This is a genomic window from Collinsella sp. AM23-17, from assembly GCF_003470945.1.
Classification (GTDB): Bacteria; Actinomycetota; Coriobacteriia; order Coriobacteriales; family Coriobacteriaceae; genus Collinsella; species Collinsella aerofaciens_O.
The window spans coordinates 1-57671 of sequence record NZ_QRHU01000007.1 but is presented as its reverse complement, the minus strand read 5'-3'; the positions used below and the strand labels follow the sequence as shown (position 1 = coordinate 57671).

The following is a 57671-nucleotide window of genomic DNA, read 5'->3' as shown; positions in this document are numbered from 1 at the left end:
CCAAGCGCGGCGGCAAGACCCGCGTGCGCGAGGGCGTTCAGGCTCGCGTGGACGAGGCCGTGGAGAGCGTGGCCCGCGAGGTGGCTGCCGAGGAGCGCGGCGGTGCTGTTGAGCAGGGCCCGCGCGGCAACCGTGCCGAGCGTCGTGCCAAGCAGTTCCAGGGCGAGGCACACCGCCGTCGTCGTGAGGACGAGGACCGTGGCGGTCGTCGTCGTGTTGAGCGCGAGGACGAGGGCCACGGTTCGCGCGCCGGCAAGCGCGGCTCGGGTGACCGTCGTCGCTCCGGTCGCGATGGCGAGCGCGGCGGGCGCGATGAGCGCCGTGGCGGCGAAGGCCGTGGTTCGCGTGACGAGCGTGGTACCCGCGGCGGCGAGTCCCGCGGCGGCAAGCGCTTTGACGAGCGCGGAGGTCGCGAGGGCGGCCGCGGTGGTGAGCGTCGCGAGGGCGCTCGTGGCAACGATGGCCGTAGCGGCTCTGGTCGTTCGAATGAGTCGCGTGATCGTCGCGACCCGCGTGCCAGCCGCGATCGTCGCGATGATTGGCGCAACTACGACGACACCCGCGAGGAGCGCCGTGGCGGCTATCGCGGCGGGCGTGGCGGCAACCAGGCCGGCTCCCGCGGCGGTCGTGCCGGCGGTCGCGATAATCGTGGCAGCTATGGCAACAGCCGCGGCGGCAAACGCGGTAGCAGCTCCCGCCGCCCCGGTGACGGCGGCGGCAAGCGCAAGTAACATTCGCGTCGCGCGGTAAGGCGAGATGAGTTTGGGCCCCGAGCAGACTATGCTCGGGGCCCTTTTTAGTGCAAAGAGGTCAGGTTAATCTGCACCAACGTCTTGAAGTTGCGGTGGAATACGGACTGTTTTGGCCTTTTGAGCGGCTTTTCAGTCCCTATTTCACCGCAACTCATGATTGGTGCAAACAAACCTGTCCCCAATGCACCAGAGTGAGGAGCGCCCCTGGGTGCCGGCAGAAAAGGAACGTCCCTAAGTGCCGCTTAAATACCGTTTATCGAAGAAAAAATACCGCTCACCGGTCATAATGATTGTTCTGGCTTTGGGCTTGTCTACAATAACTCCCGTAAAAAGAAATGCGGAAGGTTACCGAGTCCCTCGGACGTGGGCCTAACCAAAGTCTTTGAACGGGTGTGTCTCTATGGATGCATTCGCTTGATTTTGGTTGGGCTATATTTATGAAGGGACATGCCACCATGGGTTTCTTTTCTCGCCTGATGGGCGGTTCGGATGAGCAGAAGACTGCAGCTTCCGAGTTCGAAATCCTCGCTCCCGTTTCCGGCGAGCTTGTTCATCTAGAAAATACCAATGACCCCGCTTTTAGCAGCCGCGCCGTGGGCGATGGCGTTGCCGTGGTTCCCCAAGAGGGAACGGTGTGCGCTCCTGTTTCCGGCACCGTCGCGGCGCTGTTTCCGACTGAGCACGCGCTGGGCATCATGTCCGACGACAGCTCTGCTCAGGTGATGCTGCATATCGGAATCGACACTGTTAAACTTGAGGGCAAGGGCTTCCATGCGCTTGTTGCCCAGGGTGACCATGTCGACGCGGGCCAGCCCCTCGTCGAGGTCGATTTTGACGCGGTCCGCGCCGCCGGCTTCGATCCCACGGTCTTCGTTATTGTGTGCGAGCGTTCGGAGAACTCGACTCTTCGTGAGCACGCTTCCGGCCCTGTTACTGTTAAAGAGCCTGTCGTCTGGCTTTCCGAGTAAATTCTTGTGGTGGGTACCGTGGTTATCAAGCGAGTTTTCAACAATAACGTCGCAATGGTCACTTCGGACGATGGCTCCGAGCTCATTGTCATCGGTCGAGGTCTCTGCTTTGGCCGTCATGCCGGCGACGCTATCGATGACGCATCGGTCGAAAAGACCTATGCGCTGCAGGAGGGCACTTCTCGGGATTCGCGTACGATTGACCGCTTGGCACATCTTTTAGAGTCCATCCCCACCGTCAACCTCGTGATTGCCGAGGACATTGTTCAGATGCTCCGTCGAGAGCTCAATGTTGATATCAACGACAAGATCCTCATTGCTCTCGCAGACCATATCGGCCTTGCTTTGGAGCGCGAGCGCAAGGGCGTCTCCTGCGAGAATCCGTTGCTGCTCGAGATCCAGCAGTTCTATCGCAAGGAGTATGCGCTTGCGGGCCGTGCGCTGCAGATTGTCAAGGAGTATATGGGCATCCAGATGAGCGAAGAAGAGCAGGGTTTTATTACGCTGCATATCGTCAACGCCACCATGCCGCAGCGCTCTGACCGTCTGATTGTTTCGGTCCAGCTTGTTCGCGACGTGCTCGCGATTGTTTCCGAGCACTATGCCACGACCCTTGACGTCACCTCGTTGCCGTACGAGCGTTTCGTTCGCCATCTGCAGTTTTTTGCGCAGCGAGCGCTCGATCCCGCGGCGGGGCAGGTCAATGGCGACGCGCTGTTCCGTATCGATGAAACGACGTATCCGAGGGCGTTCTCGTGTGCGGAGTCAATTGCCGCCCACTTAGCGTCTACCTATAACGTTGTCGTTACCGATGCCGAGAAGAGTTATCTCGCATATCACATTGTTAACCTGCTTGGAGAACCTGGTCTCTAGGCATAACGTGCCCATACATCGATTGATATAAGGCAAGGCTTGCGGTCTTGTCCAGGGCACAGCTATCTCAATTTGCGGAAAAGGAAGGGGAGTACCGCTATGACCGCAAAAAAGAAGTTCAATTTCAAAGCGCCGTTGGAGGTGTTCGCGAAGTCGATCGTTCAGCCGATGATGTATCTCTCGGTTGCCGGCATCCTGCTCATCGTGGGCATCATTCTGACCAACAAGACCATCTGCGCCGTGATCCCTGTGCTGGGCTCCGGTCCGTTCCAGCTTGTGGGCGCCGTTGTCTATCAGTCGCTGATGTTTATCATCAACAACCTTTCGATTCTGTTCTGCGTGGGCATCGCCGGTGCCATGGCAAAGAAGAACAAGGGCCACGCTTCGCTGATCGCCCTGATGTCGTTCTTCCTGTTCCTGCAGGCCAACAACATCGTGCTCAACGCCACCGGCTCTCTTGCCGAGGCGAGCGGCATGCTCGGCCTTACCGGAACCGGCCAGAGCACCGTTATGGGCATTCAGGTGCTCGATACCGGCGTGTTTGGCGGCATCATTCTTGGTTGTATCACCGGTGCCGTGTTCAACAAGTACTCGAACAAGCAGTTCCCCATTGCTCTTTCGATGTTCTCGGGCGTTCGCTTCCCGTTCCTGATCATGATCATCATCTCCTGGATCATGGGCGCTGGCTTCTGCATCGTTTGGCCTCCGGTTCAGGGTGCCATCTCCTCCGTTGCCGGCATCATTAAGGAGTCGGGCAACATCGGTCTGTTCATCTACGGCATGCTCAACAAGCTGCTCGTTCCCACCGGTCTGCACCACCTCATCTACACCCCGTTCCAGTTCTCCGATGTGGGTGGCACCCTGACGCTGGGCGATCAGGTTATCGCCGGCGCCTATCCCATCCGTGTCGCCGAGATGGCAATGACGGGCCAGCCCTTCTCCGATAGCACCTATTTCAACAGCTACACCTTCAACAACCTGTGGCCCTACATCGGTATCGGTCTCGCCTTTATCTTCACCGCTTACAAGGGGAACAAGGATAAGACCAAGGCCGTTATCATCCCGCTGATCATCACCGCCGTGCTCTCCTGTGTCACCGAGCCCATGGACTTCCTCTTTGTCTTTGCCGCTCCCGTGCTCTTTGTCGTTCACTCGATTCTTTCCGGTATCTTCCTGGTCCTGCTCAAGGTTCTCTCCGTGCCCGCTTCGACTGCAGGCGGCATCATCAACATCGTGGTTTCCAACCTGGTCCTCGGTGTCGACAAGACCAACTGGCCGGTTATGCTGGTGCTTGGAGTCGTCAACGCCGCTCTGTACTTCTTCCTCTTCACCTTCCTTATTAAGAAGCTCAACCTCCACACGCCTGGCCGCGAGGAGGAGTCCGAGCTCGCCGAGTCCGTTGCTGAGGGCGAGGCCGCCGCGTCTGTCGCGGTGAAGCAGGGCGCTGTTGCCGCAGCTCCCGCAGAGGGCGTCGATGCAGGTATTGCCGACCTGGTCGCAGGTCTTGGCGGCAAGGACAACATCGAGGAGCTCGAGAACTGCTTTACGCGTCTTCGCGTGAACGTTAAGAACCCGGACCTCATCGATGAGAACCTCATCAACCACGTGCCCAACAGCGGCATCAACCGCAACGGCAACAATATCCAGATCATCTTTGGCATGAAGGTCGCCGAGATGCGCGACAAGGTCGAAAACGCAATTGAGAAGGAGCAGTAAACAATGATCATTACTCTGTGTGGTGGCGGATCCACCTTTACCCCCGGCATCGTCAAGTCCATCGCCCTGCGCAAGGACGAGCTCGACGTTGACGAGATTCGTCTGTACGACATCAACGAGGAGCGCCAGCGCAAGATCGGCGTGCTCGTGGACTGGATTCTGCACGAGGACCTCGGCCTGGACATCAAGCTCACGGTGACCACCGACAAAAAGACGGCTTTTACCGACGCGAGCTTCGTGTTTGCCCAGATGCGCGTGGGCGGCTACGCCATGCGCGAGCAGGACGAGAAGATTCCGCTGCGTCACGGCTGCGTGGGTCAGGAGACTTGCGGTTGCGGCGGCCTTGCCTACGGCATGCGCACCATCTTCCCCATGGTCGAGCTGATCGATGACGTCGAGAAGTACGCCAAGAAGGACTACTGGATTCTCAACTACTCCAACCCTGCTGCCATCGTCTCCGAGGGCTGCCGTGTGCTGCGTCCTAACGCTCGCATCATCAACATCTGCGACATGCCGATCGCGATCATCGACGTGGTTTGCGCCGCACTCGATATCGACAAGAAGGATGTCGAGTACGATTACTTTGGCCTCAACCACTTTGGCTGGTTCACCTCGATCCGCCACAAGGGCGAGGAGGTGCTCCCGCAGCTGCGCGAGTACATCAAGGAGCACGAGATTCTGCTGCCCGATTCGTACCTCAAGGGCATGGGCTCGCTGATGTCTAAGAAGCCCGAGGAGACCACCGACGAGCACCCCGAGCAGAACCGCCACACCAAGGGCAGCTGGTACTACGTCTGGAAGGGCGAGTACGAGATCATGGAGTGCTTCCCGGAGTACCTGCCCAACACGTATCTGAACTACTACCTGCAGCAGAAGGAGTTCGTCGAGCATTCCAACCCCGAGCGCACCCGTGCAAACGAGGTTGAGGAGACGCGCGAGAAGAACCTCTTCGACGGCATCGACCACTACGAGAAGACGGGCGAGATCGACGAGAGCACGTTCTATGCGGGCAGCCACGGCGACTGGATTGCCGACCTGGCTATTGCTCTGAAGAACGACACCAAGCAGCGCTTCCTGGTCATTTGCGAGAACAAGGGCGCTATCCCCAACATGCCCTACGACGCTATGGTCGAGCTGCCTGCCTACATTGGCAAGAACGGCCCCGAGGTCATCAGCCGCGACAACATTCCGCTGTTCCAGCAGGGCCTTATGATGCAGCAGCTGAACTCCGAGAAGCTCGTGGTCGAGGCCACGATCGAGGGTTCGTACGAGAAGGCGCTCAAGGCCTTTACGCTCAACAAGACCGTGCCTTCGATGAAGGTTGCCAAGGAAGTTCTCGACGACATGATCGAGGCCAACAAGGACTTCTGGCCCGAGCTTAAGTAAAAGCAACAGGGTCGCTGGCCGCATACCTGGAGCAATGCCCCGTCCACGTGATTGCGTGGGCGGGGCATTGTCATTTGGTAACGCGTTTTACCAAATATGGCATTTATCTGCGGTAATGTTCTATTTCACCGCCGAGGGTGACATTTCATACCGCCTGCCGAACTGCGTGGAGACCTAACAACTTTTTAGGTCAGTGTTGTGCGTGTAGCAACTTCGCCCGGCCTCGCCTCCGGGCTGCCATGTGAGAGGGGATCTTATGGCTCGACTGCACGTAATGGAACGCAGCCACGCTCAGGCCGTCATGGACGACCTGCACGATGCGCTCGGACGTCGCCTGGCGGTGAGCTCGCTCGCCCCGTGTCCCGTTGAGTTTACGGCAGCGCTCGTCAACCTGTGCTCTACCCAGAGCTGTGGCAAGTGCACGCCCTGTCGCGTGGGCCTGAGCGCGCTGAGCGACCTGCTCGCCGATGTGCTCGAAGGACGCGCCGATGAGTCTACGCTCAACCTGATTGAGCGCACGGCCCGCACCATCTACCTTTCGAGCGACTGCGCCATCGGTTACGAAGCTGGCGCCATGGCACTCATGGCCATTCGGGGCTTCCGCGACGATTTTGAGCACCACATCCGCGAGCACTCCTGTGGCTTTGACCGCGAGGCCCGCGTTCCGTGTGTCTCGGGTTGCCCGGCGCACGTCGACATTCCCGGTTACATTTCGCTCGTCGAGGCTGGCCGCTGTGCCGACGCCGTCAAGGTCATCCGCAAGAACAACCCGCTGCCGCTCGTCTGCGGCCTGGTGTGCGAGCATCCCTGCGAGATGCACTGCCGCCGTGGCATGGTCGACGACCCCATGAACATCCTCGCCCTTAAGCGTTTTGCCGTCGAGCACAGCGACCTCAACGACCATAAGCCGCATGTAGTGGACAACACCGGTAAGCGCGTCGCCGTGATCGGCGGCGGTCCGGCCGGCCTTTCCTGTGCCTACTACCTGGCCGTGATGGGCCATAAGGTGACCATCTTTGAGCAGCGCCACCACCTGGGCGGCATGCTGCGCTACGGCATCCCCAGCTATCGTCTGCCGCGCGAGCGCCTGCAGGCCGAGATCGACTGGATCTTGAGCGCCGGCATCGATGTGGAACTCGACCATTCCGTGAACGGCGAGGAACTTGCCCGCCTGCGCGATGAGTTCGATGCCGTCTACCTGGCCATCGGTGCCCACAGCGACAAGAAGCTCGGCCTTCCGGGCGAAGAGGCGCCTGGCGTGGAGTCGGCCGTCAAGATGCTTCGCGCCATCGGCGACGACGAGCTGCCCGACCTGAGCGGCCAGCGCGTGTGCGTCATCGGCGGCGGCAACGTTGCCATGGACGTGGCTCGCTCTGCCGTGCGCTGCGGTGCTGAAAAGGTAAGCATTGTCTACCGCCGCCGCATCTGCGACATGACGGCCCAAGACGCCGAGATCGCCGGCGCCCAGGCCGAGGGCTGCGAGGTGCTGGAGTTGACGGCCCCGCTCGCCATCGAGACGGGTGAGGACGGTCTCGTGTGCGGCCTGCGCGTGCAGCCGCAGATTATCGGCGAGCCCCGCCGTGGTCGTCCGGCTCCGCGTGCCGCCGCCACGCCCGAGCGCGTCATTCCCTGCGAGCGCGTGTTCGTGGCGATTGGCCAGGACATCGATTCCAAGCCGTTTGAGGAGATGGGCATTGCCTGCAAGTGGGGCTGCGTCATCACCGATTCGGACGGCGCCGTGCCCAACTTCGATGGCCTCTTTAGCGGCGGCGACTGCCAGACCGGCCCCGCTACCGTTATCCGCGCCATCAACGCCGGCCGCGTGGCCTCGGCAAATATCGACCGCTACCTGGGCTTTGACCACAAAATCAAACTCGAAGTCGAGCTGCCGACCGTCCAGTTTAAGGGCAAGCACGAGTGCGGCCGCTGCGAGCTGGGCGAGCGCGAGGCCGGCGAGCGCATCCACGATTGGAATCTGGTCGAGCAGGGCCTTACCGAGGAGGAGGCACGCCAGGAGGCAAGCCGCTGCCTGCGTTGCGACCACTTTGGCTTTGGCGCGTTCCGCGGAGGGAGGAACCTGGAATGGTAGAGCCTAACAAAACCACCGTCAGCGACAACACCGAGAACGGAGCGCACAACATGGTCAGGCTCATTATCGATAACTGTGAAGTCGTGGTGCCCGAGCGCACCACGATCCTAGATGCGGCCAAGTCCGTCGGCATCCAGATTCCCACCCTTTGCTACCAGCGCGATCTGAACGAGATCGGCGGCTGCCGCGTGTGCGTGGTCGAGGTTGAGGGCTGCGACCAGCTGGTTGCCGCCTGCAACAACTACGTACTCGACGGCATGGTGGTCCACACCAACAGCCCCAAGGCCCGCGAGGCGCGTCGCACCAACGTGCAGCTGCTGCTGTCCCAGCACGACTCGCGCTGTACGAGCTGCGTGCGCAGTGGTAACTGCAACCTGCAGACCATCGCCAACGACCTGGGCATCTTCTATCTGCCGTACGAGCAGCACCTGGCGCGCGAGGGCTGGGACTTCGATTTCCCCATCATCCGCGATAACGACAAGTGCATCAAATGCATGCGCTGCATCAAGGTGTGCGAGAGCGTGCAGGGCTTAGGGATTTGGGACCTGACCAACCTCGCTACGCATACCGCCGTGGGCACCCGCGGGCGTGCGCCGATCGGCAAGACCGATTGCGTCGCGTGCGGCCAGTGCATTACGCATTGCCCGACGGGCGCCCTGCGCGAGCGTGACGATACCGAGACCGTGTTCGATGCTCTCGCCGATCCTGACAAGATCGTACTGGTGCAGATTGCGCCGGCCGTGCGTAGCGCTTGGGGCGAGGAGCTTGGCATTCCGCGTGAGGAGGCCACCGTTGAGCGCCTGGCCTGCGCGCTGCGCCGCGTGGGCTTTGAGTACGTGTTCGATACCGAATTCTCGGCCGACCTCACCATTATGGAGGAGGGCTCCGAGCTGCTCGAGCGCCTGGGCGCTGCCTCCAAGGGCGAGGGCGACAGCCGCGGCTGGCCCATGTTCACGAGTTGCTGCCCGGGCTGGGTGCGCTTTGTGAAGGCGCGCTATCCGGAGTTTGTCGACAGCCTGTCCACGTCCAAGTCGCCGCAGCAGATGTTCGGCGCCATCGCTAAGACTTACTACGCCAAGGTGCTGGGCGTGGAGCCCGAGCGTCTGTTCGTGGTGTCCGTTATGCCGTGCACGGCCAAGAAGGCCGAGTGTGCGCTGCCGAGCATGATGGGCGAGGGCGGCGCGCCCGACGTGGACGTTGCGCTGACGGTGCGCGAGATGGTGCGCATGATCCGCGCGAGCCACGTGAGCGTGGACACGCTGGTTGAGGAGCCGCTCGATACGCCGCTGGGCTTTGGCACGGGCGCGGGTGTGATCTTTGGCGCCACGGGCGGCGTGATGGAGGCCGCCGTGCGCTCGGCCTATTACCTGGTGACGGGCAAGAACCCCGACGCCGACTTCTTTACCGACGTGCGCGGCCTGGACGGCTGGAAGGAAGCCGTGGCCGATATCGATGGCACCAAGGTGCGCGTCGCCGTGGCGCACGGGCTGGGCAACGCCGCCCGTCTGCTCGACGCGATTCGCGACGGTCGCGTGAGCTATGACTTCGTTGAGGTCATGGCGTGCCCGGGCGGCTGCGTCGGTGGCGGCGGTCAGCCCATCCACGACGGCTGCGAGCTGGCAGCTGAGCGCGGCCAGGTGCTGTGGGGCCTGGATGCGAAGGCGGACATTCGCTTCTCGCACGAGAACCCCGATGTCCAGGCATGCTACCGCGAGTTTTTGGGCGAGCCGCTCTCGCCGCTGGCCGAGGAGCTGCTGCATACCGACCATCACGCATGGACGATGCCTAACGAAGGGACGTGCTAACGATGCGCGCGTTTACTGTTGAGATGACGCGCCGGGGGTTTGCCTCGGCGCTTGCCGCCGGCGCGCTGTCGCTTGCACTGGTTGGATGTGGCGGCGGGGCCGCGGAGGCTGGGTCTGCTGCGGGCTCGGCTGCCACGGACGGCGCCGGTGCTGCTGCAGGGCCGGTCGAGGTGCGCGTCGCCTCGCTCAAGGGGCCGACCTCGATTGGCCTGGTGCAGTTTATGGACCAGGCTGCCGATGGCGAGACGGATAACGAGTTCGACTTTGCGATCAGCGCCGCAGCCGACGAGATCGTGCCCAAGGTCATTCAGGGCGATGTCGACATTGCCCTGGTGCCCGCCAACGTGGCGAGCGTGCTCTACAACAAGACCGAGGGCGCGGTGCAGGTCATCGACATCAACACGCTGGGCGTGCTGAGCGTTGTGACGGGCGACGCGAGTGTGACCTCGTTTGGCGATCTGGCGGGCCATACCGTCTATATGACGGGCAAGGGCACCACGCCGGAGTACGTCATGAACTACCTGCTGGAGTGCGCGGGCCTGACCGGCCAGGTGACGCTCGAGTTTAAGAGCGAGCCCACCGAGGTGCTGTCGGCCCTGCTTGCCGATCCGTCTGCCGTGGGCGTGCTGCCCGAGCCGTTCAAGACCGCTGCCATCGCCAAGAGCGAGGGCAAGCTGTCGGCGCCGGTGAGCCTGACTGATGTGTGGGACGAGCTGGCGGGTGACACGGGTTCGCGCCTGCTGACGGGTGTGACCGTGGTGCGCCGCGCGTTTGCCGAGGAACATCCCGAGGCCGTGGCGGAGTTCTTGAGCTGCCATGCGGCGAGCGTTGAGGCCGTGAACGCGTCGCCGGCGGACTGGGCCCAGGCCGTGGTCGATGCGGGCATCGTGGATAACGCCGCGATTGCCGAAAAGGCGATTCCCGGCTGCATGCTTGTCTGCCAGACGGGGAAGGATATGAAGGCGACGCTCGGTGGGTACCTGCAGGTGCTGGCCGATGCGGATGCGAGCGCCGTGGGCGGCAAGCTCCCGGCTGATGATTTTTACTACATGGAGTAGCCCGTGCATGCGTTTGCTCGACAAATGACAGAGCGTATGAAGGCGGTGGCGGCAGGTGGTGCCGTTGCCGCCTTTTGGCTTGCCGTGTGGGTGCTGGTGGCGGGTCTTGTGGCGCAGCCGCTGATTTTGCCGAGGCCGGGCGCTGTCGTGGTATCGCTGCTGCGCCTGGTGTGCGACGGCGGTACCTGGGCGATTTTGGTGGGCTCGGGCGCGCGGATACTGGGCGGGTTGGCGCTTGCCGCGGTGTGTGGCGGCGTGCTGGCGGGAGCCTCGGTGCGGTCGCGGACGTTTGCCCGCCTGGTGGCACCGGCGCTGTCGTTTGTAAAGGCGACGCCGGTCGCCTGCGTGGTGGTCCTGTTGCTTATCTGGCTGGGATCGGCGCGCGTGAGCATCGCGGCGGTTTTTTTGATGGCGCTGCCGGGCGTATATTTCTCACTGGTCGAGGGCTTGGCGCAGGTTGATAAGCCGCTGGAGCAGATGTTCCGCCTGCATGGCGTGCGGGGCTGGCGACTGTTTTGTGCCCACACCTGGCGTGAGGTGCTGCCGTTTGTGCTTTCGTGCGCGAAGGCGGTCATCGGCATGAGCTGGAAGGCCGGTGTAGCGGCGGAGCTCATCGGCATGGCGACGGGCACCGTGGGTGAGCGCATCTATCAGGCAAAGCTTTTGATTGAGACGGCAGATCTGCTGGCGTGGACCGTGTTGGTCGTTACCGCCTCGTGGGCGTGTGAGCGCGTGCTGGTGTGGCTGCTGCGGGTTTCGGGGCCCGTGGCGTGGGGTGCGGCCGTGCGGGCGCATGGGCATGGGCTGCGCGGGCGTGCGAGGGCTGCGGGCGATGGCGCTGCGGCGGAGCTTGCGCTTGCCGTGGGCTATCGCGCGCCCTGGGCGCCGGCGCTCGACGGACTGGTGCTCAACGTGCCCGCGGGTGGGCGTATCTGTGTGATGGGCGCCTCGGGTGCGGGTAAGTCGACGCTCCTTGCCCTTGCGGCAGGGGAGTGCGCACCGTGCTCGATGGTGTTTCAGGATGCACGCTTGGTCGAGTCCGCCTCGGCGCTGGATAACGTGCTGGTGTGCGCCGATGCACGCGTGGACGCCTCGAGTGCTGCGGCCCTGTTGCGCTTGCTGGTGCCGGGGGTCGATGTGCATGCTCGCGTGGCCGAGCTTTCGGGCGGGCAGCGCCGTCGCGTCGAGATCGCTCGAGCCCTGCTGTGCCCGGGCGGCGCGGTGATTCTTGACGAGCCCTTTACCGGCCTGGATGCCGCCGCGCGCGATGTGACGGCCGACGCTGTGCTCGACTTGCTCGACGGCCGCATGCTCCTGCTTGCCACGCACGACACCGCCGATGCTCAGGCCCTCGATATCTCGGATATCATCACGCTCTAAATACTAACTCAGCAACAAAATGATCCGTTTTCCTCCGTCCCCATGGGGTCGGGTGTGGTATTCTATCTGCGGGGTAATACTTAGGGATACCAAGTAATACCAACGCCGCAGAAACAAACTCCGGATGCGGGCCAATCGGGTTGCCTTCACAGCCCGTCGCCCAGCCGCGTGGCCCGCATCTATCCGCACCACCGTCGTTTCAAAAAGGAAGCGCCATGGCAGAACACATGACCCCGGTTGTCGCGAAGGTCTTGCCCGAGGAAAAGGCGGCCTTCGCGGCGGCAACTCAGCTCGTGGGCACCACGCCGTCCAACGCCATCCGCATGTTCATCGCCGCGTTCAATCGCTGCGGCACCTTCCCGTTCGACATCTCGCCCAACGGGGCTTTTGGCGCTGCGCCCGATTCTCATCAACAATGACTGTCCCAAACTGCCGGCACTTAGGGACGTTCCTTTTCTGCCGGCAGTTAAGGAACGTCCCTAAGTGCCGGGTTTTGAGGAGGTTGGCATGCTCAATGCGCTGGTTTGGGCGCTTGCCTGTTTTGGCGTCGTCGCTGCCGATATTGCCCTGAGCGTCGTTTTGTTCTCCGCGCTGGACATCGTGTCGGCACTGACGGGTTTCCCGATCGACAATCTCGATATTCAATGGTTTCAGGCCGCCGCTCAGACGGCGTCGTTTTTGATGGCGCTGCTGTGGTGGCGCTATCTGTGGCCCCGCTCTTTCATGACGCGCCGGCAAGGTGAACGCCCGCTCGGCGGGGGAGCAAATGCTGCATGGAAGCGCATCGCATGCGTTATCGTGATTGGCCTGGCCCTGCAGGTGGTCATTGGCTACGTGACCGACGCCGTGCTGTCGCTGTTGCCTGATGCCGCGGCCGATTATAGCGAGCTCGTCGAGGAAACAGGCATGGGCGATACCAACCTTCTTGCCGTCCTGACCACGGTGCTCGGCGCTCCGTTTTGCGAGGAGTTGCTGGTGCGCGGCATCATTTTTGAGTTTTCGCTCCGAGCGTTTAACCCGCAGTGCCGCCCACTTTGGAAGCGCCGGCGTCGTGCGAGCGCGCAGGACGGCGCCATGGTGCCCTGGGCGGCCCCGAGCACGTGGGGTATCGCCGCGGCGGTCGTGCTGCAGGCGGCGATCTTCGGTTTTATGCACATGAACTGGGTGCAGGGTTGCTATGCGGGCGCTGCCGGCCTCATTTTTGGCTGGGTGCTCGTGACGACCGGAAAGCTCCGCTACACGATCCTGCTGCACTTTGCCTTTAATGCCGGGTCGTATCTCATGACGTTGCTCTGGTTTGTGAACACGCCGTTCGACGTGGTAATCACGGTCACCATCGCCGGCGTGATCCTGGTGGAGGCAATGCGCTCGCTGCGCCAAGCGTGTGGGATGGACGCAGCGAGCGCACCGCTGCCCTAGTTGCGGCGTCCGCCTCCGTTGGCGCCCTGACGCCCCTGAGCTGCACGGTTGCGGCCGGCGGTGTTCTGCGCACGCGACATGCCACCGTGGCCCTTGCTGCCCTTGGGCCCCTTGCCGGCGCCACCAGCGCCACCGTGCGGCTTGCCGCCCTTCTTGCCGGTGCCATGCCCACCGCCAGCAGATGTCTCGCCCGGGCGCGGCGGCACGGGGCGAATCAGACAATGCTTGGTGTAGCCGATCAAATCGCGGCGGCCGGCCTTCTCCAGCGCCTCGCGCACGAGCTTGTAGTTCTCGGGCTTGCGATACTGAATCAGCGCGCGCTGCATGGCCTTCTCGTGCGGGTCGCGGGCCACGTAGATCGGCTCCATGGTACGCGGATCCACGCCGGTGTAGTACATGCAGGTCGACATGGTGGACGGGGTGGGGTAGAAGTCCTGCACCTGCTCGGGCATATAGCCCATGTCTCGCACGGCTTCGGCAAGGTCCACGGCTTCCTTCATCGTCGAGCCGGGGTGGCTCGAGATCAGATACGGCACCACGTACTGCTTGAGTCCGTACTCGCGGTTCAGGCGTTCAAACTTACGGCAGAACGCATCGTAGACGGCGCGGCTCGGCTTGCCCATCACGGAGAGAACCGCGTCGCTCACATGCTCGGGTGCTACGCGCAGCTGCCCCGAGACATGGTGTTCCAAAAGCTCGCGCAAAAACTCGTCCGAGGCGTCAGCCATGGTGTAGTCAAAACGGATGCCGCTGCGGACGAAGACCTTCTTGACGCCTGGCAGCTGGCGCAGGTCGCGCAGCAGCTGCGTGTAGCCGCTCTCGTCGACCACCATGTTCTTGCATACGCTCGGCCACAGACAGCGCTTGTTCTTGCACACGCCGTGCTTGAGCTGTTTGTCGCAGGCAGGACGGCTAAAGTTGGCCGTCGGTCCGCCCACGTCGTTGATGTAGCCCTTAAACTCGGGGTCGCGCGTGAGCAGCTCCGCCTCGCGCATGATCGAATTGTGGCTACGCATCTGCAGCACGCGGCCCTGGTGGAAGGTGAGGGCACAAAACGAGCACTCGCCAAAACAGCCGCGGTTGGAGCTGATGGAAAACTTGATCTCGGCAAAGGCCGGCACGCCGCCCGCCGCGTCGTAATCGGGATGCCAATCGCGGGCGTAGGGGAGTTCGGCTACCTCGTCCATCTCGTCGGTGGTGAGCGTCGCCGACGGCGGGTTCTGCACCACATAGACGTTGTTGGGGTAGGGCTCTACCAGGCGGTGTCCGGTGATGGGGTCCATGTTCTGCTGCTGCACGTTAAAGCTGCGCGCGTAGTTGAGCTTGTCGGCGGTAAGGTCGTCCCAGCTGGGCAGCAGGTCGTAGTCGTAGACCTCGTCGAGCGAGCTGGTGCGGTAGACGGTACCGTTGATGTAGGTGATCTGATCGACGGGCAGTCCCGCGTCGAGCGCGTCGGCGATCTCGACAATCGCGTGCTCGCCCATGCCGTAGATGAGGATGTCAGCGCCCGAGTCGAGCAGTACCGAGCGCTTGAGCTTGTCCTGCCAGTAGTCGTAGTGGGCCAGGCGGCGCAGGCTTGCCTCGATGCCGCCGATGATGATGGGAGCGTCCTTGAACGTCTGGCGGATGAGGTTGCCGTAGACCGTGACGGCACGATTGGGGCGGTGCCCCTCCTCGCCACCGGGGGTATAGGCGTCGGTATGGCGGCGGTGCTTGGTCACCGAATAGTGGTTGACCATGGAGTCCATGTTGCCGGCGCTGACGAGAAAGCCCAGGCGCGGCTCGCCGAGCACGGTGATGCTGGCGGGGTCGGTCCAGTCGGGCTGGCAGATAATGCCCACTTTGTAGCCGTGCGTGTCGAGCACGCGGCTGATGATGGCCATACCAAAGCTGGGGTGGTCCACGTAGGCGTCGCCGCAGATGTAGACAAAGTCGCACTGGTCCCAGCCGCGCGTATCCATGTCGGCGCGGCTGACGGGGAGGAACTTATCGCGGCCCGGGCGCCAGGGGCGGGTGGGCGTCGCTTGGGAATGCTTGGTGCGGGCGACCGTGGCCTGCGCTTGGCCGCCGAGCTTTTGCTGCTGGCCCTGTTTGCCCTGCTGTCCGCGTTGGCTGTTCTGAGCGTGCTGAGGCTTTTTTGCCACGATCCCTCCCGGTGTCTGTATGCTGCACGTAATTGTAACCAGTCTTTTTGGGACGGAGCTAAAAAGACTGGTGGAGTACATGAGCTGGCGGATCGGCGCGTCGATGCGGGCGTCGTTTGTTTCCAGACTGTGTACCTGCGCGTTGGAGAACCCGTCTCGCGCGCATGCCATGTTGTCAATGGGTTACAGTATGAACGGCGGCTATGTTTCCGCCAACGCACGAGAGGGTCGTCAACAAGGAGGATGCACGACGATGCAACGTGCCAAGCAGATATCGGAGTCCATCGAACTGGGCATTATCCTGGCGCTCGCCGGTGGCTTTATGGATGTGTATTCGTACATTGGGCGCGACCATGTTTTCGCAAACGCTCAGACGGGCAACATCCTGCTCGTGGGTGTAAGCATCTCGGAGGGCAACTGGGCGCTGGCGGGACGCTATTTCTTCCCCGTGGTGTCGTTTGCCGTGGGCATTATGCTTGCCGACCTGGTACACGAGCGGTTTGGCAGCGTGATTCACTGGCGCCAGGTGACGGTGTTTTTTGAAGCCGTCATCTTGCTGGGCGTGAGCTTTATTCCCGGCGGCGATTTCAACCTGCTCGCCAACTGCCTCACCTCGTTTGCCTGCGGCATGCAGGTCGAGAGCTTCCGCAAGATTCACGGTCACGGCATCGCCACGACCATGTGTATCGGCAACCTCCGTAATGCCTTGCAAAACGTGGACGATTACATCATTACCCACAAGCGCGGCTTTTTGGAAAACGGCCTGCTGTACTTTGGTGTGATCTTTACCTTTGTGTTTGGCGCCGTGCTGGGCAATTGGTGCATTGAGCGCATGGGTCTGCACGCCATCGTCGTGGCGAGCGTGCTGCTGTTTGTCGCGTTTGCCATCATGTTCATCGACCGCGAGCGCGACTTGCGTTTTCGCTGGAAGGTTGCGGCCGAGGCTTGGAAAGAGGGCTGTCGAAAGTAACCGAATGCGGCAAAGGGACAGCCCCTTTGCCGCAATATATTTTCATCTCTATGTAGTACAGCTTCAGGAGCCAGAAAAAAACTATCTAGCTCCTGAATGTTGTTACGAACTGCTTTTTGCAATTTATTCGAGATGCTCTTCAATCCGAGCCCTCAGAAGGGCAATGGCTGTGGGTATTCCAATTGCGGCGGCTAATTCGGCTTTATCCAAAACCTGTATGTTAAAGCACGATTGTTCATCACATTGAAGGACGTTAACTGAAGATAGCTTCACTTCCCGTTGACTGAATATATCGTAATCTCCAAATAGGAAGTTACCTTTTATTGTGTAATTCGGTATGTTCGTTACGCACTTCATCTCAAGTCTGTTTAGGCCATAATCGAACACCGCAACTTCCTTGTGTTCGATGATGAGCGCAACCCTGGGCATGTTACTAAAACCACCGTCGACGACAGTAAAGAGCTTTTCATTTGCATCGTCATAAACGGTGTATTTAAGACTCAATAGCTGTCCTAGTGGACCCGTGAACCCATGTCTTTTGATGTTGAGGTTGTCTCCCGCTGGGTTGACGAGAGCCAGAGCATGCGGATAAGGGTTACCTTCAATTGAGATTCGATATTCGTTTGTAGCCGTCTTGCTCGATTTAGGACCAGTAGCCATCACGCGTCATCGCCTCGATCGAATTGGAACCGTCTTCTGCTTCGTGCGGAGAATTACGCTGTACGTTGCAGTACATGCAGCTGCAATAACCGCATGGGCAATTTCTAACAAAATGAATGACACTATTTGCTGCATGCATATTAATTACTATAAAGTATCCTTTTATAAACGTATTGTCAAACATATATTGCTAAAACAGAAACAATTTATAGACTGAGTTGGTCGTATTCTTTGGGCAATTGCTCCTATAATCTAGCCTTCGCTGCAGTCGGGAGGGAAGGGCTGGGGCTCCGTTATTATGTTGAAACGCTTTAACACTTTTGACGTTCTCATGCATTTTTTGTTTCAAAAGCGTTAGGATGGAACTTGCAGCGCGGGGCGTAATGGGTGCCCCGCACACGATGGGAGGCTATCAATGGCTAATCGTTTCGTTCTCAATACCATTTCTTATCATGGTTCCGGCGCCATCAAGGAGATCCCCGGCGAGCTCCAGCGTCGCGGCTACAAGAAGATCTTCGTCTGCTCCGATCCCGACCTGGTCAAGTTTGGCGTTACCGCTAAGGTGACCGACGAGCTCGACGCCGCCGGCATCGCTTGGAGCCTCTACTCCGAGATTAAGCCCAACCCCACCATCCAGAACGTCAAGGACGGCGTCGAGGCCTTCAAGGCCGCCGAAGCTGACGCTATCGTGACCATCGGTGGCGGCTCCTCCATGGACACCGCTAAGGCCATTGGCATCATCATCAACAACCCCGAGTTTGCCGATGTCCGCAGCCTCGAGGGCGTTGCTCCCACTAAGAACCACGCCGTGTTCACCATCGCCGTGCCGACGACCGCCGGTACTGCTGCCGAGGTGACCATCAACTACGTCATCACCGACCCCGAGAAGGTCCGCAAGTTCGTGTGCGTCGACACCAACGACGCCCCTGAGGTCGCCGTCGTCGACCCCGACATGATGGCTTCCATGCCCGCCGGCCTGACCGCTTCTACCGGCATGGATGCTCTGACCCACGCCATCGAGGGCTACACCACCAAGGGTGCTTGGGAGCTCTCCGACATGTTCCACTTTGAGGCTATTAAGCTGATCAGCGAGAACCTGCGCGACTCCGTTGCCGAGGCCAAGTCTGGTCAGCCCGGCTCCGGCCGCGAGGGTATGGCTCTTGGCCAGTATGTCGCCGGCATGGGCTTCTCCAACGTCGGCCTGGGCATCGACCATGCCATGGCTCACACCCTGTCTGCCCACTACGACACTCCGCACGGCGTCGCTTGCGCCATGCTGCTGCCGATCGCCATGGAGTTCAACAAGCCGGTTTGCGCCGAGCGCCTGGCCAAGGTTGCCGTTGCCATGGGTGTTGACACCACGGGCATGAGCACCGACGAGGCTGCCGACGCCGCCATCGCCGCCGTCAAGCAACTCTCCGCCGACGTGAACATTCCGCATGTCTGCGAGGCCATGAAGGCCGACGAGATCGAGGTCCTGGCCAAGGACGCCATGGCTGACGCCTGCTTCCCGGGCAACCCGCGCGAGGCGACGCTCGACGACGTCATCGAGCTCTTCAAGAAGATCTGCCCGGCTGCCTAACTTGGTTCGGCGGGCCCCCGCCCGTTAGCCCCACAATCGTCCTCGGACATGTCGGAAGCCCCCGCTGCGCACTTCGTGCGGCGGGGGCTTCCTCCGTCCTGCGGGAAGATTGTGGGGCTAACGGGCGGGGCCCGCCGGCTCGTTATCGTGGCGGGCGCTGCTCTGAGAAGCTCGATGGGTTGTCTCGCTAGGTAAATAATTGTGCGCGGTGGTATTGTTGCTGTGGGTTTAATTCGATATGAAAGGGTGACTTTGGTGTCCAAGATGGATTCTACGCTCTCCTATATTACTGACCAGTTGAAGGCGCTTACCTCGATTGCTTCGCCTACGGGGTTTACTCGTGCGGCTACTGATTATCTGATGGAGACCCTGCGCGATATGGGGTTTGGGCCTGAGCGTTCTAATAAGGGTAACGTGCTCGTTGAGCTTGGTGGCGAGGGTGAGCCGCTCGTGTTGGCGAGCCATGTCGATACCCTGGGCGCCATGGTGCGCTCCATTAAGGACAATGGTCGCCTGCGTCCCACGACGCTCGGCGGGCATCAGTGGTCTACGGCCGATGGCGAGAACTGTACCGTCTACACACGCGACGGCAATGTCTACACGGGCGTGGTCCTCAACACCGAACCCTCGGCGCATGTGGCCGACGAGCCGGTCAAGACCATCGAGAAGAACATGGAAATCCTGCTCGACGAGAACGTTGACAGCAAGGACGATGTGCTCGAGCTGGGTATTCAGACCGGCGACATCATCGCTATGGACCCGCGTACCACGGTGACGGAGAGCGGCTACATTAAGAGCCGCTTCTTGGACGACAAGCTGTCGGCCTCCATTTTGCTGGGCTTGGCGCGTGCCGTCGCCGCTGGCGAGGTGACGCTTTCGCGCAAGGTATCGCTGCTCTTTACGGTGTACGAGGAGGTCGGCCACGGCGGTGCCTTTGTGCCGGCCGACACGCGCGAGATGATCAGCGTGGACATGGGCTGCGTGGGCGACGACCTGGGCTGCACCGAGCGCATGGTTTCGATCTGCGCCAAGGATTCGGGCGGTCCGTACAACTACGACCTGGTAACCACGCTGTCCAACATCGCGCGCGAGCTGGAGCTCGATTGCGCCATCGATGTGTACCCGCACTATGGCTCCGATGTCGAGGCTACGCTCTCGGCTGGCTACGACATTCGCCATGGTCTGATCGGCCCCGGCGTGTACGCGAGCCACAACTACGAGCGCAGTCACATCGACGGCGTGCGCAATACCTACGAGCTCGTTCGCGCCTACGTTCAGCGCTAGGGGAGCAGCTTGCGATTCGGCTGACCAATCGCTAAGGCCCGATTTCTCGGGCCTTTTTTTCGCTTTGGGTCGTTTAGTATTATGATGTATGTAATCTATTAACTAAACGTGTAAATTACTTAACGAGGTGATGCGGCATATGAATACATCTGAGTACTTATCTATGGGTGATGCCGCCCGCCTGTTGGGCGTTACGAAAGCCCGCATATCGCAACTTGCCGCATCGGGGACGCTTGTGTGCGATATTGTGGGCGGCCGGAAGTTGGTCGAGTACAATTCTGCGATCGCCTACCAAAAGGTCCGCAAGCGAGGACGCCGTCCTGCGGCCGATGTGGGACGCAAGTTTACGCTGATGTCGGCCGTCCATGAGGTCGCGCATGTCTCATTTGATCCGACGCGCGAGTTTCCCTTCGAAATCGCCGAGGTCCTCGATGCGCAACGAATGCCGTTTGGCACATGCTCGAGCTCTTCTCCAACTGTGAATAAGCGGGAGCTCAACGCGTGGTGGGGGCATCGGTCGGTGCCCGATGTTCGCCCTGGGCTTATCTCGCGCTACCGCGAGCTGGGGATTGCCAACGGCGCTGAGGTGCCGGTTCAGTGCCTGGGCCTCTCGCTTTCGGATTGCTATTGGCTGCGGCCGGCAGAATGCGATGAGCTCGAATGGCGAAACCTCAATTACTTCGAGAATGATTTTGAGCGATCGGCGTCCGAAGAGCGTTCGGGTTGGCTGGAAGGCATCGGTCTTAAAAATCCGGATAACACGTCCGAGGGCGAGCTTCCTAAATCGTGGATGATCCGAAACGGCATTCGCGTTTTGGCTAAAGGGTGCGGGATGGACGATCAGCGTCCCTTTAACGAGGCGGTTGCAACGGCTCTACATCGTCGCTTGCTTTCCAAGGGGGAGTTTGTTCCTTACACGGTTGAGCACATGTTTGATGGCCCCGTGTGCCTGTGCGATGACTTTCTTGATGGCCGCGAGGAATATGTTCCGGCTGTTTACGTTAAGGGCGCATTTGGTAGCCAGCGGGGAAACTCGACATACGATCGATACTGTTGCTACCTCGGCAAGCATGGTGTCGATGAGGCCGCTGTGAGAAGGTCTATGTCGCAGATGATTGTCTGCGATGCCCTTTTGGCCAACAGCGACCGCCATTGGCGAAACTTCGGCATCATCCGCAATGTCGACACCCTGGAGATAAAACCTGCTCCGCTGTTCGATAGCGGCAACTGCCTGTGGTACAACGTACCAACTGCCGTGCTCGCAGCTGGGGAGTTTGGGTTTTCCGCTAAGCCGTTTGGGCCCGACCCTTCCGTCCAGCTGGCGCTTGCGGATTTGCTCGATTGGTTCGATTCGTCGCGGCTCAACGGATTTGTTGATGAAGCGATCGAGATTCTTTCGCAGAGCGAGTGGGCGACGGCGGAGGGTCGACTCGAGGCCATCCGCCGCGGCCTCGAGCGTCGCGTAATCGAGATTGGTGCCGCTGTTGAGGCACTTCGACACGTGCAGCGATAAACCCGCGGCTACTTAAGCGCGCCGGTCACGGTGCCGCCGCCCAGGACGATGTCGCCGCGGTAGATAACGACGGCCTGGCCGGGGGCGATGGCTCGTTGCGGCTCGTCAAAAGTTAGCAGCATTTGCCCATCTTCGCCACGTGTAAGGGTCGCTGCCTGGTCTTTCTGACGGTAGCGGTACTTGGCACCCACGCGAATGCCGCCGGCATCGAGCTCAGCCTCCATGCGCTCTGCCGGGGCGCTCCAGATCCAGTCGTTGGCCGTGAGCGCTGTGGCCGTCAGGTCCTCGGCCTCGCCCAGATGCACAATGTTGTTGGCGGCATCGATGCCCGTTACGTACACGGGATGCGCCATCGCGACGCCCAAGCCCTTGCGCTGGCCGATGGTGTAGCGCAGCGCGCCGTTATGACGTCCGACCACGCTGCCGTCGCGCCACACAATGTCGCCCGGCTCGGCGGCATGTCCGCAGCGGCGCTCGATATAGCCCGCGTAGTCGCCGTCCGCGATAAAGCAGATATCCTCGCTCTCGGCTTTCTGGGCGTTGATGAAGCCCTGCTCGGCGGCAATGCGGCGCACGTCGCGCTCTTTGTCCAGCCCAGCCAGCGGAAAGATCGTGCGTGCCAGGCGCTCCTGCGTGAGCGAATACAAAAAGTAGCTTTGGTCCTTCTTGGGGTCCTCGCCGCGGTTCAGCTGCCAGGTGCCGTCGGACGCCTGGCTCGTTTTGGCGTAGTGACCTGTGGCGATGTAGTCGCAGCCCATATCGAGTGCCGCATCGAGCAGCGCGCCAAACTTAATATGGCGGTTGCAGATGATGCATGGGTTGGGCGTCAGCCCCTCCTGATAGGCAGTCACGAAGCGCTCGATAACGTTGCGGTCGAAGGTCTGCTGCAGGTCGAGCACATGGTGGGGTATCCCCAGGCGCTCGGCGACGGCCTTTGCATCGGCGATGTCGCTGTCGACTTTGCTCATGCCCGTGGCGGGGTCGGGTGCGGGGCGGGTGAGGCGCATGGTGGCGCCGACGCATTCGTAGCCCTGGCTTTTGAGCAGGTACGCGGTCACGCTGGAATCGACGCCGCCGCTCATGGCGACGAGCACGCGCTTGTTGTGCATGGGGAGGTTCTCCTTGGTGGCATGTGGCCAAAAAAGAAAAGCGGCGCGGGAGGCTGGTTCCGCGCCGCAGACATTGTAACAAGTTCGGACGTCTCGTGGGACACCCTGATTGGATGGGCTCAGACTGCCGGGAGAGAGGAAACCGGCTCGTCCGTGGGCTCAACCTATGGGCGACAGGCCCTAGTCCTGGAAGAGCGCCGTGGACAGGTAGCGCTCACCGGTATCGGCGAGCAGCGCCACGATGGTCTTGCCCTCGTTTTCGGGGCGCTTGGCCAGCTGCAGCGCGGCCCACACGGCGGCGCCGGACGAAATGCCCACGAGCACGCCCTCCTTGTGGCCCACGGCGCGGCCGGTGGCAAAGGCGTCGTCGTTCTCGACGGGGATGATCTCGTCATAGACCTGGGTGTCGAGGACGTCGGGCACAAAGCCGGCACCGATACCCTGGATCTTGTGCGGGCCGGCCTGGCCCTTAGAGAGCACCGGGGAAGTGGCGGGCTCAACGGCGACGACCTGAATCTGGGGGTTCTGCTCCTTGAGGAACTCGCCCACGCCGGTCACAGTACCGCCGGTGCCAACGCCGGCGACGAAGATGTCGACCTCGCCGTCGGTGTCATCCCAGATCTCGGGGCCGGTCGTGGCCTTGTGGATGGCGGGGTTGGCGGGGTTCACAAACTGGCCGGCGATAATGCTGTTGGGCGTCTCCTTCTGCAGCTCCTCGGCCTTGGCGATGGCACCCTTCATGCCCTTGGAGCCGTCGGTGAGCACGAGCTGTGCGCCGTATGCCTGCATAAGCTTGCGGCGCTCGACGGACATGGTCTCGGGCATGGTGATGATCACCTTGTAGCCGCGGGCCGCCGCCACCGAAGCGATGCCGACGCCGGTGTTGCCGCTCGTGGGCTCGATGATGGTGTAGTCGCCGCCGCGCACGAGCTTGCCGGCCTTCTCGGCCTCGTCAATCATGTTCTTGGCGACGCGGTCTTTAACGGACCCGGCGGGGTTGAAGTATTCCAGTTTGACGAGCACGCGGGCCTTGAGGTCCTCGTCGGCCTCAAAGTGGGTGAGCTCCAGGAGCGGGGTGTGGCCGACAAGCTGATCGATGGACGTGTAAACATTGCTCATGATGAACCTCCAAAGTGTTCAAATGACTGGATACCGTGTGGTTTTACGGTGTGTGTAGCAGTGAAACCCACAAACCTTATAGGTTGTTCGTTTTGCTGTTGGCAAGCATAGTAGACAGTAAAGCCTAGTAATGCAATAGGAAATAGGAGTTTATTGCAAGTTGATTAACCATCTTGACGGGAATAGGTATTTTCAAAACCAATATTTCGGCTAGAATTTCTACGAATTAAAAGACCGAAAGGTAGCACTATATATGTTGGTTTCCACTAAGGGCAGATATGCCCTGCGCGTTATGGTCGACCTGGCCGAGCACCAGGCGGCAGGCCGCATTCCCCTCAAAGAGATCGCCGCGCGTCAGGGGATTTCGGAGAAATATTTGGAGAACATTTTGGCTACGCTCGTCCGCGCCAACATGCTCTCGGGCATGCGCGGCAAGGGCGGCGGCTATGTGCTCACGCGCCCGCCCGAGCAGTACACGGTGGGCGAGATCTTGCGCCTGACCGAGGGCAGTCTGGCGCCGGTCGCATGTCTGGACGGCGACTGCAAGGGCTGTTCGCGTTCGGATGAGTGCCCCACGCTCGACGTATGGAAGAACCTGGACAAGCTCATTAACGACTACCTCGACGGTGTGACGCTCGATCAACTTGTCGCTCCCAACGAAGGCTACGACTACGTCATCTAACCCACACCTGCATTTGGGGACGGGGTGGAAATGGTAGATTCTCTCGTCCTTTGAGACTTGACAAATAAGAAGGCCGCCCATTTTTGCGATGGGCGGTCTTTGTTTTGGGTCGATATGACGGTTCGTATTGAACAGTTCTAGCCCTCGGCGATGCTATCGAGAATGCTGCGCATGATGGATACCAGGATGCTGCCCATAAAGGCCGATCCAAAGCTGGCGATGGAGATACCCGCGCCCAGCAGATTGACCGACAGATAGCTGGCCAGCTCGAGCATAAAGCTGTTGACTACGAGCTGAAAAATACCCAGCGTAATGATCGTGAGCGGCAGCGAGATAACCGTCAGAAACGGCTTGACGAGCGAATCGACGATGTTCAGGAACAGTCCCACGAAGGCGAAACAGACCCAGGCCTCGGCAAAACCGAAGGGCTGGATGCCGGGGACGAGGAACGTGGCAATCGCGATGGCGATCGAGGTAAAGAGCCAGTTAAGCATAAAGCGCATGGTGTGAATCCTTTCTTGCGCAGGGTGCGTCGGTGTCGCGTGAAGCGGTTTGCTGCGGCGGCTTGGACGGCCGCTCGGGTGTGCCGCCTTGTTCGGCCGCCCATTGTCTCAGATATTCGTGGAGCTTACGTGCGCATTCGGTTTCAAACGGCGTTCGTCCTGAAAAACGCGCCGCTGGCAGAGAGTCTTGTCGCTTTAGTTTGGTGGTGTGCTACACTGCTACGGGCAAAAGCCACAGGCGTTGCCCTATTGCATAGAACGGGCGAACGATGCCCGATGTCAGTATCAACTTCGATGCCTTATGGCGGGTTTGGCGGTGATCGATGAATATCGAGAACATGTTTGACAAGCCTGATGTCAAGCAGCTGGTCCACGCATTTAGTCTTTTGGATGACGAGAAGGATATCCAGGCGTTTTTGACCGATATCTGCACGCCGCGCGAGATCTGCGATCTTTCGCAACGTCTGCAGGTTGCGCGTTATCTGGATGAGGGCGAGCCTTATGTTGAGGTTCAGGCCCGCACCGGCGCTTCGTCCACTACGGTGAGCCGCGTGTCCAAGGCACTCAACGGCGAGTACGGCGGCTATCGCAAGATCCTCATCAAGCTGGAGGATGGCGAGTAGGCCAGCGGCAACAAACGAATTGCGCAGAACCGTCCCTTCGGGGGCGGTTTTTTGATCCTTTGGGGACGGAGGAAAACGGATCACTGGGTTAGACTGACCTCCTCGGTGATCCATTTTCCTCTGTCTCCAAGGGGTCAAATCTGTTGGCGTGGGGCAAATCTGTCCGCGCGGGCGGGTAGGATGGAAGCATTGAATATTGCGAACGGTTTGAGTGGAGGACCATGCCTGTTCGAATCTATACCACCAACGCCGGCGCGGATTTGAGCGATGCCGAGGCGGCGCTGCTTGCCGACCTTATTGCCCGCCACGGGCGTGCCGTGCTGCTGGCGCCAACGTTTGCCGAGCTCGACCTGTGCCGTCATGATGCGGCGGAAGCCGGCGTTTCGCTGGGTATTGACTACAAGACGCCTACATCGTGGCTTCGCTCGCTTTGGGAGCTTTTGGGCGACGGGCGCGGTTTCGTCGACAACCTGCAGCGCCAGATGCTGTTTTCGGACATGGTAGCGCGCCTCGACGACGCCGACCTGCAGCCGCTTTCGCGCAGCCAGGGCACGGTGCGTATGCTCGCGCGTATGGCTCGCGATGTGCTGCCGGGTGTGGCAGGGACAGGCACCGAGCGTTGCTGCGACAACGTTTGCAAGCCCAAGCCCAAAAGCGACGCCGAGGCTCGCGTGTTTGAACTTTTGTGCGCCTATGCGCGCGGTTTGGACCGTCGAGATATGGTCGAGCCCTGCGAGGCGGCTGACATTATGGCCGGCGCTTTGGCCGACAACCTGCCGGGGTGCGCCCGCGCCGTTTGCGTGCGCGGCGTCACGTCATTTACGTATAGCCTGCTCGAGCTGCTGTCCGCCGTGGCAAACAACGGGGGAGAGGTTGTCGTGCTGCTTGCCCGCGAGCAAGCGGCGATGCGCGAGGAGCTTGCCGCGGCATTTGATGTCCGCGGTGTGCTGTTTGAGATCGCGCCGCTGGGGGAGGGCGCCGCCGCGCCCCAGACTGCCTCCAAGTCCGCTGCTCAGCCTGCCTTTATTGAGGTCGCCGGCCCCCATGCCCGTGCCCATGCTTATGCGGACGCCATCGATAAGTTGGCGAAAACGCACAAGGAGTCCAAGGACGATAAGGCTGCTGCAACGCCCGCCGACCCCGTACGCGTGCTCGTTGTTTCTGCCCGGGCACCCCAGCTGTTCGGTGAGCTCGCCTCTCGTCTGGCGGCTCGTCATATCGCTGCCGAGACAGTTGAGTTCACGGCGTTTTCTCAATCCATTGCGGGCAGGCAGTTCACGGCGCTCGCCAACCTGATCGAGCGTATGAAGGCCGCCGACGAAGGGGCAGCTTCTAAGACTGAGTGGTGGCCCGCGCCGGAGCTTACCGACTGGATTTACAGTCCGCTTTCGGGCGCTGATGCCGTCAATGCCCGTACCTTCGATAAGAATATGCGTCTCTCGCGCAGCAAGACTACCGCGGGCGTTAAGAGCCTGCTGCAGAGCGTCCAAGGCCAGGTGAGGGGCGCGCGCAAGGCGGCGAGCGACGAGAACTGGTTTAAGAACGTGCCGTGCGTGGTCTCGGACGTGTTCCAGGCGCTGTGGCGTGACAAGCCCGTGACGGCGCTCAAGGCCATGCTTGCCGTTGCCGAGGCGTTGCCCGATCGCTCGCTGGGCAGCTTGGATGGCCAAGCCCGTCGCCAAGCGGAGGTGGCCCTGCTGCGCCACGTCATCGGCATCCTTATGAATGGCGCCCGCGCGCTCGACGTGTCGCAGGCCGCGATCGTGCCCGTGCTCGATGGCATTCGCACCAAGGTGGACAAGCGTAGTACCGCCTACGATTACGAGACCTACGAGGTTGACCGTGCGCCACGTGCTCAGGTTCGTTTTGCTTCGCTTGCCGATGCGGCGGCTCTGCGCCCCGGCAGCTACGATGCTGTGCTGTTTGCCGATGTCGATCTGGACAGCTATCCGCTCTCGCACGAGGAGGGACCGCTGGCTACGCTGACGGCGAGCCTTGGTCGCGAGGGCGTGACGCTTGAGCCTGCGGCCCTGCTGCGCGTGCGCTTTGGCCGTGCGATGCAAGCGTCGCGTGGTCCGGTTGCGCTCGCCCGCGTGACGCACGATCGCCAGGCGCGCGAGTGCTATCCGGCTGCCGTGTGGACCGAGCTGCGGGCGCACGCCGAGGCCGCTGACGCCGACAAGGCGAAGTGCGTGGGTGAGGGCGATATCGTAAGGGACTTCGATCCCGCGGCAGGCGAAGGTCTCAAGCGCGAGCGCGTGACCTGTGAAGCCCCTCAGCATCTGAGTGCCGAGGCCGTGCCGTATTTGGTCCTGCGCCGTCGCGATGGCGAGGGCGAGGGCGCGCCGCTCGTGCCGCGCCTGACGTCCGCCTCGCAGATCGAGGCCTATTCCACCTGCCCGCTGTGCTGGTTCGTCTCGTATCGCGTCAAACCTCAGTCCATCGATGCGGGCTTTGGCAACATGGAGAAGGGCAACTTTGTCCATGACGTGCTGGAGCACTTGCATGCACGTCTTACGCAGGAGGGCATGGAGCGCGTGACGCCCATGAATCTGCCGCGCGCGCAGGGGCTGTTGCGCGAGGTCTTTGCCGAGACCCTGGCCGAGCATGCGGGCAAGCGCGGTACCGAGGGCCCGCTGGTGCCGCTCTCTCCAGTGGAGGAGCGCCAGGTGGCTGAGATCTTGCCGCAGCTGGAGGGCGTGCTTGCCTACGAGTCCGAGGCGCTCACCCCCTTTGCTCCGCGCTACCTGGAGTTTGCGTTCAACGAGCTCCAGGTCGAGTATGCCGGTTGGCCGCTCGGCGGGCGCATCGACCGCGTGGATGTGGATGCCGAGAATCGCGCCGTGGTAATCGACTACAAGCATCGCACGGGCGTTGAGGAGTTTAAACTCGCCGACCCCACGGTGCGCGACGAGGAATCGGGCGAGGCCGCCATCGACGACCCGCGGTGGCTGCCGCCCCATACCCAGACGCTTATCTATGCGCAGGCCATGCGCCGGGCGCTGGATCTGGATGCCCGTGCGGCGCTCTATTTTTCGACCAAGGGCGGCAAACCGGCGCTGCGCGGCGCCGCGAGTGCCGAGCTGCTCGAGGAGGAGCGTGGTGACGGCCGCATCCCGGGGCTTAAGAAGGGCTTTCCCGGCGAGGGTGGCAGCATGGACTTCGACGCCCTGCTCGATCGCGTGGAGGCCGGCATCGCCGAGCGCCTGCACGAACTCGAGGCAGGCGACGTTGCCGCCGTCGACCCGACGTCGGCTCAGGCCGCGCATGCGCGCTGCTCGTATAACCACGAAGGAACGTTTGTAAGGAGGGACGTGTAGACCATGGATCTTTCGACTTTGATGCCGCAACAACTGCAAGTCGTCAAAACGCTCGACCGTCCGCTGTTTGTCTCGGCGGGCGCCGGTTCGGGCAAGACCTTTACCCTCACGCGCCGCATCGTCTACGCGCTCTCGCCCGAATCCGGTCCGTTTGTCGAGCATCTGGATCAGGTGCTCGCCATTACCTTTACCAAAGATGCCGCGGCCGAGATTCGCGACCGCGTGCGTCGCGCGCTTATCGAAGAGGGTATGGACGAGGAGGCCCTGACCGTCGACGATGCGTGGATCTCGACCATTCACGGCATGTGCTCGCGCATCCTGCGCGCACACGCGTTGGAGCTGGGCATCGACCCCGAGTTCACGGTGCTCACCGATACCGACGAGCTTATGGACCAGGCTGTTGAGCATGTGCTGGCCCGCGCGACGGCGCCCGATGCCGTCCCCGAGCTCGCGGCATCGCTCAAGGCCCTCTACGCCTGGTATCCCATGGCGGGCGAGGGCGGTCCCTTTGGCGCCGGCACGACCATCAAGGGTCTGGTGCGCGACCTGCTGGAGCTGTCGAGTCAGTTGCCGGGCGGTATGGACGACGTGTGCGTGGCGCGCGGCCAGGCCGACACCTCTGCGCTTGCCGACGCCTATCGCGCGGCGCTGGGCGCAAGCAAGGCCGCGACCGAGAAGGCGCAGACGGCGCTCGATGCCATCGACGCGTTCGAGGCGAGCGGCAAGACCATGGTCGATGCGGCGCGACTTATGATGTCGTGCACCATGCCGCGCGCGAGCAAGGCGTTTTCTAAGGAGCAGGTGGAGCTACTCAAGGCCGAGGCTGCTGATGCATTTATCAATATCGTGCTTGCCTGCGGTGCCCCCGCGCTCGATGCACTGGTGGGCCTGGCCCGTTCCGTGGAGGCCGAGTATCGCGCGCTGAAGGCCGGCCAGTCCGCGCTCGATAACAACGACCTGCTGCGCATGGCGTACGAGGCGCTGCGCGACTACCCGGCTATTCGAGCAGCCTATGAGGGCCGCTTTAAGATGGTCATGATCGATGAGTTCCAGGATACCGACCAGATGCAGGTTGACCTGATCCGTTACCTGACCGGCGCGGGTGAGCGTGCGCTGTGTACCGTGGGCGATGCGCAGCAGTCGATCTACCGCTTCCGTGGCGCCGAGGTTGAGGTCTTCCGCCGCCAGGAGCGCAAAGTGGGCTCCTCTGCTGCGCCCGAGACGGCTGCCGCATCCGATGCCCCCGCCGGCGAGCTCGTCAAACTCGTGCGCAACTTCCGCAGCCACGACGAGGTGCTGCGCTATGTGGCGCGCGTCTTTGACGGCGATACCGGTGGTTTGATGCAGGGGTTCTTGGATCTTGAGCCGAGTGACGATCGCGAGGACAAGCTCAAGGCAAAGGCGTCGCGCCGCCAGGCGGTCTTCGTTGCCGGCGGCAGCACCCAGGAGCGAACGCAGGCGAAAGCTCGTGCGATTGCGGAGCGATTCCAAGCGCTCGTTAAAGCGGGCCAGCCCCAGGGCAGCATGGTACTGCTACTGGGGCGCATGACCAATGCCGATGTCTACGCACAGGCGTTTCGCGACCAGGGGCTCGACTGCGTCATCGCGGGCGGCTCGGTCTTTGCCCAGGCTGCCGAGGTCCAAACGGTGCGTGCCCTGGGGTGCGCGCTTGCTAACCCGGCCGATACGGCGCAGGGTCTTATGCCGCTGCTGGCCTCGCCGATGTTTGCGCTCGGCGCTCAGGAGTTCCTGGCGCTGGCGACCAAGCTGGACGACCAGACGGGGGAGACCTCGCGCCGCAACATCGACGTGGGCATCATGAGCGATTGCGATGTGCCGGGGCTGCGGGATCTGCCGCTGCTGACGCGCGCCCGTGAGGTGCTGCGCTATGCACTTCGTCGCGTGGGGCGCGATTCGTTCGCCGCCATCGCGCGCGATACTGTCAACGCCTCCGGCTGGTTTGTGCGTCTGGCGCAGCGTGGTCCCGAGGGCAAGGCCATCGCCGCCAACGTGCTCAAGGCGCTCGACGCCGTGGCCGAGGCAGAGGCCGAGCTCGGCAATTCTCCGCGCTCCATCGCGCTCGCCTTCGACCGCTTCTTGGCGGGCAAGGAGGCCCCGGGCGCGCTCAACGAGGAGGGCGACGGCGCGGTGCGCATCATGACGGTGCATGCGTCCAAGGGTCTGGAGTATCCGGTCGTAGCGGTTGCCGAGTGTTTTGGCGTGCGCAAATCGTCCGGTGCGGCTCAGATGGGGCGTGTCGAGGGCGGAGCGCAGGTCGTGGCGCTGCCGGCACGCTTCGACGGCGTTAAACTCGCGGACGGCACGTTCGTGAAGGGCGATGACGTCAAAAAACAGTTTGAGCACGCGTTTAAGGGCAAGGGCACGTCGCTGTGGCTGCCGCCAGAGCTCATGGAGGACGTCTGTGCGACGGGCTCTCCCGCCGAGGCATTTGCCCGCCTGCGTAACGACGACCTGCAGCTTTCGCTCGAGGAGCGGGCTCGCTTGCTCTATGTCGCCATGACGCGTGCGCGAGAGCTGGTCATTCTGGCGATGGATGCCGGCGTGAGCCGCGGCAAGGTGACGGCGCCGACCTTCGACGTCGAGACCGATCTGACCTATGACGTGCTGCGTCGTATTCTGCCTACCGACGCTCTGGACATGCCGCAGCTCGATGCCGACCGCCTGGTGTTCGACAACTCCAAGCCGGGCGACTACGAGCTCATCTCGCTGGCGGACTTTACGTTTGGCGAGCAGGCGTTTGAGGCCAATGCTTCTCTGGATGCCGAGGGCAGGCTTGTCCGCGGCGATGCGGAGCCGGGGGGCGCCGGTGCGGATGCCCGCGCCGCCGTTCCCGGCCCTGCCGACCCCGAGCCCGATGCGTTTGAGCTCGTGTATCCCCAGACGGTGGGCGTGCGCATGGGCGCCTGCCCGTATCCGGTGCGCGATTCGTACAGCTACTCGTCAATTGCCGCGGCGCTGCATGCCGAGGCCGAGGACCGTGCCGCCGAGGCGCGCGTGCCCATGGACGAGGCTGGCGATGATGCCGAGTCGGATGGCTCGGAAATGACGGATGCGGACGTGGCCGCTGTCGAGCCCGCCGGCAATCCCATGGCCTTGGGTTCGGCCTTCCATGCCGCCTGCCAGTGGCTGATCGAGATGGGTGCCGATGAGCTGCCCGCCGAGCGTGCCGACGCCCTGGCTCGCCTGTGGCACCTGACGCCGGAACAGCGCGAACGCTTCGACGTTGCCCTGGATCGCTGGCTCAAGTCGGCGGTCCGTGCCGAGCTACTTGCCTGGCCGTGCGTTCGCGCCGAGGTGCCGTTCTTTTCGCTGGGCTGCGAGGATGAGGACATCGCTCGCTACGCTGCATATGCCGAGGGCGCCATCGATGCTTTGGCGACGAACCCGGCGGATTCGTCACGCGCGCTGGTCATCGACTACAAGACGGGCGGCACACCGGACGAGACGCCGGAACAGCTGCAGGAGAAGCACGCCCTGCAGGCGCGCGTTTACGCTGATGTTCTGCACAAGGCGGGCTTTGAGGCCGTGACCGTCAAGTTCGTCCGCGTGGAGCAAGTCGACCCCGCCAACCCGTGCGAGCCTCAGGTGGTCACCTACAGCCTCTAGCCCTCAGATAACTTGCGGTGGAATACGGACTGTTTTGGCCAAAAAAGCCGCCAAACAGTCCGTATTTCACCGCAACTGCGTGAGTAGCCGTGTGGGTTTGGCTAGGTTCGGGCGCTGTCCGTGCCGTGGGGTAAAATCGTTCAGTCAGAACACGAACCCGCATCGGAGCTCATCACATGGCATTCGTCCATCTGCACAATCACACTGTTTTCTCCATGCTCGACGGCGCAACCCGTATCCAGGATATGGTCAATCGTGCCGTTGAGCTGGGCATGCCCGCCGTGGCCATTACCGACCACGGCTACATGTATGGCGTACCCGACCTGGCGCTGGCCTGCGACGCCGTCAACCACAACACGCCCGAGTACAAAACCTGGAGCCACGACAAGGCCTTCTTGGAAAAGGACCGCCGCGACGAGCTGGTGGAGCCCGATCCCGAGTCCAGCCCGCGCGAGCATGCCCAGTATGTGAAGGACATGGCCATGTGGGACGAGAAGGGCAACATCGACGAGCTCAAGCCGCCTCTGGTCATCAAGCCCATCTTTGGCTGCGAGGTCTACTTTACGCCGGACGAGACGCTTGCCCGCGACCATAAGCCCGAGCTCTACCACATGATCCTTCTGGCCAAGGACCAGGAGGGATACGTCAACCTGATGCAGACGGTCTCCGAGGCCGCCGTGCAGGGCTTTTACTATAAGCCGCGCGTGACGCTCGACAACCTGCGCCGCCACGCCAAGGGCATGATCTGCACGAGCGCCTGCATCGCGGGCATCATCCCCAAATACATCGACCGCGGTGACATGGAGGGCGCCATCAAGTGGGCCGAGACCTTCCGCGATACCTTCGAACCCGGCGACTTTTACATCGAGATCCAGGAACACGGCATCACTACCGACAATGGTCTGACCGACGAGCAGATGGACCGTACGCTCATCGATATCGCCAAGCAGGTGGGCGTCAAGGTCATCGCCACCAACGACTTCCACTACCTGCGCCGCGAGGACGCGCCCGTGCAGGACGTCATCATGTGCATTGGCATGAACGCCAAGGTCGACGACCCTAACCGCATGCGCATGACTGGCTCGGAGTTTTACATGAAGACCGAGGAGGAGATGCGGGCGATGTTCCCGTATTGCCCCGAGGCCTGCGACAACACGCTCGAAATCGCCGACAAGTGCTACGTTGAGCTGGACTGGGACTCCATCATCCTGCCGCGCTTCCCGCTGCTCGATCCCGGCGAGACGCACGAGAGCCAGTTCCGCCGCGAGTGCGAGAAGGGCCTGCGCCAGCACTACGGCGACGACTGGGCCACGCGCGAGATTGGTGGCGTCAACATCAAAGAGCGCTTTGAGTACGAATACAAAGTCATCTGCGACAAGGGCTTTGCCGCCTACTTCTTGATTGTTGCCGAGTACGTGCAATGGGCCAAGGACAACGGCATTGGCGTCGGCCCCGGCCGTGGCTCGGCCGCCGGCGCTATCGTCGCCTACGCCATGAACATCACCGCGTTCGACCCGCTCGAGAACGGTCTGATGTTCGAGAGGTTCCTGTCCCCGCAGCGTACCGAGATGCCCGATATCGATATGGACTTCGACGATGAGCGGCGCCTCGAGGTCGTGGAGCACGTTCGCCAGCTCTACGGCCCCGAGAAGGTCACCCACGTCATCACCTACTCGACCATTAAGGCCAAGCAGGCCATCAACGACGCTGCGCGCGTCCTGGACTACCCGGTCTACATGGGCCAGCGTCTGTCCAAGATGGTCTCGAGCGACCCCAAGGTCAAGCTCAAGCAGGTGCTCGAAAAGCAACCCGGCAAAGAGGATCTGTTTAACCCCGATTTTGCCGAGGCCTATAAAAAGGACGACGACGCCCGCCGCATCATCGACACGGCGCTCTCGATTGAGGGCCTTACCCGTGGCGAGGGTGTGCACGCGTGCGCCGTTCTGATCTGCCGCGACCCCGTCAACGAGCACGTGCCCACCAAGCTCGACACCAAGGGCGGCGTCGAGATTACCCAGTACGAAGGTCATACCGTTGCCGACATGGGCCTGCTCAAGATGGACTTCTTGGGCCTGCGCACGCTGACGGTTATCTCCAAGGCCAAGGCAAACATCAAAAAGAACTTCGGCATCGACATCAAAGAGGAAGAGATCCCCTTTGACGACCCCGAGATCTTTAAGCTCATGGGCTCCGGCCATACCGCCGGCGTCTTCCAGGTCGAGTCCGCCGGCATGACGGCCACGATCAAGAACATGAAGCCCACCGAGTACAAGCACGTCGTGGCATTGATCGCCCTGTACCGCCCGGGCCCGCTGGGCGCCGGCATGGTTTCGTCCTACATCAACCGTATGAACGGCAAGGAGCCGGCCGTCTCCTACGACGACCGCCTGGACGACATCCTGGGCGAAACCTACGGCACCATGGTCTACCAGGAACAGGTTATGCTCATCTCCGTCGAGATGTGCGGCTTCTCCAAGGGCGAATCGGACTCGCGTATCCGTAAGCCCGTGGCTAAGAAAAAGATCAAGCTGCTCACGTCGACGGTGCTGCACTGGGAGGATGGCTCGGACGAGACCACCTACGACCACTGGATGAACGGCGCTATCAAGAACAACTACACGCGCGAGGTCGCCCAGAAGATTTGGGACGATGTTCTCGAGTTCGCATCCTACGCCTTCAACAAGTCGCACTCCGCCGGCTACGCCATCCTGGTTATGCAGACGGCGTGGCTCAAGGCGCACTATCCGCACGAGTACATGGCGGCCGTTCTGACGTCCTATACGGGCAAGACCGACAAGATCGTGCACTACGTCTCGGCGTGCCGTCACGACGGCATCCCCGTGCTGTCGCCAGATGTCAACGAGTCCGGCACCGAGTTCACGGCTACCAAGGAGGGCGTGCGCTTTGGTCTGGCCGGCATCCGCGGCGTGGGCACCGGCGTGGCGCAGGCGATTATCGCCGAGCGCGAGGCGGGCGGTCCGTTTAAGACACTGCACGACTTTGTCGAGCGCGTGGACTCGAGCCAGGCCAACCGTCGCGTAATCGAATCGCTGATCAAGGCAGGCGCCTTCGACTCCACTGGGTATCCGCGTCGTCAGATGATGCACTTTGTGGACAAGAACAACCCCGAGAACATCATCGACGCCGCGATAAAGCGCCAGAAGGACCGCGCGAGCGGCCAGACCTCGTTCTTCGACATGTTTGGCGACGTTGAGGGCTCGGGCTTTGAGGTGAGCGTGCCCGATCCGGACGGCCAGGAGTGGGACCGCCACCTTAAGCTGAGCCAGGAGAAGGAGGTTCTGGGCATCTATGTCTCGGACCACCCGCTGCGCCCGTTTGAGTATGCACTAGCCAAGGCGCGCGACTTCTCGTTCTCGCAGATCGATACCGGCTACGAAGTTCAGAATCCTACGGGCGGCACCATCAACCAGGAGATTCCCGAGGGCAAGGCGCTGTGGTGGGCCGGCATGGTCTCGAGCGTGTCCAAGCGCGTGACCAAAAACGGTGACCCCATGGGCATCGTGCAGCTCGAGGACATGGAAGGCGAGGCCACGGTCGTGGTGTTCCCCAAGACCTACAAGGAGGCCGAGGGGTATCTGTACGGCGAGGTCGATCCCGAGACCGGCGCGCAGCTGTCCGACGCCTTTGTGCGCATCAAGGGCAAGCTCGAGCGCTCGGACCGCGGCGACCAGATCATCGCGCAGGAGATTGTGCCGCTGGAGCTCAACGAGGAGAACAACAAGCCCAAGGTGTTTGAGGTCATGGTGCCCAACAGCCGCTTTAGCCAGGGCAATATGGCGCGCCTGGCCACGGTGCTCACCGCTAACCCGGGCGGCGACCGCGTGGAGATCTTTATCGAGCAGGTGGACGGGCGCGTGCTGCGTGCCGAGGTACCTGCCAAGGTCAACGCGCGTTCGATTCCGCTGCTGGCCGAGGCCAAGGCCATTGTGGGTAACCAGGGCCGCGTGACGGTGATCTAAGCTACCCCGGGTGAGATTGGAGGAAGTGATGGCGCAGGGGACGTTTGTGCAGGCGCTTCGCAAAGAGGCGGCGTTGAGCGGCACCTTTATGAAGGGGCGTTCGCTCATGCTCAACGGCGCCGTGCTGTCGATCGAGGACAGCGGCTCGCGCTTCTCCAAAAACGTGACGGTTGAGGGCTCGGTGCGCGGCTCGCGCGGCGACCTGTACAAGACGCACGTGGCGCTCGACATGGACGAGCACGAGGTGATCGACTACGACTGCGATTGTCCCGCCGCCTATCGTTACCCCGGTATGTGTAAGCACGCTATTGCCACGGCGCTGGCGTATTTGGATGCCAGCGGCGCCGAGCCCGTCGAAGGTTTGCGCACGCCGGTTCGCACGTTTACGGCGCAGCCGAAACAGCCCGCGCGCGCCGCGTCCGCCGCGCCGGCCGTCAACCCCAACTTTCCCTTCCCGGCGCCCGTCCCCACGAGCCCGAGCCTTGTGGCGGCGCTTTCCGATCTTTCGGACGCGCGCATGGATGAGCTGGCGAGCATGCGCCGCAAGCTTGCCGGTGCCGTTGATCCCGACGCCCCCAAAGCGGCGTTGGAGCCCTCGTTGGTGCCGTACTACAATCCGCTGTTCGCTGACCGCTTTAGCTGGGCGCTCGAGTTCCGCATTCGCTGTGGATCGGTCTCCTACGTGGTCAAGGACATCGACGGCATGGCCGATGCCTACGTGCGCGGCGGCACGTTCTCCTATGGCAAGAAGCTCACGTTTGTCCATTCACCTGAGGCCTTTGACGAAACATCGGCAAAGCTGCTCAACCTTGTTGCGACGACAGTTGCCTATCTCGATGACATCACAAGCTCGCGTTCGGCGTCGTACGACTTTGTCCGCAGCGGTTTTGTTGCCGAGCGTCAGTTGCCGCTGTCCGAGCATAGCATCGTATATGTGCTGGACCTGCTGCGCGGCCAGACCATCTCCTTTGAGCCCGCCTGGTCGCGGGGGATGACGACGCATCGCACCTACGACGTGGCGGTTGAGCTGTCTCCGCAAGGGGAGGACGGGGCATCCGCTAAGCGTCCACCGCTGCTTGCCGCCAAAATCGCGCCGGCGGCTGGTGGTAGCTATGACCTGCGCCTGCCCGCCGATATGTACTGCTTTGCGTCGGGCGATGCCGCCTACTTGGTTGACACGCGCCGCGCGCGCCGTACCGACGCTGCATTTGCTCAGCATGCCGCACCTTTTTTGTCGCGCTTGCTGCCGTGCCGCACGCCCGCCCATATCGCCGCCGAGCAGGTGGGGGAGTTCTGCCGTATGGCGCTGCCCATTTTGCGCGACTATACCGACCTTACCGCGCCCGCTGCGCTCGATACCGTGGCGCCCGAGCCGAGCTTTGCCATGGCAATCGGCGTCGACGATGGGCTCGTGACCTGCAAGATTACGGTTACCTACGGTGACTGGTCGGCGGATCTCTTTGGCCTGGGCGCTCCGGGCAGCCCCTTCGAAGAGCAGCGCCCCGGTGTGCCACCCCGCGACGAGGTGGCGGAGTTTCGCGTTATGGATACGGCGGCCCTGTACTTCGATTTCTACGAGGGCGGTCTGGCGTTTGAGGAGCGCGATGACGCCCGCTTGTTCTGCCTGCTGACCGAGGGCCTGTCCGCCCTGTCCGAGCTGGGTGAGGTCATGCTTAGCGACCGTCTGCGCCAGATCTCGGTCCGCCCCGCGCCCAAGCTCTCGGTTCGTGCGACCGTTAAGAGCAATCTGCTCGATGTCGAGCTGGGCGCGAGCGGGCTTTCGGCCGCGGACCTTGCCGTCTATCTCGATTCGTACAAGCGCCATCAAACGTTTGCGCGCCTTACGTCCGGCGACATCATTCGCCTGGACGAGGGGGCGCGCGCCGCGTTTGGCCTTGCCGAGGACCTGGGTGTCGATGCCGTCGACCTGCTCGACGGCGTGTCGCTTCCCGCGTCGAGTACCCTGTTCGTCGACAGCATGCTCGCACGCACGCCGGCGCTCGAGGCCGATCGCGACGCTGCGTTCCGCCGTACCGTCGAGCGCCTGGATACGCTCGGCAAGATGGACTTTACGGTGCCGGCATCGCTCAAGGCAACGATGCGCGGCTACCAGGTCGACGGATACCAGTGGCTCGGCTCGCTCGAACACCTGGGCCTTGGCGGCATCTTGGCCGACGACATGGGCCTGGGCAAAACGCTCCAGATGATTGCGCATATTCTGGCGCGCGTGGAGGCGGGGGACACCAAGCCCACGCTCGTGGTATGCCCGGCCTCACTCGTGTACAACTGGACTGCCGAGCTGGAGCGCTTTGCCCCGTCGCTCGATGTGTGCGCCATTGTGGGCGCCAAGGCTCAACGCCGCGTGCAGATCGCCGGCGTGGCCGAGCATAGCGTGGTCGTGACGTCGTATGACCTTATGCGGCGCGATATCGACGAGTACGTCGAGCAGGATTTTGCCCGCGTGGTGCTCGATGAGGCCCAGTACATTAAAAATCCGCTCACGCAGGTGGCGCGCGCCGCCAAGCGCCTGCCTGCCGGCGTGCGCTTTGCCCTGACGGGCACGCCCATCGAAAACCGCCTGTCCGAGCTCTGGAGCATCTTCGACTTTTTGATGCCGGGCCTTTTGGGGACGCGCGAGTCGTTTGCCAAGCGCTTTGAGAGCCCCGTCGAGCATGCCGAGGGCGATAGCGCCGCTCGCCTGCAGGCGCTCGTGTCGCCGTTTGTGCTGCGTCGCGTTAAGGAAGACGTGGTGGCCGACCTGCCCGAAAAGATCGAAGACACGGTGATGGCACAGCTTACCGGCGAGCAACGCAAGCTCTACCTGGCCAACCAGGACCGCATCGCCCAGCAGGTGCAGCACCGCGAGGCTGGGGAGTTTAAGAAGGACAAGCTCAAGGTGCTCGCCGAGCTCACCAAGCTGCGCCAGATCTGCTGCGACCCGCGTCTACACTACGAGGATTACAAGGCGGGGAGCGCCAAGCTCGATACGTGTATGGAGCTCGTGCACGGCGCACTCGACGGCGGGCATCGCATCCTGTTGTTCAGCCAGTTTACGGGTATGCTCGATATCATCGGTAAGCGCTTGGCCAAGGAGGACATCGCCTTCCTTAAGCTCACGGGCGCTTCGTCTAAGGAGAGCCGCGCCAAGATGGTCGCGCAGTTCCAAGCGGGCGAGGTTCCGGTCTTTTTGATTTCGCTCAAGGCGGGCGGCGTGGGCCTTAACCTGACGGCGGCCGACGTGGTCATCCACTACGACCCGTGGTGGAACGTGGCAGCGCAGGACCAGGCGACCGACCGCGCGCACCGTATTGGCCAGCAACATACCGTGACCGTGTACAAGCTCATCGCCAAGGACACGATCGAGGAGCGCATTATGCAGATGCAGGAGTCCAAGCGCGACCTGGTCAACAGCGTGCTCGGCGGCGACGGCATCTCGTCGGCGCTGTTTACCCGCGAAGATGTTCTGGCGCTGCTGGGCGGCGACGGGCGCTAACCCGCTCGGGTGGGGCCGCCAGGGCGGATAGCGCACGCTGCCCCATCGTCCCCGCCCGTTATGTGTTCATTTGCAATGCCGTGGATGGTTTGTCTGCCTTTGGGCATAAGAACCATCAAGAACATTGGCACGTCAGCAAAGGAGAACATCATGGCGAAATTCTTTAAGGACCCCGACGGTAAGCTCATTGCCGCCCTTGGCAACGACGTTGCAACCCCTGCCGGTTGCACGGAACTGACCGCAAACACTGAGGACGCGGCGCACGAGAAGCACGTGCCTGTTGTCGAGACCGAGCGCGACGGTCACGTGATTCGCGCACGCGTTGGCTCGGTCGAGCACCCCAGCCTGCCCGAGCACTATATTGAGTGGATCGCCCTTGAGGCCGAGGGCCGCTTAGAGGTCCATTACCTTGAGCCCGGCATGAAGCCCGCGACGTTTTTTGCCGGCGGTTCCAAGACCGGTACCGTCTATGCCTACTGCAACCTGCACGGGCTGTGGTCCGCGACGTTCTAGGAGCGCGCCCCCGCTCGGGGTATCATAGCTAGCATATGCACATGCGAGCGCCGACTGCATCATGCGGCCGGCGCTTTTACTACGATTTCGATGGTTTACGACGGAAAGGGCTGAGCCATGAAGCTCGCGCTTGCACAGATCGATATGCGCCTGGGTGATATTGAGGGCATTTGCGGCCGCATCGAGGACCAGGCTCGTCTGGCCCACGAGCGCGGGGCGCGCGTGCTGTGCGTTCCGGCTCCGCTCTTTATGGGCGCCATGCCCGGTGGCCTGGTGGGCGCTGCCGACTTTGAGCACGACGTGCTTGCCGGCTTGACTGGTGTCGCCGAGCGCATCCAGGAGCTTGACATGATCTGCATCGTGCCCGCGGCGGTTTCGTTTGAGGGTCAGCCGCTGCTCGACTACATGATGCTCAAGGACGGTCATGTGGTGCCGGCGCGTTCGAGCATTGCCCTGCAGCGTGGCGAGAACAACGACACGCGTTGGGCGCCGCCGGTGTTCGACGTGGACGGCGTGCGCATCGCCGTGATTTTTGACTTGGACCGCGAACTCGAGATGTTGCCGACCGGTGTTGACCTCATTGCGTATTTCCAATTCAATGCGTTTGACATGACCGACCGCGAGACTGCCGCCATTGCCGCCGTTCGCAGCGGCGCCTACCGCAAGATCGCATCCAAGCGCAGCGTGTGGTTTGCCTGTATGGCGCCGGTCGGTGCCTATGACGAGTCGGTGTATACCGGCGGTTCGTTTGTGCTCGACGACTGCGGTCGCGTGGTGGCCCAAGCGCCGTGTTTTGAGGAGAGCCTGCTGGTTCAGGAGATTCAGCGCGGCGTGATGCTCGATGCCCTGGAAGATCACGAACTGACCGAGTTCCGTTCCGAGGAGTGGCTGTGGCAGGCACTGGTGCTCGCCGTGCGCGACAACGCCCGGGCCCACGGTGCGTCGCGCGCCGTGGTGGCACTCGAGGGCGACTTGCCGTCGTCCCTGCTGGCGGCGCTGGCCGTCGACGCTCTGGGCCCGCGTAATGTGATTGGCCTGGTGCTGGGGCGCAACCGTATCTTTACGCCGGCGCAGGAAGAGGCCGAGGCTGCCCGCTGTGCCGCCGTCCGCGCCATCGCCGAGCGTCTGCACATTCGCACCGTCGAGCGCGATGCACCGGATGCGGCGCGTGTGCTCGATCGCGACGTGTCGGCGGGCGATGCAGAGCGCCTGCGCTCGCGCACGCTGGGCCTCATGCTGGAGGACACGGCGCTCGAGCTGGGTGCGATGGCGCTGAGCCCGCTGTCCAAAACCGAGTACGCGCTGGCGGCGCCGGCGCTTTGCGGCGGCTACCAGGGCGATTACGCGCCCTTTGGCGATGTGTACCTGTCGACGCTTGAGTTTGTGGCGCGTGTGCGCAATCGCACGTCTGCCGTGGTACCCCAAGAGCTCGTGACGCTCAACGCGGTGGAAGATTGTATGGAGCGAGTGCTGGCGCAGGCGCTCTCGACGCTCGACGGTCCGGTCGATATGCTCGACCGCGCGGCACAGCTGCTCGGCGGGCTCGAGCCGGGTGAGATCGATGGCGCGCTTGAGGCGCACGTGGACCGCAATCGATCTTTCGACGACATCCCGATGGCCGCTGGCAAGCCTGAGGCCTGCTCGCTGCTGCTGATGCTCGTTCGACAGGGTGAGGCTGCCCGCCGCATGTTGCCGACGGCGCCGATCGTTTCGTCCCGTTCGTTTGCCGAGCGCTCCTGGCCGTACATGCTCGCGTGGTCCGACCTGGGGCTTAACGGCAAGGAGCGTATGACGGTCGATTCGCTGGCGCGCGCCGAGGTGCGCCGTTTTGCTGACGAGGATACGAGCGAGCGCGTGCGAAACGAGATGATGGGCGTGCTGGGCGAGCTACTGGGTATTTCGCCCGAACAAATGGAGGAGTTGCGCTCTGAAGACGGTCAGCGTCGTTTACACGAGGGAATGAAAAAGTTCGAGGGCGAGGTTCAGGACGCCATCGATAAGATGATGGGCGGCCAGGGCGGACCGCAAGGTGGTCCTCAGGGTGGCCCGATGCCGCATCCGCCGGTTAATCCCCGACAGTTCCCATTCTTCTCGCAGAACTAAACTGGGGATGGGATTCGCTCTCAACCCCGATACTTCAACTAAGCATCTTGACCCCGTTGTGTTATTCTAGAACAGACGTTCGTGAGTAGTGCGCGGGGCCTTGCCTTGCGCTTGGTAAAAGACGAGGGGAGGTTGGCTTGGTTATTTTGGGCATCGACCCCGGTTTGGCTCATACGGGTTGGGGGATTATCGAGGAGCGGCGTGGCGAGGTTCGCTGCCGTGCCTATGGCTGCATCGAGACCAGCGCAGGCAGTCCGCTCGCGGTGCGCCTGTCGCATATCGCCCGCGACCTCAAGGGTGTCGTGGAGCGTTATCGACCCGATACCGCTGCCATCGAGAGCATCTACTTTGGCGCTAATGTCCGCTCGGCAATCCCCACGGCACATGCCCGCGGTGCCGCGCTCGTGGCGCTTTCGGAGTGCGCGCTCGAGATCGGCGAGTACACGCCTATGCAGATCAAGCAGGCTGTGGTGGGTACCGGTGCCGCAGATAAGCGGCAGGTCGCCTACATGGTGCGCACGCTCACGCAGCTCGATCACGACCCGCATCCCGACCATGCCGCCGATGCCCTGGCCTGCGCCATCTGCCACGTTAACCTCAGCCGTACCCGGGCGCTTACCGGCGGCGAGTTCTATCAACAGAGAGGAACCGGATACTGATGATCTCCCAGCTCCACGGAACGCTTGTCGAGGCCACGATGAGCTCTGCTGTCGTCGATGTGTCGGGCGTTGGCTTTGAGCTCGGCATCTCGGGCAGCACTGCGGCCACGTTGCCGACGCCCGGCGGCGAGGTCCGCCTCTACACGCGTATGCAGGTGCGCGAGGACGCCATGACACTTTTCGGTTTTTCCTCTAAGGATGAGCGCACGATGTTCGATCGGCTCGTGTCTGTCTCGGGCGTTGGCCCGCGCTTGGCGCTCGCCGTGCTTTCCACCTATACCGTGGGGCAATTGTGCTCGCTGGTGATGGCCGAGGACGACAAGGGCATGGCCAAGGTGCCCGGTGTGGGCAAAAAGACAGCTCAGCGTCTGATCCTGGAGCTCAAGAGCACCTTTGCCAAGGACAAGGGCTTTGTGCCGGTCGACGTGATTCCCGGCCAGGTTGCGATGCCCGTGCCCGCTGCCGCTCCCTCAGCCATCGATGACGCCCGTGCGGCGCTCCTTTCCATGGGCTTTAGCCCGCAGGAGACCGATGTTGCCCTGAGCGGGTATGATGGGCAGGATATGCGTGTCGAGGATTTGCTCGGCGCGGCGCTTAAGCGACTCGGAATGGATGCGTGATGTGGGAAGCCGATGACTCTCAGGACCTGTGGGCGACGCCCGGCAACTCGCCGGCGGCATCCATGGCGCACGGCGAGCGCATGGTGGGCTCGGAGCTGACGGCCGAGGACCTCGATGTCGATCGCACTTTGCGCCCCCAGCGCCTGGACGATTACTGCGGCCAGGAGCATATCAAGCAGAGCCTGCGCGTGTTGATCGAAGCGGCGCAGAGCCGTGGCGAGACGCTCGACCACGTGATCTTCTCGGGCCCTCCGGGTCTGGGCAAGACCACGCTGGCTACGGTTATCGCCAACGAGCTGGGCGCTCAGATCAAGACCACGAGTGGCCCCGCCATCGCGCGCACGGGCGACCTGGCGGCCATCCTTACTAACTTGCAGCCGGGTGATGTGCTGTTTATCGACGAGATCCACCGCCTCAACCGTTCGGTCGAGGAAGTCCTGTACCCCGCGATGGAGGACTTTGCCCTCGATATCGTGATTGGCAAGGGTCCGGCGGCGCGCTCGATTCGCCTGGATATCCCCAAGTTTACGCTGGTAGCAGCAACGACCCGCTCAGGCATGTTGACCGGCCCGTTGCGCGACCGCTTTGGCATTTCATATCGCTTGGATTACTACACGGTCGAGGAACTCGCGCAGATTGTGACGCGCTCGGCGACTATCCTGAGCGTGACGATCGACCATCCCAGTGCACTCGAGATCGGCTCGCGTTCGCGCGGCACGCCACGTCTTGCCAACCGCCTGCTCAAGCGCGTGCGCGATTACGCACAGGTGCGCGGCAACGGCCCCATCGAGCTCGATATCTGTCGCCAGGCGCTCGAGTTCTTCGAGATCGACGAGCTCGGTCTGGACTGGATGGATATTCGCATTTTGGAGACGCTCGCTAAGACGTTCTCCGGTCGTGCCGTGGGACTTACGACCCTTGCCAGCGCGGTGGGCGAGGACCCGGGCACGCTCGAGGATGTCTATGAGCCGTATCTGCTGCAGTGCGGGTTGATGATTCGCACGCCCCAGGGCCGCCAGGCAACGCTTCGCACCTTTGAGCACTTGGGGATTGAACCTACCGTTTAGGGCGCTTTGTTTTGGCGGGTTGTTAAGCTATCGCTGAGCATCGGATAAACATATCGCCATTCATCGGTTACGGGTGTTTTACTATTGCGCGCCCGTGCTATGCTGAATTGGTCTTTTTCTCATTCGGTAACGAAAGGACCGCCCATGCCTACTGACATCGAAATCGCACGTTCTGTCACGCCGCTGCCTATTACCGAGGTGGCCAAGAACGCCGGCGTCGACGTTAAGCACCTGATTCCGTACGGCTTCGACAAGGCTAAGGTCGATTATTCCCTGCTCAACGAGCCGACTGATCACCAGGCCAAGCTCGTCCTCGTGACCGCTATCAACCCAACGCCTGCGGGCGAGGGCAAGACCACCACGACCATCGGTCTGGCCGACGGCCTGCGCCGTCGCGGCGTCAAGAGCGCCGTGGCCCTGCGCGAGCCTTCGCTTGGCCCCGTCTTTGGCGTTAAGGGCGGTGCTGCCGGCGGCGGCTGGGCTCAGGTCATCCCCATGGAGGATATCAACCTGCACTTTACCGGTGACTTCCATGCCATCGGTGCTGCCAACAACCTGCTGGCCGCCATGCTCGACAACCACATTCAGCAGGGCAACCAGCTCGGTATTGACGTTAAGCGCATCACTTGGAAGCGCGTCGTCGATATGAACGACCGTCAGCTGCGCCACGTCATCGACGGCATTGGCGGTAAGGCCCAGGGCGTGCCGCGCGAGGACGGCTTCGATATCACCGTCGCCTCCGAGGTCATGGCAATCCTGTGCCTGTCTACGAGCATTAACGACCTCAAGGAGCGCCTGGGCGAGATCGTCGTCGGCTACAGCTTTGCCGGCGAGCCCGTCCGTGCCCGCGACCTTAAGGCCCAGGGTGCCATGGCCGCGTTGCTTAAGGACGCGCTCAAGCCCAACTTGGTGCAAACGCTCGAGGGCACGCCCGCGTTTGTCCACGGCGGTCCCTTCGCCAACATTGCCCACGGCTGCAACTCTATCATGGCCACGCGTATGGCGATGCGCTTTGGCGATGTCGCCATTACCGAGGCCGGCTTCGGTGCCGATCTGGGTGCCGAGAAGTTCCTCGACATCAAGTGCCGCATGACGGGCGTTCGCCCCAGCGCCGTCGTGGTCGTCGCGACCGCTCGTGCGCTGAAGTACAACGGTGGCGTCGCCAAGGCCGACCTCAACGAGGAGAACCTCGAGGCACTCAAGGCCGGCATGCCCAACCTGCTGCGTCACGTCGACAACATCCAGAACGTTTATGGTCTGCCCTGCGTAGTCGCCATCAACCGCTTCCCGACGGACACCGAGGCCGAGCTTGCGCTCATCGAGTCCGAGTGCCAGAAGCTCGGCGTCAACGTTAAGCTTTCCGAGGTCTGGGCCAAGGGCGGCGAGGGCGCGCTCGAGCTTGCCGATGAGGTCATGCGTCTGATTGAGCAGCCGAGCGAGCTCAAGTTTGCCTATGAGGACGGCGCCGATGTGGCCGACGCTCTTGAGGCCATTGCCACCAAGGTCTACCGCGCCGACGGTGTTGACTTTACGCCGGCCGCCAAGCGCCAGCTCGCCGAGCTGCGCGAGAACGGCTTTGGCAACCTGCCGGTGTGCGTGGCCAAGACGCAGTACAGCTTTAGCGACAACGCCAAGGCCCTGGGCGCTCCCGAGAACTTCCGCATCACGGTGCGCGAGCTCAAGGTTTCCGCCGGTGCCCACTTTGTGGTCGCACTGACTGGCAGTGTTCTGACCATGCCGGGCCTGCCCAAGGTCCCTGCGGCCGAGAACATCGACGTCGACAACGACGGCAACATCACCGGCCTGTTCTAAGCCTGCTGCCCATAGCTGCTTGTCCGCCCCGCCGTGCCCACAAGGCCCGGCGGGGCTTTTTTATCCTTAGGCCCGCGCATGTCTTGTAGATACCGACGGGCTCTGCCCATCATAGGCTTTTGCGCGGGTAGAATGCATGGATAACTTGATGCTCACGCGCGACGGAAAGGAATCGTTGCATGGATCAGGACAAGACAACCGTGATGGGCGGCTACGGCTCCGCGCAGGCTGGCGATAGCGCCGATGCGACCCGCGTTGTTCCCAACCCCGGTTATACCGACCCCGCCGCGACGCAGCCTTCTGCCGAGCCCACCCGGGTTATGGGCTATGGCGACACGGCGCAGGATTCTTACGCTGCATCTTCGCAAGGCCCCTATGGCAATGCAGCTCCGGACCCGTTTGATTACGCGCCGCAGGATTCTTATGCCGCCTCGACGCCGAATCCCTATGATGACCTGCCACAAAATCCCATTCCGCAGCCTCAGCAGACGACGTATATGCCTCGCACGGCGCAGTCTCGCTACGAGTCGCGCGAGCCGTATCGCGAGTACCCCAAGTCGATTCCGCAATATGGCGAGGACGAGGAGAAGAAGCCGTCGCGTTCGTCGAGCGTGATCAAGAAGATCCTCATCGTGCTGGCGATCTTCTTTGCGCTGTCGGTTGTGTTTGCCATTGTGTCGGGCATGCTCAACAAACGAGGGAGTTCAACGGCCGATACCGCTGCCGAGCAAACCGAGTCCGCCTCGTCTAGCACCGTCGATCTGAGCGATATCCCGGGGCAGTACTGGTCCAACGCCAAGAAACTTCTCAAGTCGCGCGGCGCCAATCTTTCGAATGCCGTGGTCCTGACTGATGATGGCTCAACGCCCGTCATCGATGCCAACTGGGTCGTTACTTCTGCTTACTATAACGACAGCGGCAACCTCGAAATTCAACTCACGCACAAGAATAGCTCGGGCAACTCGCCCGACGGCCAAAGCGGTACCGACAGCTCGAGTTCCAATACGCTGGAGGACTTGAGCAACAAGGCACAGGAGCTTGGGGATAAGGCCCAAGAGCTGGGCGACACGGCCCAGAACCTGGGCGACACCGCTCAGAACTTGGGCGGCATGGCGACGGATGCCTGGAACGCTCTGCAAAACGGCATCTCGGGCGCTCAGGGAAACTAGCTGTTAAGCGGGCTACAGCTGCTCGGCCGGACGGTCGGGCGAGCTAAAGCCCGAGTCAAACGTAACGACGCATGAGGCATTGGGTCGGCGCTCGTGCACGATGCGCGTGACGAGCTCCAGCAGCTCCTCGTCGGATATGTCAAAGCCGTCGGGACGCACAAGGTCAAACGAAACGAACCCGTCGTGCTCGTGCAGGTCGTGGATGGAGAGCGCGGGGTCGATCTGCATGATGCCGCGCTTGACCCAGCCGCGCAGGTCGTCGCCGGTGGTGGCGATGGGGTCACAGTGCAACGTGATGCCGATGCCCATCTGGCGCTTGATGTCGTGCTCGATGGTGTCCAAAATCTCGTGGTGCTCAAATGCGTCGCCCTCGCCGGGCATCTCCACGTGGGCGCTGGCAAACTGACGACCGGGGCCGTAGTCGTGCACCATCAGGTCGTGTGTGCCCAAGACCTGCGGATAGGACATGATCTTGTCGCGGATTGCCTGAACGAGCTTGGGGTCGGGCGCTTGTCCCAGCAACGGGCTGATGGCGTCGCGCACTAGACCCATGCCGCTGATGCAGATGAAGATGCCCACACCCAGGCCTGCCCAGCCATCGAGGTCAAAGCCGGTCGTCTGCGAAATAAGCGCCGCCATCAAGACCGAACCCGAGGTGATGACGTCGTTTTTGGAGTCCTGCGCTGTGGCAATGAGTGTTTCGGAATCGATACGGTTGCCCAGCGCGCGGTTGAATGCGGCCATCCAGAATTTGACGAGCATGGACAAGACGAGAGCGGCTAGGGAGACCAGCGTGTAGGCGGTGGGGGAGGGCTTGATGATCTTGGTGACCGACTCGAGGATCAGGTTGATGCCGACGGCGCAAACCAGGACGGCGACGAACAGACCGGCTAGGTACTCGTAGCGGCCGTGGCCATAGGGGTGGCCTTCGTCTGCCGGGCGGCTGGCAAGGCGGAACCCGAGCAGGCTTACGATGTTGCTCGAGGCATCGGAGAGGTTGTTGAAAGCGTCGGCGATGAGGGAGACGGAGCCGGCGAGCAGGCCCGCGATGCCCTTGGCCAGGCACAGAGTGATGTTGAGGCCAATGCAGATGAGGCTTGCGGCGAAGCCCGCGTTGGTGCGGCAGGAGGTATCGACCGGCTCGCCCTCGCTGCCGGGAACAAGCGTATGTACCAGCCGATTTACAAATAGCATAGCGGTCGTCCTCACAATCATGTTTAAGGGGATAGTGTAGCTCGCGCGGAGGCGCTGTGCACCGATGCTCAGAAAATGCAGTAATGGTCTGCCGGTGCTAACGAGCGAGCCTTCTCGTCTGCCTGGGTGGTCCATTTTGGGCCACATGGGTATGGGCATGTGCCTGTTTGCTCGACATACTTTATGTCGACAGCCCCTGTGCAAAGGAGGACGTTTCCATGGACGAGATGTTTGCCATTAAATGTCAAAACTGCGGCGGCCCTATGTACTCACACCAGGCTAAACGCAGCTTTGAGTGCGCCTATTGCGGCACGGTCGTTCCGTGGCAGGCCGATGCGGGGGAGCCCAAGAGCGCTTTGGGCATTCGCCATGCGCCGCTGACGGTTGTCGATGGGCTACTTAAGCTCACCCATGTGTCGCAGCTCGAGCGCCCGGAGGACCCGGACTGGTATTTCTTTAATTCGCACTGGCGCAATCAGTCGGTTCTGGAGCATCTGCTATGGGAGGACCGCGGCACGGCGCAGGAGTTCCAAGAAGCCACGCACGTGAGCATTCCCTGCCCCTTCTGCGGCGCGTCCTTTGAGGGCGAGTCAACGCAGCGTGTGTTTGAGTGCCCGTCCTGCGGCAACAAGATCGGCATTGCCGACCTGCTCAAGCCCGGTACGTTTAGCAAACGTCTGACCATGGGCGTGGGTGCGGAGTATGTGCCGGAGCAGGGTATTCCCTGCGAAATCTCACCGCAGCAGGCACGTGCCAACGCGCTGCAGCTGGTGCGCCAGTACCCGGATGCCTTTGCCGGGCACGACGTGGAAGACGCGATCCAAAACGACATGATGCTCTTCTATTTCCCCATGGCGCTGGCGGACCTGCGTATGATGGCGAGCTTCCCGGGCAAGGGCCTGAGCAAGGAGACCTTGGTGTACTACGAGGTACTCGATTGGGCGTATCCGCGGGCAAACTACCTGGACGTTCGTCTTATGGGCATTTTGGAGCCGTGGGACTTTGGCAAGGTGGGGCCGTTCGATCCTGCCATGCAGGAGGGCGACTTTCGCGTTGTCTCCGTCGATGCATCTACCAAGGACCAGGTGGTCATTGATAAGCTGGCGCTCGACATTGCCGGCAACGATGCCGAGGCGGTACTGGGGCTCAATAAAAAGAGCATTCGCATGTGGGCGCGCAAGGCCCGCAAGCAAAAGGACGGTCTGGTGATGGTGCCGGTCTACTTTGTCGATCGTCCGGCGACGGATAGCCGCGACGGCGAGCAGGTGCGCATCGCCGTGAACGGCCAGACGGGCCGCGCGGCCGCGGTGGTGTTTAGCGACAAGCGCGAGACGCATATCGTGGCGCCGCTCAACCTGAGCCTTCATCTGTCCGGCGAGAGCACCGTGCACGCCACGCCCATCGAGGTCAAATACGTTAAGTCGCCGTTTCTGTACCAGATCGTGCGCCGTGGAGGCGGCGAGCAACCGCGCCAGGTTGCAGCCGCCGTCGAGGGTTCCTACCGAGAAGAAAAGCCCAAACGCAAGGGCTTGCTCGCTGCGATCTTTGGGAAGTAGGGAAGCGCAGCCGGTTGGCGCTGCGATGCGATAGTTAGAGGAACGGGGCGGTCCGCAGAAGTGCGGACTGCCCCGTTTTTGTGTTGCGGGGAAGTGCTGGGCACTTCATTAAAGGTCTTCGCGCGGACTCGAATTCCAATGTCGCCTAGCGCCTTCGTGCAGGATTCCCGAAGTGACTAAAATGTGACCATAGAGGCAGTTTTAGCGAACCCCATGGGAGTGACACGCATGGACAACAACACCTTGCTGTTCCAGGACAAAGGTTCGGGCAGGTTTAAAGACGTCAAGATCTACCCTAACCGCATCGAGGTGCTCAAGAAGGGTACTTTCGGCGGCAAGCATATCGAGATTGTCTACCTTAAGGACATCACGGGCGTTAACAGGATCAAGGGTCGCGACGTTTTCCTGCGCAATCGACTGTTAACCGCTTGCGTCTTTAGTCTGAGCAGTCGTGCGAAGGCCCAGGAGTTTGTTAACGCGCTGAACATGGTGATGTAGCCCATGGCGGCGTTCGGGCCAAGGTAAAAATCGGGGGCACAGAACGGTGTCCTGCGCCCCCGATTGAGTCGATGTGTCTAAAAGGCGGGCTTGCCTATTCGCTGTCGTCCCCAGCGTTTTCGCGGTCACTGGCAAGCATTGCCGCGCCGGCGACCGTTGTCGCCACGGCGGCGGCAGCGAGCCCGGCGGCAACGCCAGAGCCGTCGCCCGTGTTGGCGAGCTTTCCGCCCGAGCTCTTGCCCTGGCCTCTCTTGTTGCTCTTGCCGTTCTTGTCGGCGCCGCCTGCGTTGGAACCCGTGTCGCTGCCGGTGCCGCCTGCACTGCCCGAGGCCGCTACGGTAAAGCTTGCGGCTCCGTCGCTGGCGAGCGTGTAGTTCTGCGCCGCGTCGCCCAAGAGACCGTTCACGCGCACCCAGTACGTTCCTGCGGCAAATGTTTCGCCCTCGGCCATTGCCGTGCCCGGAGCGCCGTTCGCGTCGTGCACAAACTCGAGCTGGGCCGTGCAGGCATCGGTTTCGAGCTTGCCCTCGAGTGATGCCGCAATCTTGGCGCGCACGTCTTCGCCGGCCTTAAGGCCTTCGAGTCCCTCAAAATGGGGCGTCAGCGCGCGTGGATCGATATCGATGGGCACAGAGCCCTGCAGCCCCGTAACGGTCTCGTTGCCCAGGGCGTCGACATCCACGTATTCAATGGCAAACGCATGGCCCGAAGCTGTCGCGTTGAGCGCGTTGCTGCTGTCGGCAAGGCGGAAATGACCCTCGCCAACGGTCTTGCCATCCTGGAATGAGGCATCGCTCAGCGAGTCGCCGTACGTCATGCGCATGCGGGTCGGGAGATAGTACGGGAGATAGTACGAAGCCGTCTGCTTGTGCTCCGTATCGTAATTGCGCTGGTAGATGCTCCGGGCCAGCGCCGCATCAACAAAGTCGGATGCGATGATGCCAATGTGCTTGAGGTAATCTGACTTTGTATCCTCGGTGCCGCTGGGGTTGATGTACGGGCTCTTATACAGATGCTCGTTGACTACTCGTGCCGAGGTAAAAGGATTGCCTCCGTGCGACAAGCCCGTGCAGCTGGTGTAGTTGATAGACCAGCAGCGCTCCAGGACTTGCTCCTTGGCCCCGTTATCGTCCTCGACATCTACCTCGTTGCGCGTGCGCCCGGTCGTTTCCTTCAGCGCATTATCGACCCAGCTGAGCTTGTCGGTTCCCGTGAGTTTGTACTTGTCCTGGGCGTATACCTTGGTGCAATAGGGCTCTTTGTCGCCTGTTTCCCCCGCGGCTTCAAAGCCCCGCGCGTCTTGGACGAACACACATAGTGGCGCTGTCGGAGTGAGCCTTGATCTTGTCATCCCATTCGGTAAGGTCGAGGCCCCACGTGTGGCCGCTTACACTGTTGCCGGCGAGCCTAAATCGACGCAGCAGAACGATCTTTCCGCGCACCTCGTGTAGCGTGGGGATTCGGCTCGACGTATAGAACAGTTTGGGGTTGTCGTCCAAAACCTTGGCGAAAGCCGTCGTAACACTTTCGTCGGTAGCCTCGTCGTTGCCTCGTGATACAAGCATGATGAGCGCTTCTGTCGGGTTTTCGTTCAAAAACGTTTTGAAGTAGCCTATGACATCGGAAAGATGCATAAAGTACGCGTCTTTTTTGAGCAGGTAGTAATCCCCGTGGTCGATACCGGGGTCGTCGCCCTTTCCGAGCCGGATATCAAAATAGCGAATGCCTTCGAGCAACTGCGTGGGAATGTAATCCTGCTGGCATTTTACTTGCGAGGATTGGGGCTCAGTGTCGTTGTCCACGCTGCAGGTGCCCGAATCGTGCGTACCCGGGATGCTCAGCTCGTCGAGGAACTTGTTGTCGTCGACGTATTTCATCCAACATGGCCCATCGACGTAGCTGCTGTACGTGATCCAGTCGAGGCTGCTAACCGTGGCATCGTTCTTTTTCATGTCGTAACCGATAAGTTCGAGCTCCCACGGAATGCTCTTACTCTTATGGCAGATCTTATTGTTGTCCTGGTCTTCGCCGTTCGATTCTATTGCCAGGTACTTAATGTCTTTTTTCTCGGTTTCTTTCTCGACCGTGCGGTCTCGGATGATATAGGTTCCGTTTGATTGACGCTCGAACGCAAAAGCGCGGCTGGGCTTGTTGTCATACTCGCCGCCCCATACGTGGATGACCTTTCCATCTTTGTCCGAGTCGTCGTCGACCGACCAAATGCTGTAGCCCGTCTTTTTATGCTCTTCGAAATTGAGCAAGGTGCGGATAGCATACCAGTTTGTATCGTCATTCTTGGTCGTTACGTTCTCAAGGATGAGCTTGCTGGACGTGCCGTCGTTAAACAGGTGGCAGACGTTGCCGCGAACGTTGCCGTCTTGGTTGACGCTCGCGGTGCGAAAATAGCCCGCGGGGCGAAGGCGAATGACGAAATTGTCGAGGCTGACTGACGCTGTGGCAGCGTCTTCTGCAAATGCCGCGCGCACGGGAAGGCCCAATCCCGCGGTTTCGGGCAGGCTTACAAATGGCGACAATGCTGCGAGTCCTAGGCCCAACGTGAATGCTCGACGGCTGATGGCGTGGTGTTCGGTCATAACTCCTCCGTTCGCAGGGTGCGGTTATGCACTCATTTTGTTCACTATGCTGCCCGGATGTCTAAACGTGTTGGCTTAATTGTCTGCGTGGCGCCATAAATCGGCGGGCGGACGCGTTGGGGCGCTTGTCTATTTGTGCTGCTACCGCGCTGGGGGTGGTTTTGCCGCCCGGCACCCTCGCGTTCGCCGGCTATCGGCATAAGAAAAGGAGGGTCGGTTTACCGGCCCTCCCTGGGTACGAAGCGCTGGGGTACCGTCGCTTGTTTGCTCTGCGACCGTGTTTCCCGTTGCGCTCGCCAGTCGCTTAGCGCTTGATCTCGATATCGTCGAGCTTGACGTCCATGGCCTCGGTCTTGGCCTTGGCAATGTCATCGGCAAACTCCAGAGACTTCATCATGGTCTCGACGGCGTCCTTGTGCTCCTCGACATTGTCGATGCTCACGTAAACGCTGCCGCCGCCTGCTTCGGTGAAGTACTCAGTCGTTACGCCGCCCGAGTGTGTATAGGAAGCGTTGCGCCAAGTCTTGCCGTTGTACTTGACGGGATCATTCTCGGTCCACTCAAAGTTGGCCTTCCATTTGGCCTCGTAGTCGAACAGCTCGTCAGCGTTCTTGTCAGAGTCGAAGACAGGGATGAAGCGATCGCTGGCGTGCTCGCTCTCGGTGAACTTAAACTGGGCCCTGTCGGCGGTGTCGCCGGCAACGTCGGTGATCTCGACGCCCTCGGGCACCTCGACCTTAAACCAAATGAAGTCGGTCCTCATATCCACGGCTGGCTTTTCTGCGCCGCCGCCACCGCCACTGCCGGTAGCGCCGCCGCTTCCGCCGCAACCCACCAGGGCAACCGCGGCAAGGAGACTGATGCAGAGTGTGAGAATCGCAAAGGCCTTCTTTTTCATGGTCGTGTCCTCCTCGATCTGTAACCGCCCATGGATTACCTGCCTTTACTGTACGCGTGGACGGCTCGCTAGGGTGGGCCATGTGTCCCATTCTGAGGGCCGGATTTGCGCCGACAAGTGGCAATATGCGCGGGTCCAAAAGAGGGGAGGGCCGATGCCTGTCGGCCCTCCCCGGGGTTGGGTGCCCGTTGCTTTAATGGGGCGCATGTGCGCAGGTGCGCGTAGGCGCGTGCGGGTGTCCCGTTACTTGAGCTCGATGCTCGAAATCTCGACTTCGCGCGCCTCGGAAACTGCCTCTGCCATGTCATCGGGGAACTCGATGGAGTTGAGGAGCGTCTCGGCTTCTTTCTTGTGCTGGTCGAAGTTCGAGATGAGGACGTAGACGCTTCCCGGCTCAACGTCGGTAAAAAGCATGGTTGAGATGCCGCTGTTGTCCTCGTATGTTCCGACGAGCCACATCCTGCCGTTATACTCGACGGACCCGCCATCCTTCCACTGGAACGTATCCCCCTTCTTTTCTGCCTGGTCGGCGTGGGATTCCTCGGCTGTCATCGCTTTTTTCCAAACGGGGATAAAGCGATCGGCCGAGGCGTTCTCGTCTTCGGGGAAGGTGAGCTGGACCCTGTCGGCATTCTTGCCGGCGGAGTCGCTTACGCCGACGCCCTCGGGCATCTCGACCTTAAACCAGATAAAGTCGGTCTTCTTGGCGACGGGGGCCTTTTCCTTGCCCTCGCTCTTGGATGCGCTGCTGCCCCCGCCCGATGCGTTCCCGCCGCAGCCGACAAGGGCAAATGCGGCAAAGAGGGCGATGCAAAGGGAAAGGATTGATAGGGTCTTTTTCTTCATGGTGGCGTCCTCCTTGTCTGCCAGGGACATCGTGTGCCGCGGATCGCTGGGGCGGCGGTTGCGCGTGCACATGATGACTTTGTTTGCTGTGCGGTGATTCCTCCATTCGTCGTCCGGTGCCGTGATGAGCGTTGCCCCAACATGGGGCTCCTTACCTATATGTATGCCCCAGTTGCCGCTGCCCGGGAGTCTCGAAACGTGGGCCATGTGTCCCATGTTTGCGTTGGCATGGCCTATCGTTCGTCATAGAAATCCGCGATGGCCAGGTGCGCTGACGCCCATGTGCTTATGGGCTAGACTTAGCACCATTACGTGTTCGATGCGGTTGGTCGGCGGTTGCCGCCTGACCGATGTATATGACTTGAAGGTGCGTGCGTATGAGCCAAGAGATGATGGATAAAACCTGTCGAGAGTTTGCCGAGGCACTTGCCGCACGCGAGCCGGTTCCCGGCGGTGGCAGCGCGAGCGCCTTTGTGGGCGCGCTGGGCGCCTCGCTGTGCGGGATGGTCGCGCGCTACGGCGCGACCAACCCCGCGCTTGCCGATCGCGCGGATGACCTGACGCGCGCGTTTGCCCAGGCTGATGAGCTGGCCCAGGAGCTTGTCGAGTTGGTTGCCGAGGACGTTCGTGCATATGGGCAGGTGTCCGCGGCGTACGGTATTCCGCGTGGCGATCCGGCTCGAGCGACCGCGATTCAGGATGCGCTGCATGTGGCCGCCATGCCGCCGTATCGCATTATGGATGCCTGCGGGCGTGCACTGGCGCTGCTCGAGGACATGGCCGACAAGGGTTCGCGTCAGCTGCTGTCCGATGTGGCGTGCGGCGCCGTGTTCTGCCGTTCCGCTATGCAGGGCGCGAGCTTGACGCTCTTTGCGAACACCACGTCTATGAAGGATCGCGCTCGTGCTGAGGAGCTCGAGACGGCGTGTGATGAGTTGCTCGACATGTGGTTGCCGCGCGCCGATGCGCTGGCGCGCCGCGCCGCCGACGCCGCAAGGAAGAGGGGATAGCCATGGCTGAACTGCTGAAGGGTGCCCCCGTTGCTCGCGTTTTGACTGAGGAACTTGCTGCTCGCTGCGTGGCTTTGCGCGAGCGCGGCGTTGTGCCGACGCTGGCTATCGTGCGCGTGGGTGAACGCGAGGACGACCTATCCTACGAGCGCGGTGCGCTCAAGCGCTGCGAAAAGGTTGGCATTGAGGCTCGCCGCGTTTTGCTTCCCGCCGATGTTTCGCAGGACGAGCTGTTGGCGGCCATCGAGGACATCAATACCGATTCGTCTGTTCATGGCTGCCTGATGTTCCGCCCGCTGCCCGCCGGCCTTGACGAGGACGCGGTTGCCGCGGCACTCGATCCTGCCAAGGACGTTGACTCCATGACGCCGGCTTCGCTGCTCACCACGCTTTCGGGGCGCGGCGAGGGTTTTGCCCCCTGCACAGCCGAAGCCGTGCTTGCTTTGCTGGATCATTACGGCGTTGAGCTGGATGGGGCCAAGGTCGCGGTCGTTGGTCGGTCGCTGGTGATTGGCCGTCCCGTTGCCGCCATGCTTACGGCTCGCAATGCCACAGTGACGACGTGCCATACGCATACGCACGACCTTGCTGCCGAGTGCCGTGCTGCCGACATTGTGGTTGCCGCCGTTGGACGCGCGCGTACGATTGGCGTGGATGCGGTTCGAGAGGGCCAGACGATCATTGATGTTGGCATTAATTGGGACGAGGCCGCTGGCAAGCTGGTGGGTGACGTCGATTCTGATGCTGCGGAGCCGGTCGTTAACGCCATCACGCCCGTGCCGGGCGGCGTGGGCGCTGTGACGACGGCGATCCTCGCCAAACACGTGATCGAGGCGGCCGAGCGCGCATCGAAATAGGCGTTTTGGGCTGTTTGAGGGGTTAGCTCTATACCCCGTGGACAAAAAATGCCAAATATGAGTACTGTTGCCAAGATAGTCACATATTCTTTAGGTCAAATAGGCTCTCTAACGATATTTATTATCGATAAAGAGCCTATTTTATTGGACCTATGAGGAATTACATCAGGTGGCGCGCGCAGACGTGGTGTAAGAGCGTCCCGAGGTCCGTCGCTGCAAG

42 protein-coding genes (1 of these 42 running past the window's edge) are annotated in these 57671 nt (G+C 61.6%); 32 read left to right on the top strand and 10 right to left on the bottom strand.

From position 1 onward, the window contains the following. The 11 genes from DW645_RS03845 to DW645_RS03795 all read left to right on the top strand — a co-directional run. Window positions 1-731, top strand: partial view of a DEAD/DEAH box helicase gene (locus DW645_RS03845; protein ID WP_118226372.1) — the 3' end only. The gene continues 1534 nt to the left of window position 1, outside the view; 731 of the gene's 2265 nt are visible here — the last part of the coding sequence; the start codon falls outside the window, past its left edge; the stop codon is at window positions 729-731. Window positions 732-1207: 476 nt separating this feature from the next. After that, entirely contained in the window at window positions 1208-1720 is a 513-nt protein-coding gene (locus tag DW645_RS03840) for a PTS glucose transporter subunit IIA (RefSeq protein WP_158566174.1), read from the top strand. An 18-nt stretch (window positions 1721-1738) separates the two neighbouring features. Continuing rightward, window positions 1739-2593 (top strand): PRD domain-containing protein, encoded by an 855-nt coding sequence (locus tag DW645_RS03835; RefSeq protein ID WP_233539149.1) that lies wholly within the window; start codon window positions 1739-1741, stop codon window positions 2591-2593. A gap of 99 nt (window positions 2594-2692) precedes the next feature. Then, on the top strand, window positions 2693-4309 hold the full coding sequence (locus DW645_RS03830) for a PTS transporter subunit EIIC (protein WP_117862009.1): 1617 nt from the start codon (window positions 2693-2695) through the stop codon (window positions 4307-4309). Between the two features lie 3 nt (window positions 4310-4312). Beyond that, window positions 4313-5695, top strand: a complete 1383-nt coding sequence (locus tag DW645_RS03825) for a 6-phospho-alpha-glucosidase (RefSeq protein WP_117797464.1) — start codon at window positions 4313-4315, stop codon at window positions 5693-5695. A gap of 256 nt (window positions 5696-5951) precedes the next feature. Then, on the top strand, window positions 5952-7784 hold the full coding sequence (locus DW645_RS03820) for an NAD(P)-binding protein (RefSeq protein WP_118226368.1): 1833 nt from the start codon (window positions 5952-5954) through the stop codon (window positions 7782-7784). 50 nt (window positions 7785-7834) lie between these two features. Beyond that, window positions 7835-9589 carry a [FeFe] hydrogenase, group A gene (locus DW645_RS03815; protein ID WP_199576425.1) on the top strand — a complete coding sequence of 585 codons (1755 nt, stop codon included), beginning with the start codon at window positions 7835-7837 and terminating at the stop codon, window positions 9587-9589. Between the two features lie 2 nt (window positions 9590-9591). Continuing rightward, a complete protein-coding gene (locus DW645_RS03810; protein WP_118226364.1) occupies window positions 9592-10647 on the top strand; it encodes an ABC transporter substrate-binding protein in 1056 nt (351 codons plus the stop codon). A 3-nt stretch (window positions 10648-10650) separates the two neighbouring features. After that, window positions 10651-12027 carry an ATP-binding cassette domain-containing protein gene (locus DW645_RS03805; protein ID WP_147356627.1) on the top strand — a complete coding sequence of 459 codons (1377 nt, stop codon included), beginning with the start codon at window positions 10651-10653 and terminating at the stop codon, window positions 12025-12027. A 215-nt stretch (window positions 12028-12242) separates the two neighbouring features. Then, window positions 12243-12446: a hypothetical protein gene (locus DW645_RS03800; protein ID WP_055252556.1), complete on the top strand. Its 204-nt coding sequence runs from the start codon at window positions 12243-12245 to the stop codon at window positions 12444-12446. Window positions 12447-12534: 88 nt separating this feature from the next. Then, window positions 12535-13446, top strand: coding sequence for a CPBP family intramembrane glutamic endopeptidase (locus tag DW645_RS03795; RefSeq protein WP_118226360.1), 912 nt, complete (start codon window positions 12535-12537; stop codon window positions 13444-13446). Here the strand turns inward: DW645_RS03795 and DW645_RS03790 are convergent. Next, complete coding sequence (locus tag DW645_RS03790; protein WP_233540706.1) at window positions 13443-15590, bottom strand: YgiQ family radical SAM protein; 2148 nt, start codon at window positions 15588-15590, stop codon at window positions 13443-13445. The genes DW645_RS03795 and DW645_RS03790 overlap by 4 nt on opposite strands. Window positions 15591-15843: 253 nt before the next feature. On the opposite strand from DW645_RS03790, the gene DW645_RS03785 reads away from it, so the two are divergent. Further along, window positions 15844-16560 (top strand): YoaK family protein, encoded by a 717-nt coding sequence (locus tag DW645_RS03785; RefSeq protein WP_089572184.1) that lies wholly within the window; start codon window positions 15844-15846, stop codon window positions 16558-16560. 123 nt (window positions 16561-16683) lie between these two features. Here the strand turns inward: DW645_RS03785 and DW645_RS03780 are convergent, their stop codons facing one another. Further along, window positions 16684-17220 carry a hypothetical protein gene (locus tag DW645_RS03780; protein ID WP_118226356.1) on the bottom strand — a complete coding sequence of 179 codons (537 nt, stop codon included), beginning with the start codon at window positions 17218-17220 and terminating at the stop codon, window positions 16684-16686. A gap of 415 nt (window positions 17221-17635) precedes the next feature. Between DW645_RS03780 and fucO the strand changes: the two genes are divergently transcribed. From fucO to DW645_RS03765, 3 genes are all read left to right on the top strand, one after another. After that, window positions 17636-18802 carry a lactaldehyde reductase gene (fucO, locus tag DW645_RS03775; RefSeq protein WP_022094861.1) on the top strand — a complete coding sequence of 389 codons (1167 nt, stop codon included), beginning with the start codon at window positions 17636-17638 and terminating at the stop codon, window positions 18800-18802. A gap of 264 nt (window positions 18803-19066) precedes the next feature. Beyond that, complete coding sequence (locus DW645_RS03770) at window positions 19067-20086, top strand: M42 family metallopeptidase (protein ID WP_118226408.1); 1020 nt, start codon at window positions 19067-19069, stop codon at window positions 20084-20086. Between the two features lie 139 nt (window positions 20087-20225). Then, window positions 20226-21599, top strand: coding sequence for a DNA-binding protein (locus DW645_RS03765; RefSeq protein WP_147356626.1), 1374 nt, complete (start codon window positions 20226-20228; stop codon window positions 21597-21599). 8 nt (window positions 21600-21607) lie between these two features. Here DW645_RS03765 and mnmA read toward each other — a convergent pair whose 3' ends face one another. Together mnmA and cysK are read right to left on the bottom strand one after the other, a co-directional pair. Beyond that, window positions 21608-22831, bottom strand: coding sequence for a tRNA 2-thiouridine(34) synthase MnmA (gene mnmA, locus DW645_RS03760; protein WP_255413341.1), 1224 nt, complete (start codon window positions 22829-22831; stop codon window positions 21608-21610). A gap of 57 nt (window positions 22832-22888) precedes the next feature. Then, on the bottom strand, window positions 22889-23827 hold the full coding sequence (cysK, locus tag DW645_RS03755; RefSeq protein WP_118226350.1) for a cysteine synthase A: 939 nt from the start codon (window positions 23825-23827) through the stop codon (window positions 22889-22891). 253 nt (window positions 23828-24080) lie between these two features. Here cysK and DW645_RS03750 point away from each other — a divergent pair, with 253 nt between their 5' ends. Continuing rightward, a complete protein-coding gene (locus tag DW645_RS03750; RefSeq protein ID WP_089572175.1) occupies window positions 24081-24509 on the top strand; it encodes an Rrf2 family transcriptional regulator in 429 nt (142 codons plus the stop codon). A 137-nt stretch (window positions 24510-24646) separates the two neighbouring features. Here DW645_RS03750 and DW645_RS03745 read toward each other — a convergent pair whose 3' ends face one another. After that, the gene (locus tag DW645_RS03745) at window positions 24647-25012 is read right to left on the bottom strand and encodes a phage holin family protein (RefSeq protein WP_055250947.1); all 366 of its coding nucleotides are present in this window, start codon (window positions 25010-25012) and stop codon (window positions 24647-24649) included. 323 nt (window positions 25013-25335) lie between these two features. Between DW645_RS03745 and DW645_RS03740 the strand changes: the two genes are divergently transcribed. From DW645_RS03740 to DW645_RS03685, 12 genes are all read left to right on the top strand, one after another. Then, window positions 25336-25635 carry a YerC/YecD family TrpR-related protein gene (locus DW645_RS03740; RefSeq protein WP_022094855.1) on the top strand — a complete coding sequence of 100 codons (300 nt, stop codon included), beginning with the start codon at window positions 25336-25338 and terminating at the stop codon, window positions 25633-25635. A 221-nt stretch (window positions 25636-25856) separates the two neighbouring features. Beyond that, the gene (locus tag DW645_RS03735) at window positions 25857-28955 is read left to right on the top strand and encodes a PD-(D/E)XK nuclease family protein (protein ID WP_118226348.1); all 3099 of its coding nucleotides are present in this window, start codon (window positions 25857-25859) and stop codon (window positions 28953-28955) included. Between the two features lie 3 nt (window positions 28956-28958). Then, a complete protein-coding gene (locus DW645_RS03730) occupies window positions 28959-32582 on the top strand; it encodes a UvrD-helicase domain-containing protein (protein ID WP_118226346.1) in 3624 nt (1207 codons plus the stop codon). A gap of 176 nt (window positions 32583-32758) precedes the next feature. Beyond that, the gene (gene dnaE / locus DW645_RS03725) at window positions 32759-36562 is read left to right on the top strand and encodes a DNA polymerase III subunit alpha (protein WP_117735950.1); all 3804 of its coding nucleotides are present in this window, start codon (window positions 32759-32761) and stop codon (window positions 36560-36562) included. A gap of 28 nt (window positions 36563-36590) precedes the next feature. Continuing rightward, window positions 36591-40055 carry an SNF2-related protein gene (locus DW645_RS03720; protein ID WP_118226344.1) on the top strand — a complete coding sequence of 1155 codons (3465 nt, stop codon included), beginning with the start codon at window positions 36591-36593 and terminating at the stop codon, window positions 40053-40055. Between the two features lie 150 nt (window positions 40056-40205). Continuing rightward, the gene (locus DW645_RS03715) at window positions 40206-40568 is read left to right on the top strand and encodes a desulfoferrodoxin family protein (RefSeq protein ID WP_089572163.1); all 363 of its coding nucleotides are present in this window, start codon (window positions 40206-40208) and stop codon (window positions 40566-40568) included. Between the two features lie 117 nt (window positions 40569-40685). Then, entirely contained in the window at window positions 40686-42671 is a 1986-nt protein-coding gene (locus DW645_RS03710) for a hypothetical protein (protein ID WP_118226342.1), read from the top strand. A 137-nt stretch (window positions 42672-42808) separates the two neighbouring features. After that, a complete protein-coding gene (gene ruvC, locus DW645_RS03705) occupies window positions 42809-43330 on the top strand; it encodes a crossover junction endodeoxyribonuclease RuvC (protein WP_035137351.1) in 522 nt (173 codons plus the stop codon). Then, window positions 43330-43950, top strand: a complete 621-nt coding sequence (ruvA, locus tag DW645_RS03700; protein ID WP_117799743.1) for a Holliday junction branch migration protein RuvA — start codon at window positions 43330-43332, stop codon at window positions 43948-43950. Before ruvC ends, ruvA begins: the two co-directional genes overlap by 1 nt. Next, window positions 43950-45017 (top strand): Holliday junction branch migration DNA helicase RuvB, encoded by a 1068-nt coding sequence (gene ruvB / locus DW645_RS03695; RefSeq protein ID WP_089572158.1) that lies wholly within the window; start codon window positions 43950-43952, stop codon window positions 45015-45017. The genes ruvA and ruvB overlap by 1 nt, the downstream gene beginning before the upstream one ends. A gap of 144 nt (window positions 45018-45161) precedes the next feature. After that, window positions 45162-46829, top strand: a complete 1668-nt coding sequence (locus DW645_RS03690) for a formate--tetrahydrofolate ligase (RefSeq protein ID WP_089572156.1) — start codon at window positions 45162-45164, stop codon at window positions 46827-46829. A gap of 179 nt (window positions 46830-47008) precedes the next feature. Further along, complete coding sequence (locus tag DW645_RS03685) at window positions 47009-47998, top strand: hypothetical protein (RefSeq protein WP_118226340.1); 990 nt, start codon at window positions 47009-47011, stop codon at window positions 47996-47998. Between the two features lie 12 nt (window positions 47999-48010). On the opposite strand, the gene DW645_RS03680 is transcribed toward DW645_RS03685, so the two are convergent. Continuing rightward, a complete protein-coding gene (locus DW645_RS03680; RefSeq protein ID WP_117806232.1) occupies window positions 48011-49192 on the bottom strand; it encodes a cation diffusion facilitator family transporter in 1182 nt (393 codons plus the stop codon). Window positions 49193-49410: 218 nt separating this feature from the next. Between DW645_RS03680 and DW645_RS03675 the strand changes: the two genes are divergently transcribed. Both DW645_RS03675 and DW645_RS03670 read left to right on the top strand, forming a co-directional pair. Next, entirely contained in the window at window positions 49411-50748 is a 1338-nt protein-coding gene (locus DW645_RS03675) for a hypothetical protein (protein WP_117778466.1), read from the top strand. Window positions 50749-50976: 228 nt separating this feature from the next. Beyond that, window positions 50977-51246, top strand: coding sequence for a hypothetical protein (locus DW645_RS03670; RefSeq protein ID WP_118226338.1), 270 nt, complete (start codon window positions 50977-50979; stop codon window positions 51244-51246). 94 nt (window positions 51247-51340) lie between these two features. On the opposite strand, the gene DW645_RS03665 is transcribed toward DW645_RS03670, so the two are convergent. The 4 genes from DW645_RS03665 to DW645_RS03650 form a co-directional block, all read right to left on the bottom strand. Beyond that, the gene (locus DW645_RS03665; protein ID WP_118226336.1) at window positions 51341-52558 is read right to left on the bottom strand and encodes a hypothetical protein; all 1218 of its coding nucleotides are present in this window, start codon (window positions 52556-52558) and stop codon (window positions 51341-51343) included. Continuing rightward, on the bottom strand, window positions 52530-53840 hold the full coding sequence (locus DW645_RS03660; RefSeq protein WP_118226334.1) for a phosphatidylinositol-specific phospholipase C domain-containing protein: 1311 nt from the start codon (window positions 53838-53840) through the stop codon (window positions 52530-52532). The genes DW645_RS03665 and DW645_RS03660 overlap by 29 nt, the downstream gene beginning before the upstream one ends. Before the next feature lie 304 nt (window positions 53841-54144). After that, the gene (locus DW645_RS03655; protein WP_055250912.1) at window positions 54145-54738 is read right to left on the bottom strand and encodes a hypothetical protein; all 594 of its coding nucleotides are present in this window, start codon (window positions 54736-54738) and stop codon (window positions 54145-54147) included. A 243-nt stretch (window positions 54739-54981) separates the two neighbouring features. Further along, window positions 54982-55584, bottom strand: coding sequence for a hypothetical protein (locus DW645_RS03650; protein WP_147356625.1), 603 nt, complete (start codon window positions 55582-55584; stop codon window positions 54982-54984). A 377-nt stretch (window positions 55585-55961) separates the two neighbouring features. Here DW645_RS03650 and DW645_RS03645 point away from each other — a divergent pair, with 377 nt between their 5' ends. Both DW645_RS03645 and DW645_RS03640 read left to right on the top strand, forming a co-directional pair. Beyond that, complete coding sequence (locus DW645_RS03645) at window positions 55962-56594, top strand: cyclodeaminase/cyclohydrolase family protein (RefSeq protein WP_055250908.1); 633 nt, start codon at window positions 55962-55964, stop codon at window positions 56592-56594. A gap of 2 nt (window positions 56595-56596) precedes the next feature. Further along, window positions 56597-57451 carry a bifunctional 5,10-methylenetetrahydrofolate dehydrogenase/5,10-methenyltetrahydrofolate cyclohydrolase gene (locus DW645_RS03640; protein ID WP_118226330.1) on the top strand — a complete coding sequence of 285 codons (855 nt, stop codon included), beginning with the start codon at window positions 56597-56599 and terminating at the stop codon, window positions 57449-57451. Window positions 57452-57671 lie beyond the last annotated feature (220 nt).

Coding starts and splice junctions, on each gene's coding strand:
- DW645_RS03810 (WP_118226364.1), top strand. CDS start 9,592: ATGCGCGCGTTTACTGTTGAGATGACGCGCCGGGGGTTTGCCTCGGCG.
- DW645_RS03715 (WP_089572163.1), top strand. CDS start 40,206: ATGGCGAAATTCTTTAAGGACCCCGACGGTAAGCTCATTGCCGCCCTT.
- DW645_RS03660 (WP_118226334.1), bottom strand. CDS start 53,840: ATGACCGAACACCACGCCATCAGCCGTCGAGCATTCACGTTGGGCCTA.
- DW645_RS03730 (WP_118226346.1), top strand. CDS start 28,959: ATGGATCTTTCGACTTTGATGCCGCAACAACTGCAAGTCGTCAAAACG.
- DW645_RS03710 (WP_118226342.1), top strand. CDS start 40,686: ATGAAGCTCGCGCTTGCACAGATCGATATGCGCCTGGGTGATATTGAG.
- DW645_RS03670 (WP_118226338.1), top strand. CDS start 50,977: ATGGACAACAACACCTTGCTGTTCCAGGACAAAGGTTCGGGCAGGTTT.
- DW645_RS03685 (WP_118226340.1), top strand. CDS start 47,009: ATGGATCAGGACAAGACAACCGTGATGGGCGGCTACGGCTCCGCGCAG.
- DW645_RS03770 (WP_118226408.1), top strand. CDS start 19,067: ATGGATTCTACGCTCTCCTATATTACTGACCAGTTGAAGGCGCTTACC.
- DW645_RS03675 (WP_117778466.1), top strand. CDS start 49,411: ATGGACGAGATGTTTGCCATTAAATGTCAAAACTGCGGCGGCCCTATG.
- DW645_RS03800 (WP_055252556.1), top strand. CDS start 12,243: ATGGCAGAACACATGACCCCGGTTGTCGCGAAGGTCTTGCCCGAGGAA.
- DW645_RS03840 (WP_158566174.1), top strand. CDS start 1,208: ATGGGTTTCTTTTCTCGCCTGATGGGCGGTTCGGATGAGCAGAAGACT.
- DW645_RS03690 (WP_089572156.1), top strand. CDS start 45,162: ATGCCTACTGACATCGAAATCGCACGTTCTGTCACGCCGCTGCCTATT.
- DW645_RS03650 (WP_147356625.1), bottom strand. CDS start 55,584: ATGAAGAAAAAGACCCTATCAATCCTTTCCCTTTGCATCGCCCTCTTT.
- fucO (WP_022094861.1), top strand. CDS start 17,636: ATGGCTAATCGTTTCGTTCTCAATACCATTTCTTATCATGGTTCCGGC.
- ruvB (WP_089572158.1), top strand. CDS start 43,950: ATGTGGGAAGCCGATGACTCTCAGGACCTGTGGGCGACGCCCGGCAAC.
- DW645_RS03645 (WP_055250908.1), top strand. CDS start 55,962: ATGAGCCAAGAGATGATGGATAAAACCTGTCGAGAGTTTGCCGAGGCA.
- DW645_RS03815 (WP_199576425.1), top strand. CDS start 7,835: ATGGTCAGGCTCATTATCGATAACTGTGAAGTCGTGGTGCCCGAGCGC.
- DW645_RS03765 (WP_147356626.1), top strand. CDS start 20,226: ATGAATACATCTGAGTACTTATCTATGGGTGATGCCGCCCGCCTGTTG.
- DW645_RS03785 (WP_089572184.1), top strand. CDS start 15,844: ATGCAACGTGCCAAGCAGATATCGGAGTCCATCGAACTGGGCATTATC.
- DW645_RS03740 (WP_022094855.1), top strand. CDS start 25,336: ATGAATATCGAGAACATGTTTGACAAGCCTGATGTCAAGCAGCTGGTC.
- DW645_RS03795 (WP_118226360.1), top strand. CDS start 12,535: ATGCTCAATGCGCTGGTTTGGGCGCTTGCCTGTTTTGGCGTCGTCGCT.
- DW645_RS03750 (WP_089572175.1), top strand. CDS start 24,081: ATGTTGGTTTCCACTAAGGGCAGATATGCCCTGCGCGTTATGGTCGAC.
- DW645_RS03720 (WP_118226344.1), top strand. CDS start 36,591: ATGGCGCAGGGGACGTTTGTGCAGGCGCTTCGCAAAGAGGCGGCGTTG.
- cysK (WP_118226350.1), bottom strand. CDS start 23,827: ATGAGCAATGTTTACACGTCCATCGATCAGCTTGTCGGCCACACCCCG.
- DW645_RS03830 (WP_117862009.1), top strand. CDS start 2,693: ATGACCGCAAAAAAGAAGTTCAATTTCAAAGCGCCGTTGGAGGTGTTC.
- DW645_RS03640 (WP_118226330.1), top strand. CDS start 56,597: ATGGCTGAACTGCTGAAGGGTGCCCCCGTTGCTCGCGTTTTGACTGAG.
- DW645_RS03735 (WP_118226348.1), top strand. CDS start 25,857: ATGCCTGTTCGAATCTATACCACCAACGCCGGCGCGGATTTGAGCGAT.
- ruvA (WP_117799743.1), top strand. CDS start 43,330: ATGATCTCCCAGCTCCACGGAACGCTTGTCGAGGCCACGATGAGCTCT.
- dnaE (WP_117735950.1), top strand. CDS start 32,759: ATGGCATTCGTCCATCTGCACAATCACACTGTTTTCTCCATGCTCGAC.
- DW645_RS03680 (WP_117806232.1), bottom strand. CDS start 49,192: ATGCTATTTGTAAATCGGCTGGTACATACGCTTGTTCCCGGCAGCGAG.
- DW645_RS03820 (WP_118226368.1), top strand. CDS start 5,952: ATGGCTCGACTGCACGTAATGGAACGCAGCCACGCTCAGGCCGTCATG.
- DW645_RS03825 (WP_117797464.1), top strand. CDS start 4,313: ATGATCATTACTCTGTGTGGTGGCGGATCCACCTTTACCCCCGGCATC.
- DW645_RS03780 (WP_118226356.1), bottom strand. CDS start 17,220: ATGGCTACTGGTCCTAAATCGAGCAAGACGGCTACAAACGAATATCGA.
- DW645_RS03745 (WP_055250947.1), bottom strand. CDS start 25,012: ATGCGCTTTATGCTTAACTGGCTCTTTACCTCGATCGCCATCGCGATT.
- DW645_RS03655 (WP_055250912.1), bottom strand. CDS start 54,738: ATGAAAAAGAAGGCCTTTGCGATTCTCACACTCTGCATCAGTCTCCTT.